The organism is Paenibacillus sp. NPDC056579 (genome assembly GCF_042793215.1).
Classification (GTDB): Bacteria; Bacillota; Bacilli; order Paenibacillales; family NBRC-103111; genus Paenibacillus_S.
The window spans coordinates 331864-389043 of sequence record NZ_JBHTVD010000005.1; the positions used below are offsets into that span (position 1 = coordinate 331864).

Annotated in this window: 54 protein-coding genes (2 of these 54 cut by a window edge); 37 read left to right on the plus strand and 17 right to left on the minus strand. The window is 52.2% G+C overall.

What is annotated here, in order from left to right; all coding sequences use genetic code 11:
• Positions 1-92 carry the final stretch of a Gfo/Idh/MocA family protein gene (locus tag ACFQ88_RS21175; protein ID WP_379456426.1) on the plus strand. Its footprint begins 907 nt before the window's first position, so only the last 92 of its 999 coding nucleotides appear in the window; its start codon lies beyond the left edge, outside the window; it ends in the stop codon at positions 90-92.
• Positions 93-381: 289 nt separating this feature from the next.
• Here ACFQ88_RS21175 and ACFQ88_RS21180 read toward each other — a convergent pair whose 3' ends face one another.
• The 4 genes from ACFQ88_RS21180 to ACFQ88_RS21195 form a co-directional block, all read right to left on the minus strand.
• Positions 382-1716, minus strand: a complete 1335-nt coding sequence (locus ACFQ88_RS21180) for an ABC transporter substrate-binding protein (RefSeq protein WP_379456428.1) — start codon at positions 1714-1716, stop codon at positions 382-384.
• Between the two features lie 1163 nt (positions 1717-2879).
• Entirely contained in the window at positions 2880-4637 is a 1758-nt protein-coding gene (locus tag ACFQ88_RS21185; protein WP_379456430.1) for a hypothetical protein, read from the minus strand.
• 202 nt (positions 4638-4839) lie between these two features.
• Complete coding sequence (locus ACFQ88_RS21190) at positions 4840-5634, minus strand: WYL domain-containing protein (RefSeq protein ID WP_379456432.1); 795 nt, start codon at positions 5632-5634, stop codon at positions 4840-4842.
• Positions 5609-6931, minus strand: a complete 1323-nt coding sequence (locus ACFQ88_RS21195; RefSeq protein WP_379456434.1) for a helix-turn-helix transcriptional regulator — start codon at positions 6929-6931, stop codon at positions 5609-5611. Before ACFQ88_RS21195 ends, ACFQ88_RS21190 begins: the two co-directional genes overlap by 26 nt.
• A 59-nt stretch (positions 6932-6990) precedes the next feature.
• Between ACFQ88_RS21195 and ACFQ88_RS21200 the strand changes: the two genes are divergently transcribed.
• The 6 genes from ACFQ88_RS21200 (at position 6991) to ybaK (ending at position 15198) form a co-directional block, all read left to right on the plus strand.
• On the plus strand, positions 6991-7113 hold the full coding sequence (locus tag ACFQ88_RS21200; RefSeq protein WP_379456436.1) for a hypothetical protein: 123 nt from the start codon (positions 6991-6993) through the stop codon (positions 7111-7113).
• 117 nt (positions 7114-7230) lie between these two features.
• Complete coding sequence (locus tag ACFQ88_RS21205; RefSeq protein WP_379456438.1) at positions 7231-8019, plus strand: nucleotidyltransferase domain-containing protein; 789 nt, start codon at positions 7231-7233, stop codon at positions 8017-8019.
• Between the two features lie 267 nt (positions 8020-8286).
• Entirely contained in the window at positions 8287-10851 is a 2565-nt protein-coding gene (locus tag ACFQ88_RS21210; protein ID WP_379456440.1) for a glycosyl hydrolase family 28-related protein, read from the plus strand.
• A 532-nt stretch (positions 10852-11383) separates the two neighbouring features.
• The gene (locus ACFQ88_RS21215) at positions 11384-13252 is read left to right on the plus strand and encodes a cyclic nucleotide-binding domain-containing protein (protein WP_379456442.1); all 1869 of its coding nucleotides are present in this window, start codon (positions 11384-11386) and stop codon (positions 13250-13252) included.
• 116 nt (positions 13253-13368) lie between these two features.
• The gene (locus ACFQ88_RS21220; RefSeq protein ID WP_379456444.1) at positions 13369-14601 is read left to right on the plus strand and encodes an aminopeptidase; all 1233 of its coding nucleotides are present in this window, start codon (positions 13369-13371) and stop codon (positions 14599-14601) included.
• 123 nt (positions 14602-14724) lie between these two features.
• Entirely contained in the window at positions 14725-15198 is a 474-nt protein-coding gene (ybaK, locus tag ACFQ88_RS21225) for a Cys-tRNA(Pro) deacylase (RefSeq protein ID WP_379456446.1), read from the plus strand.
• Positions 15199-15200: 2 nt separating this feature from the next.
• Here ybaK and ACFQ88_RS21230 read toward each other — a convergent pair whose 3' ends face one another.
• Positions 15201-16733, minus strand: coding sequence for an MDR family MFS transporter (locus ACFQ88_RS21230; protein WP_379456448.1), 1533 nt, complete (start codon positions 16731-16733; stop codon positions 15201-15203).
• Between the two features lie 344 nt (positions 16734-17077).
• Between ACFQ88_RS21230 and ACFQ88_RS21235 the strand changes: the two genes are divergently transcribed.
• A complete protein-coding gene (locus ACFQ88_RS21235; protein ID WP_239631944.1) occupies positions 17078-17647 on the plus strand; it encodes a pyridoxamine 5'-phosphate oxidase family protein in 570 nt (189 codons plus the stop codon).
• 233 nt (positions 17648-17880) lie between these two features.
• Here the strand turns inward: ACFQ88_RS21235 and ACFQ88_RS21240 are convergent, their stop codons facing one another.
• The 3 genes from ACFQ88_RS21240 to ACFQ88_RS21250 form a co-directional block, all read right to left on the minus strand.
• Positions 17881-18069, minus strand: coding sequence for a sporulation histidine kinase inhibitor Sda (locus ACFQ88_RS21240; protein WP_239631946.1), 189 nt, complete (start codon positions 18067-18069; stop codon positions 17881-17883).
• The gene (locus ACFQ88_RS21245; RefSeq protein WP_239631947.1) at positions 18039-18323 is read right to left on the minus strand and encodes a hypothetical protein; all 285 of its coding nucleotides are present in this window, start codon (positions 18321-18323) and stop codon (positions 18039-18041) included. The genes ACFQ88_RS21240 and ACFQ88_RS21245 overlap by 31 nt, the downstream gene beginning before the upstream one ends.
• Positions 18324-18529: 206 nt before the next feature.
• On the minus strand, positions 18530-18742 hold the full coding sequence (locus tag ACFQ88_RS21250; RefSeq protein ID WP_379456451.1) for a hypothetical protein: 213 nt from the start codon (positions 18740-18742) through the stop codon (positions 18530-18532).
• An 85-nt stretch (positions 18743-18827) separates the two neighbouring features.
• Between ACFQ88_RS21250 and ACFQ88_RS21255 the strand changes: the two genes are divergently transcribed.
• The 3 genes from ACFQ88_RS21255 to ACFQ88_RS21265 are packed head-to-tail and all read left to right on the plus strand — an operon-like array spanning position 18828 to position 22763.
• Positions 18828-21161 (plus strand): sensor histidine kinase, encoded by a 2334-nt coding sequence (locus tag ACFQ88_RS21255; RefSeq protein WP_379456453.1) that lies wholly within the window; start codon positions 18828-18830, stop codon positions 21159-21161.
• The gene (locus ACFQ88_RS21260; RefSeq protein ID WP_379456455.1) at positions 21158-21808 is read left to right on the plus strand and encodes a response regulator transcription factor; all 651 of its coding nucleotides are present in this window, start codon (positions 21158-21160) and stop codon (positions 21806-21808) included. Before ACFQ88_RS21255 ends, ACFQ88_RS21260 begins: the two co-directional genes overlap by 4 nt.
• Position 21809: 1 nt before the next feature.
• Positions 21810-22763, plus strand: coding sequence for a polyprenyl synthetase family protein (locus ACFQ88_RS21265; RefSeq protein ID WP_379456457.1), 954 nt, complete (start codon positions 21810-21812; stop codon positions 22761-22763).
• Between the two features lie 111 nt (positions 22764-22874).
• On the opposite strand, the gene ACFQ88_RS21270 is transcribed toward ACFQ88_RS21265, so the two are convergent.
• Complete coding sequence (locus tag ACFQ88_RS21270; RefSeq protein WP_379456459.1) at positions 22875-23036, minus strand: hypothetical protein; 162 nt, start codon at positions 23034-23036, stop codon at positions 22875-22877.
• A 53-nt stretch (positions 23037-23089) separates the two neighbouring features.
• Here ACFQ88_RS21270 and ACFQ88_RS21275 point away from each other — a divergent pair, with 53 nt between their 5' ends.
• The 3 genes from ACFQ88_RS21275 (at position 23090) to ACFQ88_RS21285 (ending at position 26828) form a co-directional block, all read left to right on the plus strand.
• The gene (locus tag ACFQ88_RS21275) at positions 23090-23821 is read left to right on the plus strand and encodes a glycerophosphodiester phosphodiesterase (protein ID WP_379456461.1); all 732 of its coding nucleotides are present in this window, start codon (positions 23090-23092) and stop codon (positions 23819-23821) included.
• A gap of 167 nt (positions 23822-23988) precedes the next feature.
• A complete protein-coding gene (locus tag ACFQ88_RS21280) occupies positions 23989-24330 on the plus strand; it encodes a DUF1904 family protein (RefSeq protein WP_379456463.1) in 342 nt (113 codons plus the stop codon).
• A gap of 233 nt (positions 24331-24563) precedes the next feature.
• Positions 24564-26828, plus strand: a complete 2265-nt coding sequence (locus tag ACFQ88_RS21285; RefSeq protein ID WP_379456465.1) for an RCC1 domain-containing protein — start codon at positions 24564-24566, stop codon at positions 26826-26828.
• Between the two features lie 78 nt (positions 26829-26906).
• On the opposite strand, the gene ACFQ88_RS21290 is transcribed toward ACFQ88_RS21285, so the two are convergent.
• A complete protein-coding gene (locus ACFQ88_RS21290; RefSeq protein WP_239631966.1) occupies positions 26907-28061 on the minus strand; it encodes a HEAT repeat domain-containing protein in 1155 nt (384 codons plus the stop codon).
• 108 nt (positions 28062-28169) lie between these two features.
• Entirely contained in the window at positions 28170-28517 is a 348-nt protein-coding gene (locus ACFQ88_RS21295; RefSeq protein ID WP_239631968.1) for a DoxX family protein, read from the minus strand.
• 113 nt (positions 28518-28630) lie between these two features.
• On the opposite strand from ACFQ88_RS21295, the gene ACFQ88_RS21300 reads away from it, so the two are divergent.
• From ACFQ88_RS21300 to ACFQ88_RS21355, 12 genes are all read left to right on the plus strand, one after another.
• On the plus strand, positions 28631-29341 hold the full coding sequence (locus tag ACFQ88_RS21300; RefSeq protein WP_379456467.1) for a Crp/Fnr family transcriptional regulator: 711 nt from the start codon (positions 28631-28633) through the stop codon (positions 29339-29341).
• A gap of 129 nt (positions 29342-29470) precedes the next feature.
• On the plus strand, positions 29471-29863 hold the full coding sequence (locus tag ACFQ88_RS21305) for a winged helix-turn-helix transcriptional regulator (protein WP_379456469.1): 393 nt from the start codon (positions 29471-29473) through the stop codon (positions 29861-29863).
• 84 nt (positions 29864-29947) lie between these two features.
• Complete coding sequence (locus tag ACFQ88_RS21310) at positions 29948-30412, plus strand: MEKHLA domain-containing protein (RefSeq protein WP_379456471.1); 465 nt, start codon at positions 29948-29950, stop codon at positions 30410-30412.
• Positions 30413-30535: 123 nt separating this feature from the next.
• Positions 30536-30667 (plus strand): hypothetical protein, encoded by a 132-nt coding sequence (locus ACFQ88_RS21315; protein ID WP_275590451.1) that lies wholly within the window; start codon positions 30536-30538, stop codon positions 30665-30667.
• An 85-nt stretch (positions 30668-30752) separates the two neighbouring features.
• Entirely contained in the window at positions 30753-31145 is a 393-nt protein-coding gene (locus ACFQ88_RS21320; protein WP_239631976.1) for a cbb3-type cytochrome c oxidase subunit I, read from the plus strand.
• Positions 31146-31350: 205 nt separating this feature from the next.
• Positions 31351-32997: a response regulator transcription factor gene (locus tag ACFQ88_RS21325; protein WP_379456474.1), complete on the plus strand. Its 1647-nt coding sequence runs from the start codon at positions 31351-31353 to the stop codon at positions 32995-32997.
• Positions 32998-33014: 17 nt separating this feature from the next.
• A complete protein-coding gene (locus ACFQ88_RS21330; RefSeq protein WP_379456476.1) occupies positions 33015-34805 on the plus strand; it encodes a histidine kinase in 1791 nt (596 codons plus the stop codon).
• The gene (locus ACFQ88_RS21335) at positions 34802-35785 is read left to right on the plus strand and encodes a substrate-binding domain-containing protein (protein WP_379456478.1); all 984 of its coding nucleotides are present in this window, start codon (positions 34802-34804) and stop codon (positions 35783-35785) included. The genes ACFQ88_RS21330 and ACFQ88_RS21335 overlap by 4 nt, the downstream gene beginning before the upstream one ends.
• 378 nt (positions 35786-36163) lie before the next feature.
• On the plus strand, positions 36164-36946 hold the full coding sequence (locus tag ACFQ88_RS21340; RefSeq protein ID WP_379456480.1) for an amino acid ABC transporter substrate-binding protein: 783 nt from the start codon (positions 36164-36166) through the stop codon (positions 36944-36946).
• 78 nt (positions 36947-37024) lie between these two features.
• Entirely contained in the window at positions 37025-37684 is a 660-nt protein-coding gene (locus tag ACFQ88_RS21345) for an amino acid ABC transporter permease (RefSeq protein WP_239631987.1), read from the plus strand.
• Between the two features lie 14 nt (positions 37685-37698).
• Positions 37699-38445, plus strand: coding sequence for an amino acid ABC transporter ATP-binding protein (locus ACFQ88_RS21350; protein ID WP_379456838.1), 747 nt, complete (start codon positions 37699-37701; stop codon positions 38443-38445).
• Between the two features lie 160 nt (positions 38446-38605).
• Positions 38606-40162: an ABC-F family ATP-binding cassette domain-containing protein gene (locus ACFQ88_RS21355; RefSeq protein WP_379456482.1), complete on the plus strand. Its 1557-nt coding sequence runs from the start codon at positions 38606-38608 to the stop codon at positions 40160-40162.
• Positions 40163-40230: 68 nt separating this feature from the next.
• Here the strand turns inward: ACFQ88_RS21355 and ACFQ88_RS21360 are convergent, their stop codons facing one another.
• Positions 40231-40623, minus strand: a complete 393-nt coding sequence (locus ACFQ88_RS21360) for a VOC family protein (RefSeq protein ID WP_239631992.1) — start codon at positions 40621-40623, stop codon at positions 40231-40233.
• Positions 40624-40856: 233 nt separating this feature from the next.
• Here ACFQ88_RS21360 and ACFQ88_RS21365 point away from each other — a divergent pair, with 233 nt between their 5' ends.
• The 7 genes from ACFQ88_RS21365 to ACFQ88_RS21395 all read left to right on the plus strand — a co-directional run bounded on the left by ACFQ88_RS21365 (position 40857) and on the right by ACFQ88_RS21395 (position 48795).
• A complete protein-coding gene (locus ACFQ88_RS21365; RefSeq protein WP_379456485.1) occupies positions 40857-41957 on the plus strand; it encodes a GIY-YIG nuclease family protein in 1101 nt (366 codons plus the stop codon).
• Positions 41958-41960: 3 nt separating this feature from the next.
• Positions 41961-42185 (plus strand): hypothetical protein, encoded by a 225-nt coding sequence (locus ACFQ88_RS21370; RefSeq protein WP_239631997.1) that lies wholly within the window; start codon positions 41961-41963, stop codon positions 42183-42185.
• Between the two features lie 66 nt (positions 42186-42251).
• Entirely contained in the window at positions 42252-43004 is a 753-nt protein-coding gene (locus ACFQ88_RS21375) for a spermidine synthase (RefSeq protein WP_379456488.1), read from the plus strand.
• Positions 43005-43061: 57 nt separating this feature from the next.
• Positions 43062-43982 (plus strand): AraC family transcriptional regulator, encoded by a 921-nt coding sequence (locus tag ACFQ88_RS21380; protein ID WP_379456490.1) that lies wholly within the window; start codon positions 43062-43064, stop codon positions 43980-43982.
• 221 nt (positions 43983-44203) lie between these two features.
• Positions 44204-47173: a discoidin domain-containing protein gene (locus tag ACFQ88_RS21385; RefSeq protein ID WP_379456492.1), complete on the plus strand. Its 2970-nt coding sequence runs from the start codon at positions 44204-44206 to the stop codon at positions 47171-47173.
• 245 nt (positions 47174-47418) lie between these two features.
• Positions 47419-48399 carry a ribose-phosphate diphosphokinase gene (locus ACFQ88_RS21390; RefSeq protein ID WP_379456494.1) on the plus strand — a complete coding sequence of 327 codons (981 nt, stop codon included), beginning with the start codon at positions 47419-47421 and terminating at the stop codon, positions 48397-48399.
• Between the two features lie 75 nt (positions 48400-48474).
• Entirely contained in the window at positions 48475-48795 is a 321-nt protein-coding gene (locus tag ACFQ88_RS21395) for an HAD family hydrolase (protein ID WP_379456840.1), read from the plus strand.
• Between the two features lie 100 nt (positions 48796-48895).
• On the opposite strand, the gene ACFQ88_RS21400 is transcribed toward ACFQ88_RS21395, so the two are convergent.
• Positions 48896-49834, minus strand: a complete 939-nt coding sequence (locus ACFQ88_RS21400) for an NAD(P)-dependent oxidoreductase (RefSeq protein ID WP_379456496.1) — start codon at positions 49832-49834, stop codon at positions 48896-48898.
• A 234-nt stretch (positions 49835-50068) separates the two neighbouring features.
• Between ACFQ88_RS21400 and ACFQ88_RS21405 the strand changes: the two genes are divergently transcribed.
• Positions 50069-50464, plus strand: coding sequence for a MerR family transcriptional regulator (locus ACFQ88_RS21405; protein WP_239632011.1), 396 nt, complete (start codon positions 50069-50071; stop codon positions 50462-50464).
• Positions 50465-50524: 60 nt separating this feature from the next.
• Here ACFQ88_RS21405 and ACFQ88_RS21410 read toward each other — a convergent pair whose 3' ends face one another.
• From ACFQ88_RS21410 to ACFQ88_RS21425, 4 genes are all read right to left on the minus strand, one after another.
• Positions 50525-51478, minus strand: coding sequence for an NAD(P)-dependent oxidoreductase (locus ACFQ88_RS21410; RefSeq protein ID WP_379456499.1), 954 nt, complete (start codon positions 51476-51478; stop codon positions 50525-50527).
• A gap of 228 nt (positions 51479-51706) precedes the next feature.
• Positions 51707-52489 carry an ABC transporter permease gene (locus tag ACFQ88_RS21415; RefSeq protein WP_239632016.1) on the minus strand — a complete coding sequence of 261 codons (783 nt, stop codon included), beginning with the start codon at positions 52487-52489 and terminating at the stop codon, positions 51707-51709.
• 6 nt (positions 52490-52495) lie between these two features.
• A complete protein-coding gene (locus ACFQ88_RS21420) occupies positions 52496-53299 on the minus strand; it encodes an ABC transporter permease (RefSeq protein ID WP_379456501.1) in 804 nt (267 codons plus the stop codon).
• Positions 53296-54273: an ABC transporter ATP-binding protein gene (locus ACFQ88_RS21425; RefSeq protein ID WP_239632027.1), complete on the minus strand. Its 978-nt coding sequence runs from the start codon at positions 54271-54273 to the stop codon at positions 53296-53298. The genes ACFQ88_RS21420 and ACFQ88_RS21425 overlap by 4 nt, the downstream gene beginning before the upstream one ends.
• A gap of 416 nt (positions 54274-54689) precedes the next feature.
• On the opposite strand from ACFQ88_RS21425, the gene ACFQ88_RS21430 reads away from it, so the two are divergent.
• From ACFQ88_RS21430 to ACFQ88_RS21440, 3 genes are all read left to right on the plus strand, one after another.
• The gene (locus tag ACFQ88_RS21430; RefSeq protein ID WP_379456508.1) at positions 54690-55232 is read left to right on the plus strand and encodes a DUF1697 domain-containing protein; all 543 of its coding nucleotides are present in this window, start codon (positions 54690-54692) and stop codon (positions 55230-55232) included.
• Positions 55233-55315: 83 nt separating this feature from the next.
• Positions 55316-55924, plus strand: coding sequence for a GNAT family N-acetyltransferase (locus ACFQ88_RS21435; RefSeq protein WP_379456510.1), 609 nt, complete (start codon positions 55316-55318; stop codon positions 55922-55924).
• Between the two features lie 87 nt (positions 55925-56011).
• Positions 56012-57180: the 5' portion of a UDP-N-acetylmuramoyl-tripeptide--D-alanyl-D-alanine ligase gene (locus ACFQ88_RS21440; RefSeq protein ID WP_379456512.1), read on the plus strand. 208 nt of this gene lie beyond the right edge of the window; the window shows 1169 of its 1377 coding nt (coding positions 1-1169); its start codon is at positions 56012-56014; its stop codon lies beyond the right edge, outside the window.

Here is a 57180-nt window from a genome sequence, read left to right on the forward strand (position 1 = left end):
GCAGCTCCTTGGCTGTTATGGGCATTATGGATGAAGCCCGGAGGCAGATCGGGCTCCGGTTTCCGGCGGATGAGAAGGCGCTGCACCACTAATATTTGTGAAATTGAGCCGTTCCTTAAGTGTAATAAGGGAACGGCTTTTTTTTGCGTGAAGCAGCGAATGGAAAGCTTAGTCGTTGGCGATAAGACCGCCTTGCTTACGGTCGCGTTGAAAAGGACTTTAGCAGCTGTTTTGCATGCTTAATACCACAAGAAATACAGCGGCAATATAACGTATGTGGAAGCTGCTGCTTATGAAAAAAAGCCCTTTTGTTAAGGGCTTTAAGATGGATAGACCAGTTTGGTCAAAAATGTTAACGTTTGCAATCGCATGCCGATGCGCTTACTTCTCCAGCTTTATCTTGGATTGTACCAACGTATTCATCTGCTCATCTGCAAGACGAAGGGCTGTATTAATATCCGCCTGCTTCTTCAATACGCTTTCGTAAGCATCGATAACAATTTTGTTCGTATCGCCTCCGGTATAAATGGGGGGCTGATTGACTGAAGGCTTCAGCTTCGGAATACTGCTCAAATTATAGTTTTTTCCTGCAAATTCCGGAATGCTTTTACCGAACTCTTTTTTCACAGTATCGTTGGAAAGTACGGACACCTTACCGTTTTTGGCCATATTTAACTGCACATCATCGGATAGCAAAGTCTCTATGACGAGGAAGGCGGCATCCTTGTTTTTGCTGCTTGAAGTAATAGAGAAGTTCGGAGTGTCTACGCCCGTGCCGTAGCCCATTTTGTCCTTATGCTGCGGATAAGTGACAACGTCCCAGTTCACATCCGGCGCTTTGCGCAGCGCATTCAGCGTGCTGCTGTACCCTGTAATCATAGCCAGCTCGCCTTTAAGAAACGCAGTCTGGTTGTTGCCGAAGTTAATCGTGTTGAAAGGCTCGTCCGAATTGCCAGGATAATTATAGACGTTGTCCCACAATTCAAATGCTTTTTTCCATGGCTCTGTCGCCATAATCGACTTATTGTCCTTGTCCATCTGGTACAGATTGATTTGTGCGGCCATCCGGGCAACTCCGTCCGGGAAAAATCCGCGGTACTGGATACCGTCGAACGTTCTTGTTATTTTCTTCCCTAAATCCCCGACTTCCTCCCAAGTCATCCCGTCCTTAGGATACGGTACGGCAAATTTATCGAATAACCCTTTGTTGTAAAATAAGGCGAAGGCGTTATTATAGGCAGGCAAGCCTCCCAAATAATCGCTTCTTCCGTTGACCTTGATATAGTCCAGAAACTCAGGGATAATCCGATTCAAATCGAGATTGTACTTTTTGATGAGGGGATCCATGTTATACAGCAGATTCAAATCTTTAAGCTGAGGAAGGGTGCCGCCGTAACCCATGACAATATCGGGAATATCTCCGGCTGTGACCAGCTCGTTTAAGCCGAACCCTTTTTCGGACGTATTTATGTATTGCACGGTGATGTTGGGATACTTTTTAGCCAGCGGATCGGTAATATAAAGCTTCAATTCCTCGTCTGAAAATATCCCTCTGCTGCCCGCAAGCTTAATAGTGACAGGCTCATTGCTGATCTTCGGCGGCGCTGAGCTGTCCTCGGCCGGCTTGGTCGTCCCACCGGAACTGGAACACCCGGATAATGCAATGGCTGCAGTTGCAAGAAGGATACCTGATTGTTTCCATAAACCATGTCTCATAACGTTCAACCTTCCCGTTTGTATTTGGTAATGCATACGTTTTATTTTAATATTTGGAATTTCAGCAAACTATGGACAAACCCCATAACTATATGGAGAAAAGAAGTAAAGTTATAGCGCTTACATAAATTGTTGTCTGTGTAGGGAGAATGTCTTTCAGAGTGTGTTGGGAATGGAGAGAAGTGCAAATGGAGGCACGTCGAGAGCAGGCGAGGGTGGGAGAGAAGTTGCAGGTGGAGGCGAGTTGAGAACATGTGAGGATGGAAGAGAAGGTGCTAGTGGGTGCGTTGAGTGTCTGTATGAGGTGAGCCTGCTTGCGGGTAATCAATTTGCACTTAATATGTAGGAGCATTCCATAACTGCTAGTTCAGGAACTGTGATGCGGTCGATGGAGGACCCTGCAGGCAGGCTTCTATCTTGCGTCGGCTAAATGTGCAAGGGTAGGCCATTGGCGTGCGTCAGATCGGACAGGAGATCCGTTATTTGGATGAAAACCTGCAAAAACGGGGGCGGATCGGACCTAGAGGCCGTTTTTGGCGTGTTTTTGCGGCAAATGGTTTAGTTTTTCGCTCAATAACGGAACCGAGGTCCGATCGCTTTGAATTTTCGGGTATTATTGCTGCAATAACGGAACCAAGGTCCGTTTGAGTAGCGAACGGCGGTTGAGTCCGCATGGTGTGTGACAGTGAAGGGGCCGATAAAGCGACTGCCGCTGGGGTGGATGATATAACGACCATAGCGTGTTCCGCTAGAGAAGCGCTTGCCGCCAGGACAGAAGGTATAGCGATCAAAGCAGAGTGGAAGCGAAGACGCAAGATTAGATGATGAAGGGGCGTAGGAGGGGCTTTAGAAAAGCGGCACCGAAGAATTGGATGATATAGCGACCATAGCATGTTCCGCTAGAGAACCGACCGAAGCAGGGCTCACTAGCAGCCGCCACCCGCCCAGGGTCCGCTGCTGCCCGCATACTGCATGAGCAGCGCCAGCACTGAAAGGTCATACTACTTAGCCGTCACCCGGCACGAGGGCACGCAACAAACAATAAGCCTCCCAAACCACTCGCAATCGCGTCGTGGTCTGGGAGGCTTTCTCGTTCCTGCTCGGGACTGCCAGTGAGAAGGCAAGTCTGCTCACTGGCAATCTGCCGGCGCAGGTGCTGATGCTTACTCGTTCTCATCGGAATTCCGCTCGGCGCCGCCGGCGATTTTATTGATCGATGAGCCTTCGGATCCTCTCAATTGCTCTTTGGACGGAGCCGCTTCGTTAATGGTGAACATCGTCTGCATCGACTGCAAATCCTTCGGAGACAGCGCGGTTGCGATGGTCTCCCGGTTGCCCAGGAAGGCTTTCATCTTCTCCGTCAAATGGTCCATCATGTCGTCCGCTTTATGCATGCTCATGATATAGCGCGGGCCGGACAAATTGCCGGAGCCGGAGCTCGCCTGCGTGCTGGTCACGAGCTTGGTGACGAGCAGCCAAGGGCTGAAGGACGTGCGGACGATCGTATTCTCACTTCGGGTGGAGTCGGTAATCGCCATGCCTACGGAAATTTTGGACTCGGTATAAGTGCCTTCACCTTGAAACTGGATCAAGTAGCTCGTGAAATGCATCTCGGCCCAGTAAATATGGGCAAGCGTAAGCGCCGAGCTCCCGAACAGAAATAGCAGCCCCGGGAAATAAACGCCGTTAAATAGGCTCTGGAAGGTGAGGTCGCCGGAAAATTGCTTATTCAGGACGAACAGCAGAAGCGCGGACAGCACAACAAGCGCGTGGCCGGCTATAGCCGTATATAGGCGCACATGCTTGGAACTAGGAGGTTCGCTTATCTCCTTGTACATCGGCTGCGTCTCCTGAATCGTATCGCCGACGAAGCTCCCTTTGTCCATGCTGCCTTCCATTTGGAGGTTGGGGCTCAGCTCCCGGTATACTCTGTTGGGAAATTCTTTATACCGGATGTTCGCGAATTCCATATCAAGGGAACGGAAAAAGTCCTTCGGATGAACGTTTTCCTGCCAATGCTCCCTGAATTCCGATACCTCCGTAACCGGATCGTACAGGTCGGAACGGTATTTGGCCAGCACAATGGCGGCGGCGGTCAAAGCCGGGATGAACAGAAACAGCAATATCAACGGCAAGGTCGGGTTAAAAGGAGCTGCCGGCGGCTCGATCCCCTGCCTCAGCAGCAGCTCGCCCACAGCGGGCAGAAGAACGGCGGATATCGTCATCCAGACGATACCGAGTCTGCTGCCACGAAACAGCCGGGGATGATTGACGCGTTTAACCGACAGCAGATTGACGACCCACAGGACCGATAGCCCGGCAAGAAGCGCTATTCCCAGCCAGCCGCTGAAGGACGTTGATGATAGCTTCGTGAGTCCGAGCGATCCGGATAGCAGGGACAAGAAATAAATGAGCAGCGCGATGATGGAATATCCGGCGTTTTGAACAACGAGATGCAAATAGTTCCGCATGGAATAAGGCAAAAAAATAAAGTTCGGATAAATGCTGTACAGCATCCGATCCAGCAGGGTGACAGGCTCGTGAAACGTAACGTTTTTGCGCCCGGACAGCATTTGATCCAGCGTGTTTACGTGATAAGCGATATTAGGCTCGGCGACGTGTTTTTCGCTGCGCGCCTCATTTTTGCTGAGACTTGCGGGAATGCCGCGGCCGACGTAAAAACGGAACATTTTCAGCAGGCCTCGGGTCAAATACCCGCCTCCTCCGAGCAGCAAGACGATGCAAATTATGAGATGAATCCAACCGGCAGACTGCGCTTGACCGGCGATTTGGCTTCGAAGCACGAATAGGGCGGTGATGCCGATGAGCAAAATCGCAATTCCGCTCGCTACATACAGCAAGCCTTCTTTTTTGAACGGATTTTTAATATCCGGAGCGTTCGATCCGTATTGAAATGACATGGCTACCCCTCTCTGCAGTTAAGATGGCAAAGGCGTTGTTGTGCCTTTTCCTATTATGCGACGGCTCCTTGGTACCGTCAACCAACACTACCAACACTGCCACTGCTGTCAACACCTGATGTCTCAGCCGACCGCGCCGCCCGAACAGCAAGCATCGAGCAGCGTCACACAATCGATACAATGTATGTCGGTTTCTCGGCCTTCATGAGTACCTCGCGAGTGCTTTGGCTGCCGATTCGAGCATTCGGCGGCGCAGCTTGTCGCTTGCGACGACACGGACCCGTTTGCCGAGGAAGCGGAGCTTGGACAGCACATACTCGCTTTCATCGCTTCGAAACGACAACGTGATGGTATAGACGTCGGAGTCCGCCAAATAGGCTACCTCCTTCTCAAAGCAGGAGAAGGCGTACAAGATTCTCGACAGCTCCCTATTGTAAGCTGGAATGACCTCGATGGCGGCTGTTTCTTTGCGCGATTCCAGAATAGCGGCGATTTGGGCTATTAGCTTCTCGGCATCCGCTTCCCGAAAAGGCAGCTCCGTTACCGATTCAATGTTTTGAAGCCGTGTGGACATAAAAGCGCGCTGCCCCAAATGGTGCCACAGCAAATACCATTCCTTCTTGACCATCGAATACTCCAGCTTATAGGGAAAGCCAGGCTGGTTGGTGAACAGCTTGCCGTCCTTGATGCGATACGTCATCCGCAAGGCGCTCCGCTTCATAATTAGGCGGCGCAGCGTACGGAGCAGCGGGTGGTACACCTGCTTTTCCTCGTTCTTGGCCTTCTCGATGAACCCTTGGGACAAATCCATCGGAGCCTGCTCCCCGAGCAGCCGCACCAGCTTCAGCTTCGTATCCTCCGTGAAAGCCTCCGCTGCGGCCGGATGCTCCAGCATCGTCTTGAGCCAAGCTCTCTCGTGGGACGTTACGGTGATCGTTCCGGAGTCATCCAGTCGGGAGATGACCTGGTAATTAAAAATCTTCTCGAACAGATTCATAATAATCCTGAATCTCCTTCCATTCCTCCATCAGTTCCCGGCGCAGAGCAGCGGGCTCCAGCACCTCGCAGCTCGAGCCGAAGCTGCGCAGCCAAGGCTTGATCTCGGTCGTTCCGTTTACCGTAATTTCATAGACGAACGAGTCTTCCTCCTCCACTGCAATGCGTCCCCATTGCCCCTGGCTCAGCACCCGTTCCCTGACGAAATTCGGCTGTACGCCCTCCGGGTTGTAAAATCTGGCGCGGACGGTTACGCTGCGTCCGGTATCGATCAGCCAGCTGTGCCGGATTTGGTCCTCCAGCTGCTGCCGCTTGGCATCGAACAAATCCTCGGATACCGCCTCGCCCTCCTCGATTTGGGTGAGGCCCTCCATCCGGTACTTTTTGACGCCGTGGCGGGCGTTGGTGCCAAGCAAATACCACCGGCCGTATTGATGGTCATACACGACCTTGATCGGCAGCACGAGCTCCTGCTTGCCCTCGGTTTCCCGCTCGAACAACGGGTTCGTGTTTTGCGAACCGTAGCTTTTTCGCGACTTGGGGGAGAAATACAGGAAGCGGACCAAACGGCGTTGGCGGATCGCATGGAGCAGCGTATTCAGATGAGCCTCGTCCAAAATGCGCGAATGATAATGGTACTTATATAGGAAAGGCTCGACAAAAGCCGTTTCGTTCTCCGCCTGCTTTACTGCTTTTTTAATGGTATCCCGCAGCAAATAACCTTGGACGGAAGGCACTTGCGTGTTGGACATGACATCTACGAAGTCGTACAGATCGACCAGCTCCTCGTAGGTCAGCTCGTTCGTCAAATCGTTATGGATCCGGTACCGGTACGGCCGTCCTCCCGGCTCACGGCGTATGACCCCGACCTCTTCGAGATATTTCAGGTCGCTTCGGATCGTCTTCTCATCCGGCAGCGGAAGGTCGGCCGGCATTTGCCCGCAGCATGCGTCGAGCAGCTCCATCGCCGTACGCGCCTCCTGCATGGCGGCAAGAAGCAGCGTCAGCCTGTACGTTTCGGAGTCTTTAAGCGACTTGGCGCGGTACAGAAACAAGAGCATCGGATCTGCCGATTCATAATAGTTGAAACGGAGCGTCTCCGCGAATTCCTTGCCCTGCTCCTGAGGGAGCTGCTGGTACACGGCCTGGAGGATGTCCTTCAAGCGCCGGATCGTCTTGTCGTAGGTATGTACGGAAATGCCGAGGCGCTCGGCAAACTGCTGGCGGCTGTAGGCTCCGCTAGTCAGGACAAGCATGCGCAGAAATTGTATTTCCTTATCGAAGCTTTCTTTGGCCATCCCCATCCTCCGCTTCCATAATCAAGCTGCTGCTCTTATTGTAGCAGGGAGGTGACAGGGTGAAAATGGAAATTTTGTCCCAGCCTGTCCGGAGTGTGCAGAGTGTTGAGGAACAGGCGGATGCGCATTGTAATACATTCGCCCTGTACGAAGAAGCGGGAATAAGCGATGATACTGCTTAAGGAGCATCACATAAGAGGTTAAAGAACCGGCACAAAAAAAGGAAGCTTCCCTCTGAAAGGCAGCCTGCCTTAACAAGACTGGGGTATACTAATATTGAAGAACAGGAGGGGCACACCATGATCGATCCCCATTATCGGCAGCTTATCATGCAAGAGCTTAGAAGAATAGAACAGGAGGAGCAGGTCCGCATCCTGTATGCATGCGAATCCGGAAGCAGGGCATGGGGGTTCCCATCTCAGGACAGCGATTACGACGTCCGCTTCTTATACATCCGGCCAGTCGACTGGTACGTATCGATATTCGACAAAAGGGATGTGATCGAGCGTCCTATCAACAGCATGCTCGATATTAACGGCTGGGATTTGAAGAAAGCGCTGAATTTGTTCCGCAAGTCGAACCCGCCGCTGCTCGAATGGCTGCAATCGCCGATTTTGTATGAAGAAACGTACACGGTGACCGAACGGATCCGCAGCATGTCGCCGTTAACCTTTTCACCCAAATCGTGCATGTACCATTATCTTCATATGGCCAAAAGAAATTACCGCGATTACTTGCAGGGGGATAGGGTGAGGCTCAAAAAGTATTTTTACGTCTTGCGCCCGATTCTGGCTTGCGAATGGATTGAACGGTACCATGAGATGGCTCCGATGGAGTTCGATCGGCTGGTTGAACGTTTGATTCCGGAAGAGAGCGAGCTGAGAAGCGCCGTCAACAACCTGCTCGCGCGCAAAAAATCAGGGGAAGAGCTGGACGACGAGCCTCGGATACAGTGCATCAATGACTATTTGGAAGAGCGAATCAGCCATTTTGAACAGGCTGCCAGGGAAGCCGAAGATCTATCGTACCAGCGCGATACGCAGCTCGATGAGCTGTTTCGGGCCGCATTGCAGGAGGTTTGGGGATAATAGAGAAAATAGAGCGGGGGCTGCTTCGGCAGCCCTTTCTTCGTTGTCGGCCTGTGCTGCAGCAGCTGATAAGCCGTTAGACGGGCGCAGCATTTCGTTTGCTAGACGGCATTAGCGACAACAGACCGTGTATGAATTTTGCGCAAAAACATCTGAATTTCGGTCATATACGTAAGGGGGGCAAGACTCCATAATGGATAGACATGCGCTTGAATAAGCTCTGGCTTGGAGGCATCAATCTATCGATAATGGAGGTTGCTTTGACATATGGAATCGCATCGACATACCGGCCCGGGAAGCGGATCATCCGCTGCAGGGAGCAAGGACACAGCCTGCGCAGGCGTGCTGAATTTAAAGCATAAGGAAATGACGGCGGGCACCATCCGCCATATTGAGCTGAGATATAATGTGAACGGCAAGGCAGAGCTGACTACGGAAGCCGAGCTTCATCCCGTCTATCCGAAGTGGGACGTTGTGTTTACACTCCCCAAAGGTATTCCGGCGTCAATCGAGGATGAAGTGTCCGTCATTGGCATGGATAAAAGAAAGCTGGCCCCAGATGAAATTAGCGCCGACGGCACAACGGTTACTCTCCGAGAGCTTGAGCTGCAGCCGAACAACGGCATCGACGTTCTTCTGTATCTTAATGCGAAGGTCATTCCGCCCGTTTGCGGGTCGGGGTATACTTTTGCGGCTGCAAGCGCCGTGCAAGGGAAGGGCTTCAGCCAAGGAACCGGCACGGAACAAGCGATATTGACAAGTGTAAGCACCGTGTCCGATTTGAAAAGGGTCATTCCGGTAGAGCGGTATTCCGAACCGGATTATACCCGTACGCAGCTATCGTGGATAACGCCGCAAGGGGCGGAGCATGTGAGCGTCGAGCTGTCCGACGACCGCGGAGCTAGTTGGAAAGAGGCCTCTTTTACTACGCAGCAGAGAATCGTTACTGCCGATGACGTGGACAAGATTCAAAGTATCAGCGGCCAGCTGGTGGACAGAAGATCGCCGAGAGAGGTCGTCGAGCTGGACCGGATTGTCGTCGGCTTGCACGAAATTCCTGAATATCCGCCCGGAACGCAGCTGACTATTGCCGATGTATCGAATTTGGGGCTGAACCGGCATTATATGTTCCGGCTGCGTGTAACCGGCGGAGACCACGCAGGCTTATCGAATACGGCAGCCTATTTCACGGGCACATTCAACATCGTCGATTATGGCGCGATTGCGGCAGAGCGGGCCGAAGACGCCGTCGACAATACGGAAGCGATCCAGGCGGCAATGGATGCTGCGGCGGCATCGGGAGGCGGCACCGTCTATGTTCCTCCGGGCATCTTCGGTCAGGGGACGATTCATCTGAGGAGCCATGTTTACTTGTACCTTGCCCCGGGATCGGTGCTGTGGGGATTGAGCGGCGCCATAGACGACAGGGGAGTCCGTCTGAACCAATATCAGGACGGGGGGCACAGCTTCCATCACAGCGCCATGTTTTACGGCTTGCGGCTCGATAACATTAAAATTATCGGAACCGGAACGATCCACGGCGGTACGTGCATGCGTACCGGCGACCCGGCCAGCGGCTCGGGGCTTGCCGACAAGCAGGTTTCCATTACGCTGTGCACCAACTACGAGTTCGGCGGATATGGCGCCCCGGAAGGCACGTACGAGCTCAGCGACAAAACCGATAAGCTGATTATCCAGCGGGTGGGACACTTCCAGCTGCTGTCCGGCGGTGTGGATTATATCGATATCCACGACGTTTATGTAGCGGACGAGGATACCGAGAAGCAATACGAGGACGGCAGACTGCTTGGATATGTCGGCGGTAAATATTCGAACCGCGATATTTTTGATCTGATGTCCGACAGTTACGTCTCGATCACCAACATTTATGCGGAATTTGCCGCAGACGATATCGTCAAGCTGGGCAGCGATTATGCGCTTGGCTTCGTAAGGCACTCGGGACATTACCGGGTGGACCGGATTGAAGCCTGGACTTGGTGTAACCTGTTCCAGATCGGCTCGGAGACGGTCGGCGACATTTCCAATATTCACGTCTCCAATATTACCGTACACCAAGCGGAAAAGTCCGGTTTCTCCATCTCCACGAATGACGGAACCGTAGTATCGAACTTGCTGCTGGACGGAAGCAATGAGATGACCGGCACCAAAACGCCGATTACCATGACGATCAGCAACCGGGGACGTCGGCCTGGCGGGCCTGAGGCTGCGCTTGTCGGAGGCATCAACCGCGTGACGCTGAAAAATATCCGGATTACCGAGGCAAGAGGCATCAAGAGCGGCGAAACGTGGGCTCCGACCATCAGCGGATACTTCAATGAAGACACAGGCGTCACGCATTATGCGGAGCACATCGCGTTGGAGAACATTAGCCTGGTGACCAAGGCGGCTCACCCGATCCGCACCCCCGCTCAAGTCAGCATGGGGCAGGAGCCGAGCGATCCTGTGAAGGATGCAGTGGTGCTGGAAATGCCGACCCGCTATCCGTCCGCGGCAGGAAATTACAATGTGCCGGCTCCAGGCCAGCGCCCGGCTTACGGCTTATATGCCCGCCATATCAAACATCTGACGATCCGGAATATGACGGCGGCTTATGAAGATGGGCACGATGACGGAAGATACGCCGTCGTCTTGGATGACGTTATCGATGCGGACATCGACCGTCTCAACCTGCCGAAGTTTAGCGCACACCACCATGCTCTGGTAAAGACGATCCGATCCGCAGGCATTCAAATCGCCAACAGCCGGCCGTTGGAGGATACGAACGGTACCACAGAGTTGACGGAAGCAGAATATCCGGCGCTGCACGAATAAGCCGAGCCGGTCATAGCCCTACTTGCACCTTATTGAACCGTTTGCCGCAGGCAGACGGTTTTTTGCCATGATCATCTTTTATGACAGTAAACATCATTGCTGAATAAGAACATTTGAAAACGCTTTCCCAAAAAACGCTCGAAGCTGCATCAAATCAAGCTATTTCCCTAGAAAAGTAGTCCATACGTATTCAGCATAGCTTCATATACTGAAAGTAGCTTCTCGCCAAGGAGGTGAATCTCATGTCCTGTCGTCATCATCATAAAAAACGTCATGGGAAGAAAGTCAAAGTCATCATTATCGCCAAAAAAGTCGTGGTTCTGAAAAAGAAACACAGAAAAATGCACAAGCACGGCTGCTAATCATTGCTAAGGAAACGCCTCGTGCAAACGGGGCGTTTCTCCTTTTTTTGGCCGATGCTCCCCCAAAAATTCCGGAAATATGCGATAATGGAGTAAGTACGGGAACCTGTCACTCGGCAGGTTTCTTTTATTTTAGAGGCTGGTCCAAAAGAGAGAGGCTGGAGAGAGGCATGTCTTTCGATATCGTTGAATTTCTTAAGAATCATACACTGCTCCACGGTGTGCCGGAGATGGAGCTCGCCAAAGCCGCTTCCACGATGCAAACGGTTCGATTCACGGAAGGCGAGTGGCTGATGCACGAAGGGAAGGAAGGGCATCACTGCTACTTCGTCCTCGAAGGGACGGTTCAAGTCCATACCCGCAGTCTGATCGGGAAGCAGGTCGTTCTTGCGGAGCTCGGTTACGGCGCTTTGATCGGGGAAATCGCTCTGATCCGCAATGAGAAGAGAACGGCCGGCATTAGAGCGCTGAACGATGTGACCGCATTATGTCTGGACCGGGCCGCATTCGAGAAATTGGCGGAAGCGAGTCCGCATTTCCACGAGAGCATGACCTACGCGGCGGAGCTTCGGATGAAGCACGGGATGCTGAGCAAAGCGTCCATCTGGTCGGCCATACCCGATTCGGAGCTGCGCGGGCTGGCCGAAATTACCGTAAGAAGGCGCGTCAAGCGGGGGGAGACGGTCCTGCGCGAGGGGGACCCCGCAGACACATTTTATATGATCAGCAGCGGCAGGTTCGAGCTGCGATCCGCCTCGGAGCGGCGAACGGTTCTCGGGACCGGAGATTATTTCGGCGAGATCGCTATGCTGACCCTGCAGCCCCAGACGGTGTCAGCCGTTGCCCTGGAAGACAGTGAGCTGCTCGTTATGGGGCGGACCGAGTTTCAAGCGATATTGAGCTATTATCCCCCGGTGAGAAGGCAGTTCGCAGAGGTGCTGCGTATCCGGAGGCCGGATTTGTCCATGGACGCATCTTACGGTTCACTAGAAAAGGACGGACAAGAAGCGGCTGTTTCTTCCCGCCGGGTGCCATCCGATACGGGGGGCAAAGTAAGCCGTCGCCCGGCGAGATGGATCGACCTGTTATTCGTGCTGGGCGGGGCTTTTGTCGGCTGTACGGTACTGGCCGTTTGGACACAGCATCCGCTGTGGCGCATAGCGGCTTTGCTGGTTGGCGGCATGGTCGGTCCCGTCACTTTTGTTGCCTATGTAAGGAGCTCGCAGCTGCTCGGCTTTTCGCCGGCCCGGCTGGCATCGGTCTTTCTTTCATCGGCGGCCGTAGCGGTTCCGCTCGCTTGGATGGCGGAACGGCATTGGCTGTTCGCCCGAACGGATAGCGCCGGCTTTTCGGAGTGGACCGTTCCCCTATCGGTCGCCTTTATCGAGGAGGCGGCCAAGCTGATCGTGTGTGCCGTACTGCTGAGAGGCGGCCGGATGAGGTTCCTGATGGACGCCGTTGTGTTCGGGGCTGCAGCCGGCATGGGCTTTGCGGCTATCGAGAGCATAGTGTACGGGTGGTCGTACGGGGGGCAGGGAGCGACGGGAGACATGCTGGCGGTGCTGTGGGTGCGGACTTTGCTGTCCCCGTTAGGACACGGTACATGGACGGCTATCGCCGCTGCCGGCATATGGTATGGATATAACCGGCGATCGGCGGCGCTGGCGAGAGGAAGCCGGGCATGGCTGCTGGCACTGGCTCTGCCCTTATCGGCGGTGCTGCTTCACATGCTGTGGGACTACCATTTTATGGTAGGTATTTGGCGTATGTTGTCTATGGTTACGGTCGGAGCAGGGGGCTTGCTTATCCTGTACTTGCTTATCCGCAAGGGAGCGCGGGATGAGGATATGGCGGTGACGGCACTTAATCCTCTGCTGCAGCACGAAGCGGCTGATGAAGCTCCCGGGCTTGGCGAACAGCAGGAGGCTAAAGCGCGCTCGCCTCTGATCTGCTCTGCATGCCGGACCCAGTCTCCGCCGGATGCCCGTTATTGCGCCCGGTGCGGACAAGCGTTAAAGCTCGGACGGCAGTCCGGCTGACGGGACATGCCCTGCTTTGAGGTCACGGTCCAAAGTGGTAAAATGAGACTTGATGTTTTCCTGCAAAAGCTCAATAATTGACCGGTGGACAAAATTAGGCAAAGGGGTACAAATAGATGGAATCCTTCGAGAAAAACCTGGAAAAATATGCCGAGCTCGTCATTAAGGTGGGCGTTAACATTCAGCCGGGCCAGGTGCTGTTTGTCGAGTCTCCGATTGAGGTAGCGCCTTTTACCCGTAAAGTGGTACAAAAAGCTTACGAGGCGGGAGCCAAATATGTTCAAGTCTCCTGGGACGATGAAGCGGTAACTCGTACGCGGTTCGAGTATGCGCCTGATGAATCGTTCGGATTTTACCCGGAATGGACAGCCAAAATGATGGAGCAGCTGGCCGAGGGCGGAGGCGCCCTGCTCAACATTAAAGTGCCGAACCCGGATCTGTATGACGGCATCGATTCGCATAAGGTCACTACGGCAACGCGTGCCGCTTCGGTAGCAAGACAAAAGTTTCAGGGCTACGTGCGCAACAAGTCGTTCAGCTGGTGTCTCGTCAAGGCGCCTACGAAAGCTTGGGCGTCGAAGGTGTTCGCCGACTTGCCGGAAGAAGAGCAGGTGCCAGCGATGTGGGACACGCTGTTCCAAATTAATAGAGTGGATACGGAAGATCCGGTAGCGGCATGGCAGGACCATATCGCCAAGCTGAAAAGCATGAGAGAACGGCTTAACAACAAAAAGTACAAGCGGCTTCATTACAAAGCGCCGGGAACGGATTTATCCGTGGAGCTGCCGGAAGGCCATGTTTGGTACGGCGGGGCCAGCTTTAACGATCAGGGCGTTTCGTTCGTAGCCAACATGCCGACCGAAGAAGTATTCACGATGCCGCACCGACATGGAGTGAATGGTACGGTGACGAGCACCAAGCCGCTGAATTTGAACGGACGGCTCGTCGACCGGTTCTCCTTCCGCTTCGAGAACGGGAAGGTGGTCGATTACACCGCAGAGGTCGGCTTGGAGTATTTGAAGGATTTGCTGGACACGGATGAGGGAGCGCGTTATCTTGGAGAAGTCGCTCTGGTGCCGCATCATTCGCCGATTTCCGATTTAAACCGAATTTTCTACAATACCGGAGTGGACGAAAATGCCTCCTGTCACTTTGCCGTCGGCAGCGCGTATCCTTTCACCTTGGAGAACGGGACGAAAATGTCCCGCGACGAGCTGCTGCAGCGCGGAGCTAACGTGAGCTTGACGCACGTGGATTTTATGATCGGCTCGTCCGAGCTGAGTATCGACGGAGAGCTGGAGGACGGAACGATGGAGCCTGTGTTCCGCAACGGCAACTGGGCATTGTAATCGGGCAAGTGTACAACTAAACCGCGAAAGCCCTTGATCGGCAAGGGCTTTCGCGGTTTTACAATGGATAAGATTCCGAGTTCATCGGATGTATTTGTTATTTCATGAAAAGAGGTGATTGCCATGGCAGCCAAAACCAATGCAAGCCGCATCCTCGATAAGCTGAACATTCCGTATACATTGCACGAATACGAGTGGGACGAGGATCATTTGGACGCCCATACCGTAGCGGACAAGGTGGGTCTTCCTTGTGAGCAGCTGTTCAAGACGCTCGTGCTGCGGGGAGACAAAACCGGTATCGTTATGGCGTGCATTCCCGGAGATAAGGAGCTTGATCTGAAGAAGCTTGCCGCCGCAAGCGGCAATAAGAAGGCGGAGATGGTGCCGGTCAAGGACATCGTCACATTAACCGGCTATATTCGCGGAGGCGTGTCGCCACTCGGCTGCAAGAAGAAGTACCCGCTCTATATCGAGCGTGCGGTTCTGCCAATCGATACGGTTAGCATTAGCGCCGGCAAGCGCGGTCTGCAAATTTTCCTGAAAGGCAAGGATTTGGTCAGCGCCTGCGAAGGCATCGTTTCGGATATTACGATGTGAGTCTACGCAGACTTCTTATCGGAAGAAGGCTGCACCAGCCGATGATTGCCCATCCACAAACTGGCGGCAAGGGCAAGTACAACGCAGACGGCGCCGGCTGCGAACACGGCTTGCAGCGCGTCGCTGAACACGAGCTGCAGGCTCTCCAGTATGGGCTGCGGCAGGGCAGCCCTGGCTCCGGCGTCGAGCAGCAGCTGGGGATTCGCGTACTGCTGCACTTGATCGGCCGGAATCGACCGGCCTCCTTGCAGCAGTCCCGAAGCCGTACGCGCCGCCAGCAAGGCGCCAAGGACACTTACGCCGATCGTTCCTCCGATCGAGCGGCAAAATTGACTCATCGAGGTCGCGACTCCTCGCATATTCCATTCGACGGCGCTTTGAGCCGCCGTTCCGAGTGCCGGGAACACGGCCCCCATGCCCAGGCCGGTAAGGATCAGAGTGATGACGATTTGCGTCATCGTGGTCTCGATCGTCATCCGGCTTAGCAAGCAGAATCCGGCCGCCATGAGGAGAAAGCTCGGAATGAGGATAGAACGGTAGGAGAGCTTGCTCATAAGCCTGCCGCATAATGTAGAGGTTATTGCAGATGCGAGCATGAGAGGCGTTAACGTATAGCCTGCAGCGGAAGGACTGAAACCGATTACGCCTTGTACATAGAGCGGAATATAGGCGATTGCGCCGAACATAGCGGCGCTTATTAGGAAGCCTGTGATGCTGCTCGACGCAATCAGACGATGGCGAAATAAGGCAAGCGGGATCAGCGGCTCCTTGACTTTCGTTTCCATCCATAGGAATAGGCAGAGCAGCAAGACCCCGGCTGACAGCAGCCCGATGACCGGTGCGGACAACCAGCCGCTGCCCGCTGCGCCTGCATGCGGTTCTCCGCCAAGGACCAGGGCTAGAAGGACGGCGACAATAGCGCTTGTAAAAGTTATTGCGCCAAACCAGTCCACATGGCGTTGTTCGCTGCCGGTCCGTTCTTTCAAAGAGAATGCAATCAACAGAAGTGCAGGAATGCCGATAGGCAGGTTTAAGTAAAATACGGAGCTCCAATGCGCATATTGCACCAGAATTCCGCCGACGGTCGGCCCAAGCAAGCTGGCCAGCGTAAAGACGGCGCTGAACGTCCCCATAAATTTGCCCCTTTGTTCCGGAGGGAACAGATCCGCCATAATGGTAAAAGCAATCGGCATCAGAGCGCCGGCGCCGATGCCTTGAATGCCTCTGCTTACGATCAAGCCGGTCATGCCGGTGCTGAGCCCGCACAATACCGAGCCTGCAAGAAATAGCAGCATCCCGATGATATACATCGTTTTACGGCCATATACATCCGCCAGCTTGCCGTACAAAGGCATGCTTGCTGTGGAAGTCAGCATATAGATGGAGAAAACCCAGCTGTAATCGGATAAGCCGCCGAGCTCCTTGACGATGGTGGGCATAGCGGTTGTGACTACGGTCTGTTCGATCGATGCCAATAGTAATCCCAGGATGAGGCCGGTAACTATAATGCGTTGTTTAAATAAAGAATAAGGCATGCTTCACACTCCTCGCATATTGGTTATGACGTGGAAGCTGCCCCGCGGTAGCAGCACAACTAACTATAGTGAAAAAAGGCAAAAAAGAATAGACTTTTTCTTGCCATTGATCTATCATATAGATAGAGTACGCCCCTAATCTTAATTTACCTTTATTTTCCAAATGCGATAAAAAGCTAAGGCAGCAGAGAACCCGCCAGGTCTCCACTGCCTTTTTTGCGTCATCTTATAACTTTATCCTATAGAATAATTCGTAAAATGTATTTTACAAGCGCAGAGCGGCAAGCTCATAATAGGAGTAACTCAAATTGTGATTCCAAAATATTGAAAATGGGGTGTTCCGGATGGGCAAGCAGTTTCCGTCTATGCTTCCTGAGCATGAGGAGTTTATTCGCAAGCAGCGTATCTTTTTTGTTGGATCCGCACCATTGGATGCGGAGGGGCATGTCAATCTTTCGCCGAAGGGCCACGACGTGTTCCGTATTTTTTCTCCGACGGAGGTCGCTTATTTGGATTTGACCGGCAGCGGCAACGAGACAAGTGCACATGTGGAGGAAAACGGCAGGCTCACCTTGATGTTCATAGCCTTTGAAGGACCGCCGATGATATTGCGTCTATACGGAACCGGGCGTGTTATTTTACCCGAGATGCCGGAATGGGATGAGCTGGCGGGGCATTTCGACCTGTTGGCGGGGGCGCGCCAAATTATTTATTCGAACATTCATGCGGTCAAGACCTCCTGCGGCTACAGCGTTCCCTTCTTCGATTATTCGGGCGAAAGAGAAACGCTGCAAAAATGGGCCGCTCACAAAGGAGAGCAGGGATTGCAAGCCTACCGTCAAGAGAAAAATACAGTTAGCATGGACGGTAGAATGACACCTATCGGACGCAGCTTCGCTTCAGCGGATCAGTAACCGTGCGGGTACAGCGGTGAACAAATAAATAGCCCGGTCCTCGAAGCAGCGGGCTTCATCGCCTCTTCGGCCGGGCGGCTGCGGCAGGCACGCAAAGGCCTGATATTACGCTATGCCTCATCCTATTGGTGAATAACTGTGAAAGCTGCTGGAGGTAGAACGGATCGATTGATTTAAATATGGTTCGACATTTAATTTCGTATTTACCGTGGGTGTTGTAACAGGGGGAGAGGTTATTCCATCCAATAATTAGGCACTTGTACCCGGGAAGGCTGGCAGAGCTTGTCTGCACCGACCACACCGTGCAGCTGCCGTTTTTCTATTTCAGTGATCAGAAGGCGGATAAAATCCGGATCCAGCTCCATTCGCACCGCTTCCGCATAACAGTAGATTAATTCTTTGTCTCCAAGCGAGTTATACATTCCATCTGCGCTCCTTTTACATCGTAGACCCTCATATCGATTCGTCTTGCGGCCGCTTCGGCAACCTGTTTGAACTTATGGGCTCTGCGTACGATTTCCGCCGACAGCTCCTGCAAATAAGGCTCGCATGAGAGCGAGTCCGGCAATTGCAGAAGATGCTCTCTATGATTATAGAGAACGGTTTGAATGGCGAGAGTTAAGTACGCTTCATCACCGGGATCTTCATTATGGAAGAGAGATTTGCAGGTATTCATATATTCCCCACAATTACCAGATTATTGTTATTTTATTATATAATAGATTGTACAGCGTTTGAGTGCAAAAAAATTGCACACGCGTACATACATATTTGCATTTTCCGCCTTATCATTTGACAAAAAATGAAAAGAGATTGCATATTCGGACAGGTCCATAATATACAATCTCTCTATCATTTGGTAAAATAATGAAATAACTAGAATTAATACCAGTTATCCAAAACGTTAGCTTTCTTTATGTAATCGCTTGTTGTCCGGGAAAGCATCTTCATCACGGCTTGTCCTTCCTGAGCCGTTAAAGACCAGGCTTGAGCCCAATCCGTGTTTTGAAACAGACTTGCTACTTCTTGAGAATCCATTTGTTTCAATCTGCGCACCGCGTCCTGTAATCCTTGAGAGTAAGTTACAGCTACCATGAGAACAACCTCACCTTCTACAATATATTTACATTTATTACATATTTATTATATCACTTTTTTTGGAAAAACAAGGGGGATTTTGATGAAAAAGCAAGTTTTTTTTCGATTATCCATTTCCTTGTTAGTGGTGGTTCAAATTTGGCTGACCTATGTGACGTTTAGCCATCCGTATCTTGGCGTTTTAGTGACGGAAAATAGTCGCGGGGAGTGGATTATCGGGAAGCTGGAGCAGGGGAGCACCAGCTTGCTGATGAATCTGCAGGTCGGAGATAGACTGATCGAGGTAGACGGAATGCCGGCCGCAGAACACGGGACGATACGAAAATGGAAGGCAGTGGAGCAAGCCGAGAGCTTGGTTGTGGAGCGAAACGGACAGCTGCTGCCCGTAGATGCCGGTCACAGAAAGGTATATGTCGGCACGGATTTTTACCCGGTTATCGGCGAAGCTCTTTGCTTGTCCCTCGCCATAGTATTGTACCGGAAAGCGGGGAATTCTTCATCGGCCCGTTACTTATCTCTGGTTTTTGTTAACATCGGAGTCATTTTTGCCAGCTTCGGAGCTTCAGTAAGAGGCGATACGCTGGGGAAGTTTTTAATATATTCGCTCATGCTGCTGCTGCCGATCGTCTTCCTTCACTTTTTGGTCGTCTTCATGAAGGAAAAGGGACAAATTCAATTTCCCTCGAACTATTTGCGCTATCTGTATTTTATCGTAGGGGTGCTGGTTTGCCCCGCATTGTGCTATCTTGTACCTGATTTGACGGGTTATTTTTATCAGCTGAGCAGCCAGTTTATCATACCGTTTTTTTTATTCGGCATGCTGCTTAATTTTAGCTTTTTGGCTTATGTTTTTTTCAAGTTCCGTAAGCAAGCCTCGTATTTGACAACCATTATCAAAACGGTATGGTGGGCGCTGGCCGTCTCCTTTGTGCCTTTTATCTTCTTGTCGTTCGTTCCGAAACTGCTGCAGTCAGAGCCTGTCGTCATACCCTTATATACGTCCTGGTTCGTGCTGGTGTTTCCAATTTCCTTCGCCTATCTGATCATGTCCAAGCAGCTGTACGACATTGATCTCGTTGTGCGCCGAGTCGTATTTACGACCGTAATCGCTGCTGTTCCCAGTGCATTACTTACGGGGATCATCGCTATGATTTTCAGCGAAACCGCGTCAGCGAGCCATTTGCTGTTCAGTTTCATGTTCACCTTGATTCTGCTATCCTTCGTCATTTACTCACTCGAATATTTCGCAACCAAGCTGCAGCCCATCATGTTTCCGCGCAAATACCATTTACAGAACGCTTTAAAGAAAATTGCCGTCGATTTGCAATCGATCTCCAGCTTCCGGGAGCTGAAGGAGATCGTTCTCGTAGATATAGTGAACACGCTGGAGGTATTCGGCGCAGCCATCGTGTTCCAGTACAACGACAGAATGGAGACCGTCCTTGCAGGAGATATATCGCTGGAGGAAGCGGAGTCACTGGCTGCAGAAGCAGCCGAATCCGAAACCGAATCCATGCTGACCCGCTTGGACATTATCCGCCATGAAGAATATGCGAGCTATTTGATTCTGACCCGAAAAAAGACGAACACGTTCCTCGGGATGGAGGAAGTGCAATGGTTAAACCTGATTATTTCATATCTCGCTGTCAGCCTGGAGAATATGCATTTGATCGGTAAGCTTCACTTGAGGCTTCAGAGCTTGGCAGCCCGGCTGCCTAACGAGCAGGCTTCCCAGGATTTTATCTGGTTTCGCAAGCTGATGTTCGAGCTGCAGGAGGCGGAGCGCAAGCGCATTGCGACCGATATTCACGATACGACGCTGCAGGATTTGTTTTTCTTGAAGAAACGGTTCAGCTCCTTGATGGATACGACGAATTTTTCCGAAGAGGACCAAGAAACCATGAGCAATATTATCGATTATGTGGAGATTATCAATACGAATTTGCGCCAAAGCTGCTTCGAGCTTCACCCGCATTTGCTGTACGAGATAGGGCTGCTTCGAACGATACAGAAGGTGTTCGAGCAGGAGGCTGCCTTTTGCCCGTTTCAGCTTGAATTTCACGCTATTGGCGCCGAAGAGGCGGAGGCGTGGGACTTGGACCGAAAGCGGCACTTCTTCCGCATTATTCAGGAGCTGTTGAACAATGCGAAAAAGCATTCGCAGGCGACGAAAGTAAGCATGAAGATTACCATCGAGGACGATATGCTGCTGCTGTTTTACGAAGATGACGGCGTAGGCTTTAACTTGCACAAGGCGAGAGATGCGGAGCTCGAGATCGGCACATCAGGAATTGGGATGGAGCAGATGAAGAGCCGTGTATTGTATATGGACGGGCAAGTGGATGTTAGGACAAGCCGGGGGAAAGGGCTTCAAATATGGATTTCATTACCGATAAAGGGGGCGGTTCTCGCTTGAGCAGCACGTTGACGGTGTTCATTGTAGACGATCATCCGGTTATGGCCAATGCAACGAAAACCATTCTCGAGCAGGTGGAAGGAGTACGAGTGATGGGGACGGCCAGCAGCGGGGCCGCATGTCTCGAGCTTGTCGCCAAATACCGGCCGGAGCTTGTATTTCTGGATTATCATTTGCCGGATCAGTTCGGAAGCAGTGTGGCTAAACAGCTAAAGGAGCTTTACAAGGACATTCACATTGTTATTTTCACTGGAGTCGACGTGGCCGATATATACAATCATTTGCTCGAGATAGGGGTTAGCGGCATTATTTCCAAAGAATCCGGGGAAAGCGCCATCCTGAATATGGTCCACTGCATTATGAACGGCTGTACCATGGTGCCTCTGTCGTATTTCAGCAAAATGAGGCTTGTCACCGGTCTGCCCGCGCAAGAGGCGGTACTGACGAACGATGAGGTTCGCATTATGTCCCTTCTCGTCAAGGGGGCTACACACGAGCAAATAGCTCAGGAAATCTATGTGAGCAAACGGTCGGTGGACAATTATTTGAAGAAAATATACGACAAAATGGGCGTTAAGACGAAGGTTCAAGCATTGGAGCAATTCGTTCAGAGCAAATATTATACCGAAGCGAACAGGGGAGAGTAAATTGAAGCCTACCGTGAAAGACGAAATGAACGGGATTATAGACCGCTACATTCATGTTCAAGAGCTGAACGAGCTGATGAAGAGCTTCGTTGCCGTCCGGGCGGAGAGCGGAACCAAATGGGGCGGGCTGGTGGAAACGAGCCACCGGATGCTCGGAGGAAACTGTCCGCAGATAGAACGGGCAGCCGCTCTGGCGGAGCTGATCATGCTGACGCTCGATATCGTAGACGATCTGCAGGACCGCGACAAGCTCCATAAGGCTTGGATGACATGCCCGGAGCCGTTCACGTTGAATGCGGTGCTTGGCTTTCAGGCGGCGTTTGCGGCAGAAATCGGCCTGCTGCAGCAGGAGCTGGGGCAAGCTTCCCGCTTGAGCATCATCGAAGTGAACCGGCTGATCGCCTTGGCCGTCAACGGACAGCAGTGCGATCTGAGCTCTGACGTTCATATCCAGGATGAAGCGGATTATTTCGCGATGGTGCAGCACAAATCAGGCTCCTTAATCCGGCTGGCCTGTTACCTTGGTTACTCCTTGGCCGGTGATGCTGCCGAACAAGCGGCGGAGCAGCTGAATGAGCTGGCTTCCTGCTTGGGGGTGGTAGCTCAGATCGAGAACGATGTAAACAATCTGATCCAGTTTGATAACCAGAACGATATTTTGCAAAAAAAACGGACGCTGCCTATTCTGCACTTATTATCGTACAGTGAGCGGGAATTCGCCCCACTGATGCAATTTTACGGTGGGACGATCGGTGAAGAGCAGTTTTTGCAGCATAAAGCCGGCTGTTTGGCTTTTATCAGGGACTCGGGCTGCATCGAATACGCGAAGGTCGTTCAGTCGTTCTACTATGACAGACTTGAGCAGTTATATGAGTCGATACCCGGAGTTGCGCCGTGGAAGGAACGGTTCAAGGAGACGGCATTCGCCTCGTTCGGCATCGTGCAAACCGTGTAGGATAGCGGGAAAAAACCATTGACTTTTCATAGGCTTCGAAGTAGTATAGTGACGAACAAGTTCATATCTTGTGTAGGAGACTTTAGGAGAAATACACATGAATTGCTTACCTTAGGTGAGCAGTTTATGTGTTTTTTTGTTGCCTGAAACCGGATTTCCTGTTGTTTCCATCCGTTTTGTTTCATGAGGCGACGCCCCTGGAGGATTCGGGGTATAGCTTGCAAGGTAACCGTTGTGAAGAGCCGCTTTTTTGAGGATTTGCTGTGCATTCATGCTTCACTATTCATTATTCATTCGTTAATGACAACGGGAAAGGAATACGAACTATGCCAAATCAAAAACCTCTTATCATTGCTCACCGCGGCGCCAAAGGAATGGCTCCGGAAAATACGCTGGGCGCTTTCCGGCTTGGGCTGGAGCAAGGCTGCAACGCTATCGAGCTTGACGTTCACTTGTCTAAAGACGGCGAAATCATCGTATGCCATGACGAAACGCTGGATCGTACGACGAACGGCAAGGGACGCATCTTCGACAAGGAGCTGGCGGAGATTCAAACGCTGGATGCCGGTTCATGGCATTCCGACGCGTATAAAGGCGAGAAGGTGCCAACGCTTGGCGAAGTATTCGATCTCGTTCCCTCATCGATCATGATCAACGTGGAAGTCAAGCATTCTTACGATGAGCAGATGGAGAAGCAGCTGACCGCTTTTTTGCGGGAGCGGGAGCTGTTCGAGCAGGTAGTCGTCTCTTCCTTCGACCACAAATGCTTGTACCGGTTGAAGGTGGCGGAGCCGCGGATCAAGATCGGCCTGCTGTATCAGCTGAGGCTGCATCGCGCGGACGTGTATGCAAGAAACTTCGGAGCGGAAGTCTATTCGCTTCATCCGTATTTCCGGCAAATGGATCAAGACGATGTGGAGCATGCGCTTCAAGCCGGTCTGCAGGTTTACCCGTATACGGTTAACGATGTGCAAGACCTGGAGGAGCAAATTGCTTACGGCGCATCCGGAATTATTACGGATTATCCGGGCAGATTGAAGGAGCTTTTGAACCGGTAAGCAGCGGATAGGATCTCAGGCGATTCGAATAGGCGAATGATTTGCCAATAAGCGGGTTACGCGGTACACTACATCTAAAAAAAGTTGACGTGAGGCCTCTTCACGCTTCGCTTGGATGCGAGGCTTTGCAGTTGTCCTGCCGTCCGATAGGTAAGGAGAGCGTTAGTATGCCGCAGCTTATTGTCCGAGGAATCGCAGCCGAGCAAATGGGCAAGATCAGTTCGTCCCTAGTGGAGGAATTGGCCGCCATCTGCGAGTGCGCAACCGATAATTTCGTTATCGATTGTCTGAACACGACTTCCGTATTTAACGGGAGTGTAGTGGAGACGTATCCGTTTATTGAAGTAAAGTGGTTCGAACGGGGACTCGCAGTCAGAGACCGGTTCGCTAAGTCGTTGGCCGAGCATGTGAAGGCGCTGGGGATTCCGGAAATGGAAATAGCGTTTACTACGTATCGGGAAGACAGCTACTATGTGAACGGGGAACGCTGTTTCGATTCGGAGAATTGATTGATGCTTCTGGTGGTATATAAAGTAGGGCCGCAGGCGCGAGATGCGCTTGCGGCTTTTTTTGCTGTACTGAGAAGTGCGTCTGGAGTGTCTGCACACCGAAAGCAGTACACCGAACGAAATAGTACAAGCTCTTCAATTTTGGTGCATTCGGCTATGCTTACCTCGAAACATTTCCTCCCAAACAGACGTTAAATAGGGTACCAGATATTTCCACGAAAGGGTCGATCCTCATGCTCAAGAATGCTTGGAACTTCATCGTCCGTTCACGAAATATAGCATCCTGGTCTGTGATTATAACCGTAATGGTGATCGCGGCAGTCACTCTGTGGTTGCTGAAGGGGGATGCTGATCGAAAGCAGGGTACCGATGCAGCACCAACGGCAGCACCGGTGACGCAGCCGGCTGTACAAGGCTCCGATCCTTTGGCGATAGAAAACGGAGCAGGGAAACCGTCTAAGCCCGATTTTGAAGCTAATTCAGAACCTAAGTCAATACCTGCCCCTGTATCCGAACCCGCTGGGACTTCGTTTCACTACGCCGCTTGCCCGCCTGATGTGTCCTGGTTTCCCGGAACGAACGCGACTTCCGGCTATACTCCGGCAGAACAGCCGGCGCGCCAGCCGTTACAAGGCATCCGGCAAGTATCGGTTGGTCATCTGTTTGACGGAGCCGGTTACGGGATGGAATTCGGGACATCCTACGCCCTCGCGGAGGACGGAAGTGTGTACCGCTGGGGGGTGTTTGAGTTCGGCAAAGGAACGAGGCCCGCAGCCTTCCCGCAGAAGCTTGGAGGGTTACCCGATTCGATCGTTCAAGTGGACGGCGGGTTCGCCATGGCGCTGGGTGGCGACGTCTTTGCGTTGAACCACGAGGGAGGACCCAGGAAAATCCCCGAGCTGTCGGGAGCCATTGCTCTAGCACAGGTGGATGATACATCGGTATATATTGTGAGCCGGGACAGCGGCGTGCAGCTCTACGCTGCTACAGGTCCGGACGGCAAGCCTTCGCTGCTTCAGGTACACGGATTCGGCGAGGTGAAGGCTATCGAGGCCAGTCCGTTTATCACGCTGGCGCTCACCAAAGACGGTTCGCTAAGGAAGGCGGGCGGTCCATTTTCTTCGGGTCCGCCCAAAGATCCGGAACCGTTCGCTCTACCGGACGGCGTTCGGGTGCAGCAAGTGGAAACGACCCTATCGTATGAAAACCCTGCGTTCGTGCTATCGGTTGATAACCGTTGGTTCAGCATAAACGATCAAGGTGCCGTCGAGCTTCTTCCCGTACCTGAGGGCATGGTTCAGATTACGGCTACACAGCGGACCATTGTTGGATTAAAAAAGGACGGAACCGTATGGGCATGGGGGGACAGCCCGGCTCTTGTGAAATCCGAAGGACACCCGGTTACACCGCAATCTCCCCGGCAAATGGTGGGGCTTCAAGGAATTCGATCCATTGCGGCAGGAACGGACCACCTCCTTGCGCTGACCGAGGATGGACGGGTGTTGACTGTCGGCTCGAACATGTACGGCCAGCTTGGACGCAGCCCGATCTATACGGCCGATCTGCTGCCGCTAGGCACATGGCGCGGAGCGGATGCCCTGTTTCAAGTGAATGGACGAATCATGGCGGTTCAGAGCGGCAGCTTATGGGAGCTGAAGGGCGACGGTACGGTAAGACCGGTAGTTTACGGTCCCAAGGTGGTCAAAGCGTTCCCGGCGTTAGGTCATTTCGCGGTATTGACAGCGGACGGCAGGCTGATTGTAGCGGAGCCGGAAGAAACGAAGCCTTGCAAGACGCTCAAGGTACCGGGAGCGATAATGGATGCCTCTGCAGCCGCCAACGGATTGCTGCTGGCTCTGGCAGACGGCAGCGTGCATCATATCGAAGGAAACACATCGCAGGTGGATAAAGCAACCAAGCTTACATTCGTTCCAGAACCGAAAGGGAAGGTTAAGCAAGTATTCGGCGATTCGTTCCCGTTCATTCTTACGGATCGGGGAGAGCTCTATTACAAGGCTTCATTACAGGAAGGAGAACTGATAATGAAGCCTGTCGATACGAAGCTGAATGTCAAGCAATGGTCGCCAATGCATCCAATCTACTCGGATGGCATCGGATATATGGGCAAATTGCTGGATCAGAAGAATCAGGTATATGAGCTTGAACTCAAGATGAAGTATACCCCGGATTCGAGTCATAGCACCGTATCCGTTGAGCTGAGGAAGACAGGGCGCACGGCAGTGACATTGGCCGGAGGAGCCGAGATCGATAGGGAGGGCCGCATAGTGGAGCAGGGGTTTAACCGGAATGTGAATACTCATCTGCCGCCTGGCAGCCGGCTTCGTGCGTCCTCCTCTTCCTATCATTATCCTATTGAGGGAAGAACGTATTATCAGCACCTGTTCGCGATGGAGGACGGAACCTTGTATTGGCTTGGGGATGCAATGTACGCAGGACCGCAGCTATCACCCGGCGAGGCCGTCTTATCTCCACAATAAAAACCATTTTCGATATCGTAGGGTTTCTCAACAAGCAAAGGGACAGCCAATGTCGGCTGTCCCTTTTTCCCAAGTCCATTAAATTTTCAACGAATCCACATAGTTCGGATTACCGCTCAGAAGCCAGTTACGGTGACGGACAGCCGTCTCGTCCTGCTCCGGTTCGCCATATGGCCACGTATCGCCGGTGCTCACTACATATTCCTTAATAAGCATTAGGATCGCGGCGGCCCATTGGCGCGACTCTTTAATAGTCGGAACCAGCGGATAGTACTTATCGTAAGCTGCGCGGATCAAAGCGTGAGCCACTTCCTGTAGAAGGCTCGGGAATTCCGCTTTCTCGAGCTTGGCGGCTAGCGTATCCGGGATTTCCTTCTCGTCGGTCGAAGCATGGCTCTCATACTCGAACTCGGTTATGACGCCTTGCTCCTTGGCGAGCCACATTCTGGCCCGGTCCAGCGCCGGTTTGAACGAAGCGGGTACCGATACCGTCAGCTCCGGCTCCGGGTTGTCCAAGTTAATGACGAACGATTCGTCAAACTTGTGAATGCGCGCGTTGCCGCGGACGCCCAACCAGCGAAGCGCCAGCAATGCGTGCGTACGCACCTTGCCGTCCACTTCCTCGTTGCGGCATACTCTGCGAAGCAGCTTCTCGCTTCGCGGATCCGGCATCAGTGCGAGCAGACGAACGCCGGACAGCACCGCTTCCGGGTCCTCCAGCCATTGCTTGATATGCTCGTAGATCGTGTCGATCGATTCTTCTACGAGCCAATCGAGCTCCACGCGGCGCTCCGCATAACCCTCTAAGCTCAGCAGGCCCTGCGCCTGAAGCGCTTCCTGTCCGTGACGCTCCACAAGATCCTCGTGCGCTTTGGACAATTCCTCTACCATCTGAGCGAACAGCTCCTGATCCGATTCGCTGACCCCTTTCATTTGGGAGACACATCGAACCCATTCGCCCAATGCGCCTGGATTTTGCTGCCACAGCATCATGGCAAACGTTATCAAGTCACGGTCGAACTCCAATATTTCGTAATACTGCGCATAACGGGCTAGCAACGTTTGGGCGTCATGCTCCTTGCGCATGAGGCTCAAAGACAGGATAAGGCCGTTCCACGCATTGCCGTTGGAGCGATCCACCAGAACGACACGGTAAAAGCAAAAAGCAGCGGCTCCATAGGACTCTGCCTGCAAGTATTGGCGGCCGAGCATGCCCAAATCTTGTTGACTCATTTTCCATTCTACCCCCATGACTTAATTGGCTATAGTAGCAGTATACCTTATATGCCCGTTGGATTAAAATTTTTTTTGTACATGTTTATGAGGACTGGGAAAAAAGCGTTATTTTATTACCATGAGCGTCACTGATAACGCGAGCATGAAGAGCGCATTGATCACCATAACCGGACGATGCTTGGCACGGACGAGATGAGCATGAAGCGCTCCCAGCATGAGTGCAGCGAGCAGAAGTGCCGCATAGAACGCCAGCTGCGGGATCAGCCATGAGGCGACTATGGCCGCCGCCCCGGCCAGCTCCAGCGAAGCGATAACGCTCATAAACCACATCGGATAGCGGTATTGGCGCCAATGCTGCACCATCGAACCGGTTCGCAGCCACTTGATCGCCGCAGAGAACGTAAACATACAGATCAGTATCATTTTAACGATTACAATGGACAAGCTTTCCACACTCCTTTTTGAGATCAGACCCTATCTCTTTCTATGGAGAACAGTATAATGATTACGATGAGTACCGTATGTAGTCTGGACTACAGTCATTGAAATATAGAGGAGGTGCCGGGTTGGACAAGCTGAAATATTTATCGAGAATTCATCTGTTCCGCCATTTGGATAGGGAGGAGCTGAGCAGGCTGGAGCCGGTGACTCCCATGCAGAGGATTCCCAAGGGGACATTAATAGCGGCGCCGCATGAGGAGAATAAGCTTTTGTTTCTTATCAAATCAGGAACGGTGCGATTGTACAGGGTAACGGAAAGCGGGAAGGAGCTTACGGTCGATTTGTTAGGCGCCGGGCATTTATTCGGCGAAATCGGATCCTTTACTACGGGCTCCGGGGGATTCTACGCAGAGACGGCGGAGGATTCCGTCATCTGTACGATCGGCAAGGGGCAGTTTGAGCAATTAATCACAGAGAGGCCGCAGCTGGCGCTGACATTCATAGAAATCGTATCCTCCCGGTTGAAGGAAGTGGAGGAGCTTCTGGAGCAAATGGCTTACGGCAGCGTAAAGAGGCGATTGTTATTTTTGCTGCAAAAGCTGTCGGATAAGTTCGGTTCCGAGCCGGGCACAGGGGAAGAGGAGCATGGCTGGGTTGAGCTGAACGTCACGCTGACGCAGCAGGAATTGGCTACGATGACGGGCAGCATACGCGAAACGGTAGCGGACCTGTTGAACGGACTCGCTTCCGAAGGGATCGTCAAGAAGGCAGGGCAGCGTAAACCGCTGCGGATTCATGCCGAGCGTCTGTCGGCGGCGCTGCAGTGCTGTAAATAATCAGAGGCCGAGTGCAAACCCGGTACGTTTTTTCGTACTATGTACGGTTCAGGATAGTACTATTCATTTTCCTTATACTCCGGTAAACTGACTATAGAAAGCAAGGAAGCGGAGGCGGGAGGCGCGGCGATGAGCAGGGAGCATCTGAGGGACGTGAATACTCAAGGGATTATGGCGACGCTGGATACGATCGGCGGCAAATGGAAGCCGCTCATTTTGTTTATTTTGCTGCATGACGGGACGAGACGGTTCGGGGAGCTGAGACGGCTGCTGCCGGGGATTACGCAAGGCATGCTGACCAACCAGCTGCGCGAGCTGGAGCGCGACGGGCTTATTAACCGGAGGGTATATCACGAAATACCGCCGAAGGTGGAGTACTCGGTGTCCGATCACGGGCAGTCGCTTGCTTCGGTATTGGCCGATATGTGCAGTTGGGGATTTCAGCATATGGAGTTTTTGCAGCAGGGGAAGCATCAAGGCTTATCGGATCGCCAATCATCTGGAGGCGCCAAAAATCCATAAGACCAAGCATCCATAACCAAACATCCATAACCAAACATCCATAAACTAAACATCCATAAGACGACCACAGGAGGGCAAAGTTACATGCAGAACGCGTTACAAGGAATAGGAGCCGGGGAAGCTCACGCCCGAATGATTGCGGACAGCTACCGTCAATTTCTGGGAAGAGATTTGATCGATCTGAATAAGGATGCGGCTATTTGGGAGCAGCTGTTTGATTCGCCGGTCGTTATTCTGTCTCACGGAACAGAGGCCGATCCGGTGTTGAATTTCGGCAACCGCGCGGCGCTTACTTTGTGGGAAATGGACTGGGATACGTTTACCAGCACGTCGTCCCGGTATACGGCGGAAGCGATGGAGCGCTCGGAGCGCGAGCGTTTTTTGCAGGCTGTGGCCGAGCACGGGTATGTCGATAACTATACGGGCATCCGGATTTCCAGTACCGGACGAAGATTTTATATTAAAGAAGCGGTCGTTTGGAATTTGCATGACGACGGCGGAAACTATGCGGGGCAGGCCGCGGCCTTCAAGTCGTTTGAGCATTGCTAGCCTTTTGGGAGTACAGTCGAACAAAATGCGGTTAGCCAAGGACGAGAGGGCAGGTGCGGACGCTTTCCTTCTTCTTTGTCCATATAATGTAGCAACATACGAAAGAAAGGGCTGACCGCCGCGATGAACTACAAGCAAGCTCTCAAGTTCATGATGGAGAATAAAGGGATGCAGAAAATGTTCAAAGATTTGGAAAAGGCGCAAAAACAAGTCGATGCCGCGATCAAGAACGCCGAAAAGATTAAGAAGAAATAATCGTTACAAAGTCCCTTGCGGCAGCATAAAACATCCTCCCTGCCTATATGATGTAGTATCCGAACCGGGAAGAGGGGATTCCACTATGGGAGCCAGGCTGATTAAGATTGCGTCGGTGTATTTTGTGCTGGGTATTGCGTTAGGGATGTTCATGTCGATTTCGCACAAGTTCGATTATGCTTCCGTACATGCACACATCAATTTGTTGGGATGGGCTTCTCTGGCTTTAGCCGGGATTGTGTATCATGTGTTTCCCAAATCGGCGGAATCAGTACTTGGCAAAATCCACTTCTGGCTCCATAACGTCGGCTTGCCTATTATGATGATCGGTCTGTTTCTGCTCGTAAGCGGAGTGGCGGGCATGGAACCGGTTATTGCCGTCGGCGGAACGGTTACGTCCATAGGGGTTGTTTTGTTTATGATCAATGTGTTAAAAAATGTAGGCGCAGCAGAAGGTACGACCCGGTCCAAGCGTTAGAGCGGAGCATACGACAACGATCGACCCCGACGGGGCGCGGTGAGGAGTGATTCCTTATTGCGCCTCGTTTTTTGTGCGTTCAGCGAGCTTCTGTACCGGCTTGCTTTCAAACGGTGGGGAATTTTGCTACATTAGTATCACGACTTAAGTCATTTGATTTATGTAAGCGCTCAATTAATGCCGATAACTCGGGAGGAACTAAGGAATGTACAGGCTGCTGCTGGTGGAGGATGAAGAGGAAGTACGGGGAAGCGTTATTCACGAGATCGATTGGGCCGGCTGCGGCTTCGAGGTGGTGGATACGGCGGAGAACGGCAAGGAAGCGGCGGAGCTCTTCGAGAAATGGATGCCGGACGTCGTTGTCACCGATATCCGCATGCCGTTTATGGACGGCTTGCAGCTGTCCGAATGGATTCGCTCCAAATACCCGACGACCCGAATCATCATTCTAACCGGCTTCGATGAATTCGAGTATGCGCAAAAAGCAGTCAAAATGCATATCGACGAATATGTATTGAAGCCTTTTTCCTCTCAGGAGCTTATTAACGCCCTTGTGAAGGTCAAGCGGCTTATCGACGAGGAAACGTCGCGCAGAGAGAATGTCCAGACGCTGCAGGAGCATTACCGGCAAAGCTTGCCTGTCCTGCGCGAGGTGTTCCTCGGTTCGTTGATCAACCGTAAGCTGCCCAAGGCGGAAATCGAGGAGAAATCGCTCAACTATAACATCCGGCTGCTGGGCGAGGGATACGTTGTGTCGGTGCTCAGCATGGACAATCCGGAAGCGGGCGAGCAAGCTCTCGCTAGAGGCATGTCGCAATCGTTGAAATACTCGAAGGATAATGAATTGAAATTGTTTGCGGTATTAAATATTTCCGAGGAAATTGTAAATAAATATGGTCTCGGCATCGTTTTTATCCATGGGGGGAATCTGGTGCTGCTAACGGTGGCGGATCATGAAGACCGGGAAACGATCATGAAGAGCACCTTGACGGTATTGGAGGAAATACGTCAAAGCATAGAAAAATATTTGAAGCTGTCGGTAACGACAGGGGTCGGTACGGTAACGGCGGACATTTCGAATGTCAGCTATTCGTATAAGGATGCCGTGCTTGCGCTCGATTACCGGCTCATATTGGGCAATAACCGGATCATTTGTATCGATGACGTGGAACAACGAATGCTTGAGAAGCTGCGCTTCGACGAACTGAAGGAGCATGCGCTCATACGCTGTATCAAGGTGGGGACGCTGCAGGAAATGAAGGAGCTGGTGGACGATTTGTTTCACGGCATTGCGGATACTCCGGTTTCCTTCAAGGATTATCAGATCTATTTGCTGGAAATGCTAACGGCTATATTGAAGGCGGCCAAGGATTCCAATGTCGATTTGGATACGGCGCTAGGCAGCGCCTTCCATCCTTTTGCCGAAATTCACAAGCTGACGAATCCGCAGGAAGCGAAGCAGTGGATTGCCGACCTGTGCACGCGAATGATGACCCGTATCGTTACGGAGCGCCAGTCGTCCTACAAATCGCTGATTGATAAAGCGAAGGAGTATGTGCAGGCTCATTATCAGGAGAGCGACATTTCCATCCAAAAGGTGTGCGGCCATTTGCATATTAGCGCGGGCTATTTCAGCGGCATTTTCAAGAAGGAGACGAAAATGACGTTCGTGAACTACCTGATGCATATCCGCATGGAAGCCGCCAAGGAACTGCTGAGAACCACCGATATGAAAACGTTCGAAATCGCCGAAAAAGTAGGCTACGCGGAGCCGAATTACTTCAGCTTCTCGTTCCGCAAGCATGTCGGCGTATCTCCCAAGGAATACAAGAATAGCTCAAGAGAGGCGTAAAGCGGAGGGCTGGAGCAATGAAACCGATTCGGAAGCGATATCGCGCGCTGGTCGATATATGGAGAAGCAAGAGTATCCAGTTCATTATTACCGCTTCGTTTACGCTCATCATGATTGCCGTGATGGTGGTCGTGAGCCTGATCGTGTATAACAAATTTTCGCATATCGCCGAGCAAAATACGTTTCTGAGCAACCAGCAGATTGTCGAGCAGATCAACTATAATCTCGAGGTGTACTTGGACGGAATGGCGGAAGCATTCGATCTGGTGGACCGAAAAATCCGATCCGGCCCGCAAATCCCCGACAGCAGGCTGCACGAGCAGCTGACTACGATCTTCGAGACCCGCGAGGACATCGTGTCGATGGCCTTATTCTCGACCACGGGAGAGCTGATTACCGGTCTTCCCGACGCAGAGCTGCGCAAGAACACGAAGCTGACGGAGCAGAGCTGGTTCCAATCGGCGCTCGAGAGCCCCAACCATCTGTCGTTCTCGCTTCCTCACATTCAGAACCTGTATAAAGGCCAATACAAGTGGGTCGTATCGATGAGCAAGGGCATTACCATTACTCGCAACGGAGCGCCGATGCAGGCTGTTTTGCTGGTCGACATCAACTTTAAGACGATGGACGAGCTGTTCCGCAGAGTCAGTCTTGGGAAAAAGGGCTACGTCTACATCATCGACGAGTCCGGCGGCAATATGATTTATCATCCGCAGCAGCAGCTCATCTATGCCGGGCTCAAATATGAGAATGTGGAGCAGGCGCTTAAATATACGTACGGCAGCTACCTCGACGAATCGACGGGGGAAACGCGGCTCATTACGATCAAGACGGTGAATAATATCGGCTGGAAAATTATCGGCGTCTCCTACATGGACGAGATTGTGGCGACGAAAAAAGAAACCGGCGGGTTCATCTTGTGGCTGCTGATCGCCGTCGTGCTGCTGGTGCTGCTCATTTCCGCCTTTCTGTCGGCCAAAATCTCTCAGCCGATCAAACGGCTGGAAAAATCGATGCGTAAAGTCGAGCAGGGGGATTTTCACATCCATATCCCGGTAACCGGAAACGATGAAGTGGGACGCCTGTCGCGAAGATTCAACTTCATGGTGACGCAAATCCGGCAGCTGATGGACCAGAGCATCCGGGAGCAGGAAGCGAAGCGCAAGAGCGAGCTGGAGGTGCTGCAGTCGCAGATCAACCCGCACTTCCTGTACAATACGCTGAACTCGGTTGTAAGAATGGCGGGCAGCGGCAAGAGCGAGGACGTCATTACGATGATTACGTCGCTTTCGAAGTTTTTCCGCATCAGCTTAAGCCGCGGCAAGACGATCATTACGGTTCAGGAGGAGCTGGAGCACATCCGCAACTACCTGATCATCCAGAAAATCCGTTACAAGAACAAATTCGAATATGAAATTACGGCGCAGGAAGAGGCCCTTCCTTACAAGACACTGAAGCTGCTGCTGCAGCCGCTGGTTGAAAATGCGATCTATCACGGCATCGAATATATGGTCGATGAAGGCTTCATTCAAATTACGGCGTCCGTTGTCGACGGGAAGCTGCTGTTCGAGGTACGCGATAACGGGCTCGGCATACCGCCGGATCGATTGGAGCGGCTCCTATCGGGTACCCTTCCGCAAGAGGAAGGGTCAGGCTCCGGTGTCGGCGTGCGGAATGTGCAGCAGCGGATCCAGCTCTCGTTCGGCGAGCCGTACGGGCTGCAGATGGAGAGCAAGCAGGAGGAAGGGACGGTAGTGCAGGTATGGCTTCCGCTGCTGCGAGAAGAAGGGGGAGAAGCGAAGGGATGAAGCTCCAATTAGTTAAGCATGCCCGATTGCTGATCGTACTGTCTCTTCTTCTTCTGGCGTCGGGCGCTTGCTCCCGCAATGCGGAAACCGGGACGGTGGAGCCGGTCCGCAACGTGACGCTCCTTCTGAAAACCGGAACCGGAGATTATTGGAAGACGGTGAAAATGGGAGCGGAAGCGGCGGCCAAGGAGTTCAGCGTCAATTTGAAGGTGGCTGCACCCGAATATGAGGGTGATGCCGAAGGCCAAATTCAGCTGATAGAGCAGGCGGTCCGAGATGGGATGGATGCGCTGGTTCTGGCGGCGAACGATTATGCGGGGCTCGGCAAGACGGTGGATGATGTGGCGGCGCGGCGCATTCCCGTCATTAGCATCGACTCGGAGGTCGCTTCCACTAGAGTCCGCAGCTTCATCGGAATCAACAACTTCGAGGCTGGTCAGAAGGCAGGGAATAAGCTGATCGAGCTGACGGGGGAGCAAGGGCGCATCGCCATTATGGGTCTTGGGGCTGTGGTGAAAAATGCGGAGCAGCGGGAGCAAGGCTTGCGGGACGCCATTTCCAAGCATCCGGGGGTGCATGTACTAAGGACGGAATATTGCTCCGCGGATTTGAAGCGGTGCGGCGAGCTGACGAATAAGCTGCTGCAGGAGAACGCGGAGATCGACGGGATCGTTGCTTTGGATGCGGTTGCCTCCATCGGAGTGGCCGCCGCAGCGGAGAGAATGGGGCTGTCCGGCAAGGTCAAGATCGTGACGTTCGACAGTACGCCGGAGGACATCGAGTTTTTGCAGGAAGGCGTCATTCAGGCAACGATCATTCAAAATCCGTTCAGTATGGGCTATCTTGGAGTCAAGCACGCGGTCGATGCGATGAACGGCAAAAAAGTGCCCGAGTTCGTCGATACCGGTACGAAGGTGATCGATCAGGAAAATATGTTCTGGTCGGATAACCAGAAGCTGCTGTTTCCGTTTGTGCAGTAAGCCTTCGTTGACGGCGGCTTTGCACATGGAGGAACAGATAGATTGAAAATAAGCTGCAGGGTACACCAGCGGGGTACCTCCTTCCGGCCGCTGTTGTTATCGGGAAATTTTAATCTTATCGCTTTCCGGCGGTGATTTCCCGATAACAAAGGCGGTCGCTTACGCTCCTGCAGGAGATACCCCACTTCCCCCTTTAGCAATTTTCCAAAGAACAACGTTCCTCTAAAGCAAAAGCCTCCGGCAACGAAGGCTTTGGTAGTTATTGCTAGGAAAAATGCGCTATCGACACATTTCGACGGAGTATGTTATGATGTAATTCTTGATAAAGTGGTAATGCACTAAAGCAATCATATTCCGTAAAAGGTGGGTTTTTTGGTTATGAAACGTTTGGCAACATGGGGGCTGGTCATAGCGGCCGCATTCACATTCCTCGCAGGATGCTCCGGTCCGGCAAAGAGTACGGCTGGCGAAGGCAAGAAGCTGGTTATCGGCATTGATGACAAATTTGCTCCGATGGGTTTCCGTGACGAGAAGAACGAGATCGTCGGGTTCGATATTGATTACGCCAAAGCGGCGGCCGAGAAGATGGGAAAAGAGGCTCAATTCCAGCCGATCGACTGGAAAACGAAAGAGTCCGAATTGAACAGCGGTCGAATCGATTTGATCTGGAACGGCTACACGATTACCGACGAACGGAAAGGAAAAGTGCTGTTCACGAAGCCGTATTTGAAAAATGCGCAGGTTGTCGTTACGCTGGCTAAGTCCAATTTGACGAAGCTCGACGATCTGGCTAACAAAACGGTCGGCCTGCAATCTCTTTCTTCCGCAGCGGATGCGTTGAACGACAATCCTATCAAGTCCAAGATCAAGACAGTTACGGAATATTCCGATAACGTGCTCGCCTTGAGCGACTTGAAGATCGGCCGTGTGGACGCGGTCGTTATCGACGAAGTGGTCATCAAGTACTACATGGCCAAAGAGAAGGATGCGTTCAAATTGCTGGGCGAATCGCTTGCTCCGGAAGAGTACGGCATTGGGGTGAAAAAAGGCAACGACGCACTCCTTCAGCAGCTGCAAAAGGCGCTTGACGAGCTGAACAAGGACGGCACGGCGGCGAAAATTTCGCAAAAATGGTTCGGCGAAGACAAGGTGCTGAAATAAGCAAGCTGAATTGAGAATAACGTACGCAAACCGGATTTCTTCGCGGAAATCCTGTTTTGCTTTTGGGGGAATGCTTACATGTCACTTGATCAGATCGCCTCAATGATCAAGCCTATGCTGGAAGGGGCGCAAATGACGCTGCTCCTGTTCATCATCGCCATTGCGGTATCGATTCCGCTCGGCTTCGTGCTTACGCTGGCTGCCAAAAGCAGCATCAAGCCGGTTGCCTGGCTGGCGCACGCCTATATTTACGTCATGCGCGGCACGCCGCTGCTGCTTCAGCTGCTGTTTATTTGCTTCGGCCTGCCGCTGATCCCGGGAATCGGCGAATATTTGGTGCTGGACCGGTTTGTCGCCGCCTGCCTCGGCTTTATTTTGAATTACGCGGCTTATTTTGCCGAAATTTTCCGCGGCGGTTTGCTCGCTATCGATAAAGGCCAGTACGAGGCCTCTCAAGTACTCGGCCTGAGCAAATGGCAGACGATGACCCGCATCATCCTGCCGCAAATGTTCAGAGTCGCGCTGCCGGCCGTGTCCAACGAATCGATTACCCTCGTCAAGGATACGGCGCTGCTGTACGCCGTCGCCGTTCCGGAGCTGCTGCACTACGCGCAAACGGTCGTTAACCGCGACTTCACGATCGTGCCTTTCTTCTTGGCCGGTATCATCTATTTGATCATGACGCTCATCTTGACGTTATTGTTCAAATGGCTGGAGCGAAGGTTCAAATATGAATGAAAGGAATGGCGCAGGTGGCTATCATTGAAGTATCCAACCTTACAAAATCCTACGGCACGCTCGATGTGCTGAAGCAGATCACGTTCGACGTGAATAAAAACGATGTGATTGCGGTCATCGGACCGTCCGGCTCCGGCAAAAGCACGATGCTGCGGAGCTTGATCCATCTGGAACACATTAACGGCGGAAGCATTAAAGTGGGCGGCGACGATCTGGTCAAGGACGGAGTGTACTCGAAGCCGCAGGAGATCAAGCGGATTACGGCCCGGATGGGCATGGTGTTCCAGCACTTCAATCTGTTCCCGCACCTGACTGTCCAGCAAAATCTGGAGCTTTCTCCGAAATTGGTCAAGGGAGAGTCGGCGGCGGATATCCGCAAACGAAGCGCGGAGCTGCTGGAGAAGGTAGGTCTATCCGACCGGGTGTCGGCTTATCCGGCAAAGCTCTCCGGCGGGCAAAAGCAGCGGGTCGCTATCGCGCGAGCGCTCATGATGAATCCCGACATTTTGCTGTTCGACGAGCCGACTTCCGCCTTGGATCCGGAGCTGACGGGCGAAGTGCTGCAGGTCATGAAGCAGCTTGCCGAAGAGCATATGACGATGATCGTCGTGACGCATGAAATGGGCTTTGCGAGAGAAGTGGCGAATCGGGTTTTGTTCCTCGACAAGGGCGAGATCATCGAGTCCGGCGATCCGGAGCAGCTGTTCGAGAACCCTCGGTTTGAGCGGACGAAAGCTTTTTTAAACCGCAGCCTGAAATAAACGATTGGCGCGTCCCTGCACGACAGGCGGCAGCGCTTTTCTTTTTATAACGGACCTTAATGAAAGTGACAACATTTTATATCGGCTACTGCATTGAGTTGTGAGCACTTTACCGATTATAATAAGACGAGAGTATAGACTAAAAGAAAAGGTGTCATGCATGAGCATATTAAACGTAGAACGACTAAGTCACGGCTTCGGAGACCGCGCGATTTTCAATAACGTATCGTTCCGCCTGCTCAAGGGCGAGCATATCGGTTTGATCGGCGCCAACGGCGAAGGCAAGTCGACTTTCATGAACATTATTACAGGCAAGCTTCAGCCGGACGACGGGAAGATCGAATGGTCGCGCCGGATGCGCGTCGGCTACCTCGATCAGCATGCGGTGCTGAGCAGAGGGATGTCGATCCGCGACGTGCTGAAGGGCGCGTTCCAATACCTGTTCGACATGGAGCAGGAAATGAACGACATGTACGGCAAAATGGGCGACGTGTCTCCGGAGGAGCTGGAGCAGCTGCTAGAGGATGTCGGAACGATTCAGGATACGCTGACGAATCAGGACTTCTATATGATCGATGCGAAGATCGAGGAAACCGCCCGCGGTTTGGGCTTGACCGATATCGGTTTGGACAAGGACGTGAACGATCTTAGCGGAGGGCAGCGGACGAAAGTATTGCTCGCCAAGCTGCTCTTGGAGAAGCCGGATATTTTGCTCCTCGACGAGCCTACGAACTATTTGGATGAGCAGCATATCGAATGGCTGAAGCGCTATTTGCAGGAATACGAGAATGCCTTCATTCTGATCTCTCACGACATTCCGTTCCTCAACAGCGTTATTAACCTGATCTATCATATGGAAAATCAGGAGCTGAACCGCTACGTCGGCGACTACGAGCATTTCCAGCAGGTATACGACATGAAGAAGCAGCAGCTGGAGTCGGCCTACAAGCGCCAGCAGCAGGAAATCGCCGATTTGAAGGATTTCGTAGCACGTAACAAGGCGAGCGTGGCGACGCGGAACATGGCGATGTCCCGTCAGAAGAAGCTCGACAAGATGGACGTGATCGAACTGGCGAAGGAAAAGCCGAAGCCGCAGTTCAATTTCAAGGAAGGCCGCACGGCCGGCAAGCTCATCTTCGAAACGAAGGAGCTTGTTATCGGTTACGGCGAGCCGTTGTCGAGACCGCTTGACCTGCGGATGGAGCGCGGACAGAAGATCGCTCTTGTCGGCGCCAACGGGATCGGGAAGACGACGCTCTTGCGCAGCATTTTGGGTGAGATTCAGGCATTATCCGGCTCCGTTCAGCTGGGGGACAACCTCCAGATCGGCTATTTCGAGCAGGAAGCGAAGGACGCCAACTACAACACTTGTATCGAGGAAATATGGAAGGAGTTCCCTTCCTTCACGCAGTTCGAGGTGCGCGCGGCGCTGGCCAAATGCGGTCTGACGACCAAGCACATCGAGAGCAAAATTACGGTGCTGAGCGGCGGCGAAAAGGCCAAGGTGCGCCTGTGCAAGCTGATCAACCGCGAAACGAACCTGCTCGTGCTCGACGAGCCGACGAACCATTTGGACGTCGATGCGAAGGATGAGCTGAAGCGCGCCCTCAAGGCGTACAAAGGCAGCATTCTAATGATTTCCCACGAACCGGAATTTTACCGCGATGTCGTAACGGACATTTGGAATTGCGAATCTTGGACGACGAAGGTGTTCTAATTACCGCAGCGTCCCTCAATGAAAACCTGCCCGGCCTTACACGGTCCGGACAGGTTTTTTGGCATGCGCTACTTCTGTTTTCTTTGTACTTGAATGAGGTTGATAGGATTCCCATCCGGGTCATGCAGATCGAAATGCAGGTGACGGTTCCATTCAGAATCCCATTGTACAAGCTCGGATACAGGATGTCCGGCTTCCCTCATCTGCTTGTGCATCGCTTCAATATCTGTGCACTGCAGATTAAATAAAGGTCTCTCGGCTGCTGGAACGCGAGCTGCTTCAGCCAATGTAACCAGCGGCTTGCCTTGCGGCTCGTCGAAGAAGAGGGTCGCTCCCCGTTCCCCGTTTCCCCAGTCTTCAATGCCTCGGGCTCGGAAGCCAAGGACCTCCGTGTAATACTTTATCGATTGCTCCAAATTCGTAACCTGGATAAATACGCCGCCAAGGGTAACTACCGGCAATGGTTCCACCTCATTTTATAATCGGCATTCAAAAAATAGATAACATAGACTATAATACCATAATTTGGTTTAAATGGCTGGTGGTTTCGCATACCTTCTTGGCCTATCGCCGCAAGAAGCCATTTTTTCCTATCGGGGAAAACAAGGTAAATTTGACATGCATGTCGAATACACAAACGTCCCATCCCTATGGAGGAGAAGGCAGTATCGGTAGAGTAGGAGGAAGACGGTTCATGCCGTTTGTGTTTAGTGCGGGCGACTATCCGGCAAGCCCCGGCTGTTATATTATGAAAAATGCGGACGGCCGCATCATCTACGTCGGCAAGTCGATCCATCTTCGAAACCGGCTGCGATCTTATTTCACAGGGCGTCATACCCGCAAAAGAATCCGGCAGCTCGTGGCGGAGATCGCCTCTATCGAGGTCGTTCTTGTGAATAACGAAGCCGAAAGCCTAATGCTTGAGAACAACTTGATTAAAATACATAAACCGCCCTACAATAGGGCTTTGAAAAGGGACAACAGCGGCTACGCTTATCTTCAGCTGACCAACGAGCGCTTCCCGAGACTGGACGTATATTACCGGAATCGGCGCCGGAGAAGCAAAGAGCCTGACGTGAAGCGTCTCGGCCCTTTCAAAAGCGCGACATTTCGCGACGCTATCCTGGAGTTTGTTACGGAGCAGTATGGTCTGCGCACGTGCAAAACGATGCCGAAGCAGGTTTGTCTCTTGTATCATATCGGCAAATGCAGCGGGATCTGCGAAGGGAAGATTACGGAGGCGGACTACTCGGATAAAGTGAAGCAAGCCGCCGAGCTGCTCGCGAATGGAGGACAAGGGCTCCTTGAAATTTTACACGGCCAAATGGAAGCGTACGCTGCGCGGCTGGAGTTCGAGAAAGCGCAGAGGATGCTGAACAGCATCCGCAATCTCGAGAACGCGTCCGATAAGCAAATTGTCGACAGAGAGGCCGTCATAGACCAGGATGTGCTGTACTTCGGAGCGGAACATGTCATGGTAGCCAAGGTGCAGGAAGGGATGCTCGTCGATTGTCAGCTGCTCGAGCTTGAACAGGCCTACGGGGAAACGGCATGTGACCGGTTTCTCGTAACCCGTTACGCCGAAGAGCGGCCGGATGAGCTGATCGTCAATACGGTGGCCGATCTAAAGCAGGTGCGCACGGCGCTTCATCGCAAAGGGAGCAAGCTTCCGAAAATTACGCTCCCCAAACGGGGGTTGAAATTTGACTTGCTGCAGCTGTGCAAAACCAATTATGAATACCGGGTACCGCCGGATGCTAAACTAGGACGGAAGCCCGGAAAGGGAGGTGAATGATGCATGCTCTTATCAAAAATACTTCATACGGATACGGAGCTGTTCGCCGCCTCCTTATTTCAGCTGAAGGTTTCCGTGTGGGAGCGAACGGCTGACGATATCCCTGTACGCACGGAGGATGGCGGTTTCATAGAGCGTTATACTCCGTTAAGCGTGAAAATCAACGGAACTTATTATGTGCGCAGCGAATGCGAGTTTCGCGTGGACCTGGAGGAGCCGGCCCTGTAAGAGGGACGGGCTTCGGGCTTCCGTGAGGCTTGACACATACGGCATCAGAAGAAGGAGACGGACCGATTGATATTGTTGACCAAGGAATCCAGCTCTTATAACGAGATTTCGGTATATGAAGCTACACAGCTGTATGGGGAATTAGGAAAGTTTCGTTATTTGCAGTTTGCCGACGGAGCTGTCCAAGGCGCGTTGGACTTGAAGCAGCCGAAGCGGATGGTGCTGGAATACCCGAGGGCGATGGCGCATCTGATGGAGTACAACCATTCGTCGTTTTCCAGTTTGTTCGTGATCGGGCACGGGATTGGGACGATTGCGGGACGCTATCCGGACAAGCGGGTCACCGTAGCGGAAATCGATGAGACCGTCGTGCAGCTCAGCCGGCGTTTTTTTGGCTATAGCGGCGATAACGTTGTAATAGGCGACGGGCGTCAGATGCTGGAGAGTGTACCGCCGGGCTCTCTGGATTATATTGTTTTGGATGCGTTCACGGCTAAAGGAACGCCGATGCATTTGCTGTCGGCGGAATGTTTCGCAATGACGAAGGAAAAGCTCCGTGCCGGGGGCGCTATTTTGTTGAATTTGATGGGCAAGGGCGGCAGCGACAGGCTGATCAACGCCATTTATTCGACGCTTGCTGAGACATATGCCTGCACCAAAGCATTTGTCCTCCAAGGTGAAGGGTCGGATAAGACGGAATGGCACAATGTGATTCTTATCGCCGGCAGCCGGGACATGGACTACCGCTTGCCGGACATGGCGGGCTTTCGGGAGATGGAGCCGGAGCAAGGGTATCTTATCGTTGATCGAAAAACTTAAGCATATGCCGGATTAATCATCGGAATAGACACTGTGCTGTGCATAGGAGGTCATGGGATGAAAATACTCAAACTGAGAAATTGGCAGGACAATTTGTACATGTTCAGTTATCGCGGCAACTACACGGACTCCGCCGAATATTTTCATGCTCACGAGGGCTTGGAAATATTGTATATCCATGAAGGGACCGGCACATGTCTGGTCGGCGGTCAGACGTACTTTCTGCAGCCGGGTACCTTAATCCTGATCAAACCGTATCAGCAGCATCATGTCCGTATGAATGTTCCTCCGGTTTACATACGAAGCCTGCTCAAATTACGAACCTCCGTTATCGAACCGCTCACCACATTATTTCCGTATGCCACCTCTTTTTTTATTCAATTCGTAGAGCAGCAAACAACCAAGCAAGTATTTCATTTCACCGGCCAGCACGCCGCATTCATGGAGCTGCAGCTGCTGCAATTAGGCGAGCTGCTGACTCGAGGGCCGGTCCCCCTGCGCAGGGAAGGCGTATTGCTGTTTCTGCTTCATCTTTTTACCCATTTTCAGACTCATATGGATTTGCCCAAAACCGGCAAGCGTTCTGCAATCGCTACTTTTTCCCGAACGGCTGAGCATATTAACGCCATGCTGAAATGGATCGATCAGAACTATAAAATGCCTTTTACGATTGCCTATATGGCATCCCGGCTGCATTTCTCTCCCAATTATTTATCCAAGCTGTTCAAGGAACAAATGGGCAAAACGATTATCGAGTATACGAACGAGAAAAGATTGGAGCAGGCAAAGACGCTATTGGAGTTTCAGACGCATTCCGTCGAGGAGATCAGTAAAGAAACCGGCTTTAAATACCCGTCATACTTTATCCAGCTGTTCAAGAAAAAGGTCGGAGTCACTCCGCAACGTTACCGGGACCAAGTAAGAAACATACAGAGAACAAACGCAGTCATTTTTGAAAGCGTAACCAAAAATGAATAGAATATTGATATTTTCGCAGTGAAATCTGTTATCTTCTATATCTTATGATAGGACTATGGCTTACACAGCAGCTAAACATTCGAATCCGAAAGGGGGAAAAGGATATAGGGTCGTCCCGGAGCTAAGCGGAAGCCCTCAGCAACCATAGGGCCTAAACTAGTACCGAGGAGTCAACGTACATCCCCATGATAGCAGACTCAAAATGAGAGGTGGAGAATTCATTGTACCAAGCTAAGCAAACGATCAGCCGTTGCCTGGCTATACTGCTCTTCTTATCCTTACTGATCCCTGCACTGTTACCTGCACCGAGTACGGCATTGGCTCTGGAAGCCGGGCCGAAGGTCAATTTGGCGCTGAACAAACCGGTAACGCAGAGCTCCGATTGCTCCTGCGGACGAGCTGTCTCTGTTGTTGACGGCGACCCGGCCACGTTCTGGCAGCCGCTCAGCGCCGACAGGACGGACGGCAACGTTTGGATCACGGTTGATTTGAAAGCGCATTACGACATTGACGAAGCGGCGATCCACTTCAAGTCGGGGAGCGTCAGCAATTATAAGATTCAAACTTCGAAGGATAACGTCGAGTGGCAGGACGCCTTTGTCAAAACGATCAACGGCTCCGTATCCAACAAATTGGAAAACGTTCATTTCCCTGCCGTCAACTCCCGATACGTGAAGCTGTCCGTCCAATTATCCAGTACAAGCGGCTTCCAATTGAACGAGTTCTCCTTGTATTCCTCCAACGGCGAGCCCCCTAAGGCCGTATTGGAAAGCGTTTACGTAGCGGATATGACGGGTCGTGTTATGGACCGCTACGATACGGTCACGCTTCGCCCGGCGGAATCGTATTCCTTCAAGCTCGGCGGTATAATGAGCAACGGCCAGGCGGCCGATTTGTCGCAGACTCCGGTTACATGGGAGAGCACGAAGGCAGGGACGGTATCGGTGAATACCTACGGAACCGTAACGGCTCTTCAGCAAGGCGTCGCCAAAATTATCGGCAGAGCAACGCTGGACGGCATTACGAAAGAAGCCAGCGTCTGGGTAGACGTATACGATCCGGGCACGCTTCTTGTCGATGTGCAGATGGATCACGCAACGATGGAAAGAGAGATCGGCAAACCGGCGCTGCTCGCAGTAGGAGATGCCTATCCTTCCGTTAGGCTGACTCCTTATTCCGACGGGCAGGTGAAGGCAGCTCTCGTTAACGCGACGACGGGGACGATAGCTGCGGAGCTTCCGGCAGCAGCCTTGCATCGCGATACGCAGCAGGTGCTGACATTTCCGGGTAGTGTAGCGAGTGCGGGAAATTACGAAATTCGTCTGGAGTTTATGCTCGGCAATAAGCCAGTGTACGATGCCTTGTTCTTTACGGTTCCCAATACGGCTGACATCAGTCTGGGAGAGAGCAGAATTGCTTATCTCGACCACAACGGGCAAATGGCTTACGCTCCGGATTACCGCGGCAACCGGATTCTGGATTTCTCCAATGCCGGTTATATGGGAGGCGGAGTGCAAATCCCCGATGTTCAGGCACGAATCGCTCTGGAGCCTGGAGAAGGGGATGACATGGCGCGCATCCAGGCGGCAATCGATCAGGTCTCGCTTATGCCGCAAGCCGCCGACGGCTTCCGTGGTGCGGTACTGCTGAAGAAAGGTACGTATGAGATTTCCGGAACGCTGTATATTCAAGCAAGCGGCGTCGTTCTGCGCGGGGAAGGCCAAGGGGAAGACGGCACGATCCTGTATGCGACCGGTACGGCGAAACGGAATATTCTCGAAATCAAGGGACAGCCTGTGAAGATGCTGGAAGACACGGCGGTCACAATTGCGGACCTGTTCGTTCCATCCGGATCGCGTTCGTTCCATGTCGACGACGCGAGCGGATACCAGGTAGGGGACAAAATTAAAGTTCGCCGTTACGGTAACGACCGCTGGATTCATGAAATCGACATGGATACGATCCATGAGATCGAAGGAACCGTGCAGTGGACGCCTTTCAGCCTGGATTTCGACCGTGTCATAACGGGGATTCAGGGCAATGTCATCACCATCGATGCGCCGATCGCGAATTCCATCGAACAACGCTGGGGCGGAGGAGCTATCGTCAAGTATGAGGATCCGAACCGTCTGGAGCAATTGGGCGTGGAAAATCTCCGCGTAGATTCGGAATTCGATCCGAGCGTCACGGCGACTCAAAATGGGAAAAAATATTTCTCTGATGAAAACCATGCGGTCAGCTTCGCTATTTTCACCCATGTAACCAATGCATGGATGCGCGAAGTAACCGGGCTCCATCTGAACCATGCGCTGGCGCATGTGGGCCGGGGAGCCAAGTGGGTGACGATTCAAGACAATCAATCGCTGGATATGGTCAGTGTCATTACAGGTGAGCGCAGGTATCCTTTTAAATTGGGTGGAGAGCTCACACTGATGCAGCGCAATTATGCGGAAACAGCACGACATGCTTTCATCGTGGACAGCCGTGTTCAGGGCCCGAATGTCTTCCTTGACAGCCAATCCGTTAACGAATATGCCTCAAGCGAGCCGCACCACCGCTGGTCGGTCGGAGGATTGTACGACAATGTGAAGGCGGATATTGCCATCCAGGACCGCGGTTCATACGGAACCGGGCACGGCTGGTCGGGAGCGAACTATGTGGCGTGGAATACGGAGGGGGATTTGATAGCGCAGCAGCCTCCGACGGCGCAAAACTATGCGATCGGTCACGTAGGAGCCAAAGTCAAGCCGTATTTGCCAAATGGAGATGACAATCGTCCGCGCAGCGACGGATACTGGGAGTCCTTCGGATTTCATGTGTCACCAACCAGCCTGTATTTGCAGCAGTTAGAGGGCCGGCTTGGTGCTCAAGCTGTACAAAATATTGCTCAATCGCCAGTAGGCGGCGGCAATCTGGATATTCCGGCACTGCCGACCGGTCTGCCTCTGCTGAAAGGAATCAAGGTGAACAATAAAGCGCTGGAGGGCTTCACGGACGATGTATTCGAGTATACGCTGCAGCTCCCTGCAGGGACAACCGTTGTACCGGATATTAGACCACACGATATGCGGCATCATGTAGAAGTGATTAAAGCTTCCACGATTTACGGCAAGACCGTTCTGATCGTCCGGGATAAGAAGCAGCCCTCTCAATCCGTGCAATATCAGGTACGTTTCAATGTAACTCCATAAACCTTGTGAGGCGGCCTATTCAGGTCGCCTTTTTGCACGGTTAAGACCGGCGCTCCTGCAAAGAATCCGATTGGCCTCGAAGCCAAAGCTCCGCTTTGCGGGGTTATTTTGTAGTATAAGAAACGCTGTTTTGGGAAATGTTGATGTTGTTCAACGACTGTTCAAGAATGGTCGTTCCGCGAACTGTATTTTTATGGAATAATTATGAATGAAGGACCAGCATGTAAACCATGGGGAGGTACAAGATGAATATAGCTGAAATCAAAATATTCGCCGGAAGCTCAGGAAAAGCCTTTGCCGAGAAGATGTGCCGCTATATGGGAGTCGAAGTCGGCCGGTCGGAAACGCTTTCCTTCTCAGAAGGAAATACGTTCGTAAGGGTAGGAGAGACGGTTCGAGGGAAAGACGTCTATCTTGTACAAACCATGGGCTTGAAACCCAATGACGAATTTGTGGAGATTTTGTTTTGGATCGATGCTTTTAAACGGGCCAGCGCCAACAGCGTCACGGTCATTATGCCTTATTTCAGCTATGCCAAAGGCGACAAAAAGGACGAGCCCAGGGTATCCATCCGGGCGCGCGTTTGCGCGGAAGCCATTGAAATGGCCGGAGCCGATCGTGTCGTAGCGATGGATCTGCACAGCGATCAAATTCAAGGCTTTTTCAAAAAGCCGGTAGACCATCTCTATGCGCTCCCGGTATTGTGCGAAACGATCGCAAGAATGCAATTGTCCGATCTGGTTGTCGTCTCTCCGGATGCCGGATTTGCCAAGCAAGCCCGTAAGTATGCCGATTATTTGGGCACCGCGATCGCTATTGGAGACAAAACAAGAAAAGATCACAGCGAGCGGGCTGAAGTGCTGGAACTGATAGGGGACGTCAACGGGAAGACGGCGCTGATCTTTGACGATTTCTCCATCTCGGGCGGAACGCTGGTCGACCTTTCCAACATGCTTGTGCGCAGAGGAGCCAAACGAATATTGGCCTGCTTATCCCATCTGGTTATGAATGAAGCCGGCATCAAGAAGCTGGAGGACAGCCCGATCGAGCTTATTATAGGGACCGATTCCGTAGACAACCCGCATCTTGCTCATTCCAGTAAAATCAAGGTGGTATCGGTTGCTCCGTTATTCGGAGAGGCGGTCAGCAGAATTCATAAGCGCGAATCCGTAACGCCTTTGTTCGAGAAGGTTCCTGACGAAGTGATTCTTGGATCTATGGAGTAGGGTGAAGCCGATGCTGTTTTTTGATTTGGACGGGACGCTGCTGGATCTTAAAGGTGCGGAGTACGCGGCGGTTCAATCGTTTCATCGCGAACTCAAAGCCACTGGAAGCCTTTCGAGGATGTGATCCCATATCTGGAGCGATCCGAAGGGGAGCGGCTGGGCGTCATAACGAATGGCGATCTGAGCGAACAGAGGCTAAAGCTTGAGCGAATGGGCGTGCTCAACTATTTTGAAGTCATTGTGGCATCAGGGGACATTGGCTTCTCCAAAACGGATAAACGGATCTTTCAGGCTGCTTGCGAATGGACCGGAACATCCGTATCGGAGATGATATATGTCGGCGATGATCCGGCAACGGATATCATCTCATGTGAAGTGGACCAACAGACGGAATGATATTCCCGCCGTTCCCGTAAAACGGATGATTATTTCATTGAATGAATTATATATAAATGACCAGGGCTTCCGAGAGGAAGCCCTGATTAGTTTTACAACCTTAGTGCCGTTTTCGGATCAGCTCGATCACGCTTGGGAAATCGTCGCTCCCATGTCCTTCGGCTACCCGCCGTTTCATAAGATCGTACAATGGAGCAAACAGCTCGGTGCTGATTCCTTGCGCCCTGCTTACTTCGCCGATAGTATCGTTCGACGCCTGCATTTCCAGGCTGGCTTCCGTAGAGGTGTAGTCCCCGGTGTCGATCTGCCGTGCCATCTCGGGCAGCGTTGTCATCATCGCTTGCAGCCAAGGGATAAGCAACGTAGAAGTGAATTCCGTTGCCTTAACCCCTTCGGAGCCCACCAGCGCTGCCGCATGCAGGAAGCCGCCGAACATTCCGTACATTCCGCTTAGCAGGGCCAAGTCGTGCAGCGGCGCAAGTCCGGGGTCGCTGCCGAGGTAGACGGCCTTGCCCAACCGGCTTAGCGTGGAGTGATGCCGATTGAAGGCATCCTCTGTTCCGCTATAGAGCAGCACCGCCTCAGGCCGGGCTATAAGGGAAGGGACCGCCATGATGCCGCCGTCCAGGTAATCCGCGCCATGGCGGCCAGCCCATTCGGCAAGCTCGCGTGCCCGGACTGGGGTTCCGTTGGTTAAATTCACTAGGACACGGCCCGCCAGTCCGCTGTTCGCCGGTTGGAGAATTTCTTGCACAACCGAGTAGTCCAGCACGCAAATTACTACCAAGGAGCTGGCTTTAACCGCTTCGTCTACCGTCGCGGCAAGAGCTGCACCGCGGGCTACCAGGGCGTCCGCTTTGCCTGGAGTCCGGTTCCATACGGTCGTCGGATGCCCGCTGTCCAGAAAAGCGCCTGCAAGCGTCGATCCCATGGCTCCCAGGCCGATGACCGTTACCGGCGTGCGGTCTGCATCCGGTATCCCGGCGGCTTCTTCAAGGACTCGGTCGTTTCTACTCTGCTCATGGTCATTTCTATTCATGAAATGGCCTCCTTTCATTTTGGGGCTGGATTTATTGTAAAGGTTCACACTAGTGTGAATGTCAATAAGTTTTTTTTAGCACCTGTGCAATGAAAGGGCTGGTTGTAAGCTCGAGCGGGACTGCTTTATAATGGATGTATCGATATTTGATTTACATCATTTGGTATAAAATGAATCTGCGCAACCGAACTCATAGAGAACCAACGATTTTTTGACGGCAGGGAGGCTTTTGCTGTGAAAATAAGCGAGTTATCCAAGAGAACCGGCGTCAGCACAAGATCTATCCGGCACTATGAAAAGAAAAAGATCATTAAAGCCATGCGGCTGGAAAATGATTACCGGGAATTCGACGAGTCAGCCATTGAACGCATAAGAATCATTCAGCTTTATTTGGGTTTGGGCTTAACAACCGAGCAAATCGAGCAAATACTGTCATGCGAGGACAGCGGGCCCGATGAGTACGAGTTTTGCAAAGAAATGTTGGACGCTTATCAAGGGAAGCTGAATCAAATCAACCAACAAATCGAGGCGTTGGAAGCCGTAAAACAGCGGCTGGAAAAGCAAAAGGCTAAAATGATGGAAAAGCGAACAGTAAAGGCAGCGGAAGCAGCTGCATCAACAGCTACATAAAAGGAAGAGCCCCGGTCTGCATGATGACAGGGGCTTAATTCGTTTTGAGCAGGCGGCCGTTCACAGATGCGGGTTCCTCAGAAACCCGGTCAGACGGCCGTAGCCGTCATTGCCGTATCCTGCATCGATGGCCCGCCGGGCCGCTGCCAAGGCCGCACTCATAACGGAAGTATCCATACCGTGGTACTGAGCGGCGTGGATGATATGCTCCATCCCCGCCGCAGCGGAGGTAATGCTGGAGGCATCGCCCGGATGGCGTCCCGCTTCAACGGCATTCGCTATGTCAACCATAATATTAGGCATGATCGCAGCGATTCCCCGGGCATAGGCTGCAAATTCCTTGGGAGCGACGTTCTCTGCGCCGGCGAGGGCGAGAGCATGGGCATAACCGCTCATCGTTGTCCAAAACAGGTCAAGCAGCGCCACATCATACGCCGCGGCACGGCCGGAATCTTCGCCCAGATAAGAGGCGGTGCCTCCTATGCTCGACAATGTTTCCCGATGAGCCTGATAAACCGGTTCCGGTCCGCTGTACAGAACGACGGCGTGCTGCGTTCCAATGGTCGGCGTAGGAGTCATAATCGCCCCGTCGATATAATCGATTTCTTGCTCGGCAGCCCAAGCCGCCATCCGCCGGGACCGATCAGGCGTGTCGGCCGTTAAGTTCACCAAGGTTCGTCCTGCTAGTTGATCTCCCAATGGACTCAGGATCGCGTTCACAGCATTGTAGTCCAATACGCAGATAATGGCCAAAGAGCTCGCTGCCACAGCATCGGCGGCCGTATCGGCAAGGACTGCTCCCTGTTTGACAAGTTCAACCGCTTTGCCTGGCGTACGATTCCATACGGTTGTTCTGTGGCCGCTGTTCAGAAAGGCTCCCGCCAATGCCTGACCCATCGGCCCCAGGCCAATTACCGTAACGGCTGCGCGATCCCCGCCCGCGACGACCGCATGCTCTTTCACCGTCTTTCCGCTCGCATGGCTTTCGTTCTCATTTCTTTCTTTTGTCGACATGGATCATGTCTCCTCTCCTTGTTCAGATGATTTCGAATCTTATTGTAAAGTTTGACGCTAGTGTCAATGTCAAGGAGCAAAACAACATTGCCAAAACAACGGAGGGCTTGAGGCGAAAGGCGGCGTACAGGAACTGAATGGGAGCCGATAGCATGAACAGCAAAAACCGCAGACTCTATCGAAGCAGTCTGCGGTTTGATTATGCTTAGCCCATGTCTTTCAATCCCATCATGATCCCGTAGACCGGTAATGCCGGACCCCGATGTGCCAAAATAACAGGCAGGGGAAGAAAAACAGCACTCCGGCAAGGGGCGACAGCATATACAGCAGCTCGTTCCCATTCGCTCTGTCCAAGAGGTACAGCAGCGGCAAATAGTTGACGCAGCCGAAAGGGATGACGAAGGTGAAGAAGAGGGTCACCCACCGCTGATATATATTGAGCGGGTATTTGGTCATTTCGCGGCCGCCGTCCGTAAACACATTCGCCACCTCCAGCCCCTGGACCGTCCAGAAGCTGAGGGAGGCTGTCGCCATGAAGATGCCGCTGAAAATAAGCACGCCGCACAGGATCATCAAGGTTAGCGTGATCACCTTCGGAAACGTGAGCTCAATAGGCAGGTTGTGCAGAGACCAGATGAGGATGATGACGCTCTGCAGCAAGCGCCCCATTCGGGCGAATTCGAATTTGGAGCCCAGAACCTGCAATACCGTATTTCGGGGCCGCACAAGCAGCCGGTCGAAATCTCCTCCCTGCACGAGGCCTGAAAACGTATCGAAGCCGCGGGCGAACGTCTCGCTTAAGGAGAAGCAGAGGCCGATGATCGCGTAGCAGAGCGCCGCTTCGAAGAAGCTCCAGCCCTTCAGCTGCCCGAACCGGTCGAACATAAAATAGAGTCCGGCAAAGGTAGTCAAGGGCGTCAGCGACTGCCCTATCATCATAAGCCAGAATGACGCGCGATACTGAACCTGGGATTTGAACAGCATCGCTACGTATTTGAAATATAGATTCATGTCAGGTTATCCTCCTTGCACTACGACTTGACGGAGCGCCTTGCGCAGCCACCATCGGCCAAAGCCGACCAGTACGGCCAGCCAGGCCAGCTGAACGAGGATCCCCCACAGTGCTTCGGTCTGAGGGATTTGGCCCGAGTAGACGCGAAAAGGAAAATCCGTCGTCCAGCGAAACGGCAGCGCGTAGGTGATCGTCTGCATCCATTGCGGCATCAGCGGAACGGGAATGACCATTCCGGCGAAAAATTCACCGGCTATGGCGATCATAAGGATCGAGCCGGTGGGAGACATCGTCCAGAAGACGGAGATGTAAATGAGCATGGAAATCGACACGACCACGAGCAACCCTAACACTAGGGTAACCAGAAACAAGGCCAAAGTAGACAGTGAAGGCGGCAGGGTCAGCTTGTAAGGGTGAGGCAGCAGGAATGCAACGATAAGAATCGGGAAGCAGCGGAGGATGGCGCTGGACAGCCGCTGGGCGAGCAGCTTGGAATACCAGAAAGGGTAAATGTCGCAAGGTCTGCATAATTCGTAAGCAATATTGCCGCTCGTGATCAATTGAAAAATCTCATTGTCGCGAAACCACAGCATGACGAAGGCGAGAAATACTTGCTGGAGCCATATGTAGGCTACCAGCTCCTGGAGCGAAATCGGGGGCCGTACGGTGCTCTGGCTGTAAAAGGCGATGAAAATCATGATGAAAATAAACCCGAAAAACAGCTGCGTCGCCATCCCGGCCAGTGCCGCCGCACGGTATTGCAAGCCGTTAATAAACCGCAGCTTCCAGACGGACAGGTAAGCATTCATATTTGATGCTCCTTATACAGTTGTATGATAAGTTCATCTACCGGTTTGGTCTCGATGCTCACGTCCTCCAGCTCGATTTGCTCGGATAACCGGGAGAGCACATTCGCAATTTGCACCTGCTCGGTGTCTACGCTGAATACCGCCCTCTCGGAAGTCCACGATAACCGTGAGGCACCAGGTATATCGACGGGCTCTGTATGCTCGCGATAATCAACCGTTATGATCCGTTGGGTGCCGAAGCGGTTGCGCAGATCGTTCAAGGATCCGTCGTACAGGAGCGTCCCTTTGCCTATCATCAGGATCCGGTCAGCCAGCGATTCGATATCGTGCATGTCGTGTGTCGTCAGGATGACGGTCACTCCTTTTTCCTTGTTGATCGCCTTGATAAACTGGCGGACGGCGATTTTGCTTACGGCATCGAGTCCGATGGTCGGCTCATCCAGAAATAAGATTTTGGGGCTGTGCAGCAAGGAGGCGGCTATCTCGCAGCGCATCCGCTGTCCCAGGCTCAGCTGCCGGACGGGAGTCTGCAGCAGGCTTTCCAGCGAGAGCGTTTCGCAGAGCATGGTCAGATTCGATTTATACTCAGCTTCCGGGATGTTATAAATATCTCGCAGCAGCTCGAAGGAATCGATCACCGGCACGTCCCACCACAGCTGGGTCCGCTGTCCGAACACAACGCCGATATGCTTTACGTAGGCGGTTCTATCCTCCCATGGAGTGAATCCCAGAATGGAGCACGATCCGCTGTCCGGCACGAGGATGCCGCTCATCACTTTGATGGAAGTGGACTTGCCCGCACCGTTCGGACCGATATACCCGACGATTTCCCCTTCATTGATCGTGAACGAAATTTGGTGAAGCGCTTCTACAATCGTATGCTCGCGGCGAAACAACGCTTTGACCGCTTGCCGCAGCCCGGCCGTTCGTTTGGCTACTTTGAACGATTTGTTGATGCCTTCCAGTACAATCATGCATTAATACCTCCTGTAAAATGAGTTCGTCAAAAAATATATGCGAAATACCAAAAAAAGTATAGACTTATAATAAACGATGAGTTATAATACTATTATAGAGATCAAGGACACCTAATTTTCGGATGAAAATTGAAAAAAATCATTTTAAATGACAAGTCGGTTGTCAGTTTTATTTATAACGACGTTATTAATAAGCCGAGCATGTTTGCCTTAGTGCAAAATGCTTGGCTTTTTTGGTTTTATAGGTAATGGGTATTGTTATATTTTTACAATAAGGAGATCTCTATGATTGGTTACATTGCTAACTGGCGTAGGGATCGATGAGATGGCAACTATGAATGTACTATACATATAGAAGAATTTGTTATGACATGGAAGATTCGATTTCATTGCATAGGAGGAGACAGGAGAATATGACAGTTTATATCGGGCTGCTGCGGGGGATAAATGTTGGCGGGAAGAACATGGTCAAGATGGCTGAGCTGAAGCGGGTGCTGGAAGGGATGGGACTTGCCGGTGTAAAGACGTACTTGCAGAGCGGTAACTTTTTGTTCGTCTCGGATGAAGCCGCAGAGCTGCTCGCTCAACGGATCAGGCAGGAAATCGAGGGCACTTTCGGCATAGCACCTAGTGTCATGCTGCGAACGGCGGGGGAGCTGGAGCAGATCATCGATGCTTGTCCCTATGCGGCGGATTCTTTGCGGGAAGGAGAATCGATTCAGGTATCGATTTTGACGGAATCACCCCCGGAGAATATTACCGAAGTACTGTCCGCCGGACAAGACGGTGCGGATGAATTCCATATTCATGGGCAAGAGATCTATTATTTGTTCCGGCAAAGCGTGCTCGATTCCAAGCTGGCAAGTAATGTCCAGAAGCTGGGTGCACTGGCGACGACGCGCAACTGGAATACGATCGTCAAGCTGGCCGAGCTGGCCGCAACGATGCGGAGCTGAGGTTATTCGAGCTTCCGCTTGTTTTGGAGCAGTAGTAAGCCAGTCTCAAGGGATGGAAAATTGTATATTTTATGGGGGCGAATATGAACTTGAATCCAAGCTCCGGTTCGGCAAATCAAGCTTTTACGATTGAATGCAGCGATCTCATCCTGCGTGAATTTGGGCCTGACGATTTAGACGACATTCACGAGCTTACGTGGCAGCCTGAAATTTATGAATGGCTCCCGGGCTGGAACGTACCCAAAGAGAAGCGGGCTAACTGGCTATTGAACTATGAGCTCAAAGAAAACCGGCAGTTCTTGAAAGCCGTATCGGACGGCGGAGATGTTGGTCAGCTTTGTCTCCGTCTGGGGATGATAGACAAAGCGACAGGGCGATTTGTCGGCTGGTGCTGTACGCGGATCAAACCGGAGCTTCCGCCTCCAAACCGGGAAATCATGTATGCCGTATCCAGAGACTATAGAGGCAGAGGCTACTCGACTCAGGCGGCCAAAGGCTTGACTGCGTTCTTGTTCAGCAGCACGAATGTCGATGTGCTAAATGCGATTGCTCTAGTACATAATGTTCCTTCCAATAAAGTGATTCGAAAATGCGGGTTTGCGTATCATCAAAATATAGAAATCGATAATCAAACATATCATGCTTATAAGCTTACCAAAACGGATTGGGAAAAGAGCGTGGTCGGTCGATGAACGGAGCCAAAGGCGAAACGGGGGGAGTGCCAAACCGGTGCGATCGTTCATTTCTAGCCATGCAGCGAGGAAGGAAGTGACCTGCCGATGATTTGCCGCAAGCTGAAAGTCATTGAACAGATGGCGGGAGGACACGGACTGTCCTCTCGATACGATGAGCTTGAGATTCGAGGAGTGACGATTGATTCGCGAAACGTTACGAAGGGAGATCTGTTTGTCCCGATCGTTCGGCAGCTCAATGGTCACGACTATGTCCAAGAAGCCATTGCTGGCGGGGCCGTTGCTTCCTTATGGCAAACTAGCCATCCGAATCCTCCGCAGGATGTTCCGCTTATTTACGTGGACGATAGTTTGGAGGCGCTTCAAAGGATCGCAGCCGCTTACCGCCGGGAGCTCCCGGTTAAAGTCATTGGCATTACCGGCAGCAACGGCAAGACAACGACGAAGGACATGATCAATTCGGTAGCAGCGACGACCTATCGCGTTCATAAGACGGCGGGAAATTTAAACAGTCAGATCGGCGTTCCATTGACTCTGCTGCAAATAAGCGATAATGACGACGTTGCCGTCATTGAGATGGGAATGAGCGAAAGAGGGCAGATCGAGCGTCTGTCGCTCATGTGCCGACCCGATACTGCAATCATTACAATGATTGGCGTGTCTCATTTGTCATCGCTCGGTTCGCGCGAAAATATCGCCGAGGCTAAGCTGGAAATCGTCAGCGGAATGACGGACGAAGGGGTTCTGATTTACAGCGGTGACGAGCCTTTACTTGTTAACCGTATCGAGGAGCTTCAGCGGAGCAAGCCGTTTAAAGCGGTAAGGTTCGGCGAAAGGCCATCCAACGACATTCGTGCCGAAACGGTTGAAACGGATTCCGAAGGCTCCTCGTTTACAGTCGGCTCCGCTAAGTATCGTATCCCGCTGCTCGGCGCGCACAATGTCCAAAATGCGTTGGCAGCCGCTGCAGCCGCCTCGCAGCTTGGGATTCCGGCAGATAAAATTGCCGAGGGCTTTCAAGCGTTGACTCTAACCGGCATGAGAATGGAAAAGATCATGTCGCCTCATGGATTTTTGATCATTAATGATGCGTGGAACGCCAGCCCGATATCGATGGCCGCTGCGATTGATGCAGTGAAACAACTAGAAGGGTTTTCCAGGAGGTTTCTTGTTCTGGGCGATATGCTGGAGCTGGGTGAGCAGGAGGAAGAATATCATCGGGACATTGGCAGAACTATTGATCCCGGTGCCATTGA

What these genes read in the sequence shown, in the direction of transcription:
- ACFQ88_RS21180 (WP_379456428.1), bottom strand. Translation starts at nt 1,716, where the DNA reads ATGAGACATGGTTTATGGAAACAATCAGGTATCCTTCTTGCAACTGCA.
- ACFQ88_RS21185 (WP_379456430.1), bottom strand. Translation starts at nt 4,637, where the DNA reads ATGTCATTTCAATACGGATCGAACGCTCCGGATATTAAAAATCCGTTC.
- ACFQ88_RS21190 (WP_379456432.1), bottom strand. Translation starts at nt 5,634, where the DNA reads ATGAATCTGTTCGAGAAGATTTTTAATTACCAGGTCATCTCCCGACTG.
- ACFQ88_RS21195 (WP_379456434.1), bottom strand. Translation starts at nt 6,931, where the DNA reads ATGGCCAAAGAAAGCTTCGATAAGGAAATACAATTTCTGCGCATGCTT.
- ACFQ88_RS21205 (WP_379456438.1), top strand. Translation starts at nt 7,231, where the DNA reads ATGATCGATCCCCATTATCGGCAGCTTATCATGCAAGAGCTTAGAAGA.
- ACFQ88_RS21210 (WP_379456440.1), top strand. Translation starts at nt 8,287, where the DNA reads ATGGAATCGCATCGACATACCGGCCCGGGAAGCGGATCATCCGCTGCA.
- ACFQ88_RS21215 (WP_379456442.1), top strand. Translation starts at nt 11,384, where the DNA reads ATGTCTTTCGATATCGTTGAATTTCTTAAGAATCATACACTGCTCCAC.
- ACFQ88_RS21220 (WP_379456444.1), top strand. Translation starts at nt 13,369, where the DNA reads ATGGAATCCTTCGAGAAAAACCTGGAAAAATATGCCGAGCTCGTCATT.
- ybaK (WP_379456446.1), top strand. Translation starts at nt 14,725, where the DNA reads ATGGCAGCCAAAACCAATGCAAGCCGCATCCTCGATAAGCTGAACATT.
- ACFQ88_RS21230 (WP_379456448.1), bottom strand. Translation starts at nt 16,733, where the DNA reads ATGCCTTATTCTTTATTTAAACAACGCATTATAGTTACCGGCCTCATC.
- ACFQ88_RS21235 (WP_239631944.1), top strand. Translation starts at nt 17,078, where the DNA reads ATGGGCAAGCAGTTTCCGTCTATGCTTCCTGAGCATGAGGAGTTTATT.
- ACFQ88_RS21240 (WP_239631946.1), bottom strand. Translation starts at nt 18,069, where the DNA reads ATGTATAACTCGCTTGGAGACAAAGAATTAATCTACTGTTATGCGGAA.
- ACFQ88_RS21245 (WP_239631947.1), bottom strand. Translation starts at nt 18,323, where the DNA reads ATGAATACCTGCAAATCTCTCTTCCATAATGAAGATCCCGGTGATGAA.
- ACFQ88_RS21250 (WP_379456451.1), bottom strand. Translation starts at nt 18,742, where the DNA reads ATGGTAGCTGTAACTTACTCTCAAGGATTACAGGACGCGGTGCGCAGA.
- ACFQ88_RS21255 (WP_379456453.1), top strand. Translation starts at nt 18,828, where the DNA reads ATGAAAAAGCAAGTTTTTTTTCGATTATCCATTTCCTTGTTAGTGGTG.
- ACFQ88_RS21270 (WP_379456459.1), bottom strand. Translation starts at nt 23,036, where the DNA reads ATGAATGCACAGCAAATCCTCAAAAAAGCGGCTCTTCACAACGGTTAC.
- ACFQ88_RS21275 (WP_379456461.1), top strand. Translation starts at nt 23,090, where the DNA reads ATGCCAAATCAAAAACCTCTTATCATTGCTCACCGCGGCGCCAAAGGA.
- ACFQ88_RS21280 (WP_379456463.1), top strand. Translation starts at nt 23,989, where the DNA reads ATGCCGCAGCTTATTGTCCGAGGAATCGCAGCCGAGCAAATGGGCAAG.
- ACFQ88_RS21285 (WP_379456465.1), top strand. Translation starts at nt 24,564, where the DNA reads ATGCTCAAGAATGCTTGGAACTTCATCGTCCGTTCACGAAATATAGCA.
- ACFQ88_RS21290 (WP_239631966.1), bottom strand. Translation starts at nt 28,061, where the DNA reads ATGAGTCAACAAGATTTGGGCATGCTCGGCCGCCAATACTTGCAGGCA.
- ACFQ88_RS21305 (WP_379456469.1), top strand. Translation starts at nt 29,471, where the DNA reads ATGAGCAGGGAGCATCTGAGGGACGTGAATACTCAAGGGATTATGGCG.
- ACFQ88_RS21310 (WP_379456471.1), top strand. Translation starts at nt 29,948, where the DNA reads ATGCAGAACGCGTTACAAGGAATAGGAGCCGGGGAAGCTCACGCCCGA.
- ACFQ88_RS21315 (WP_275590451.1), top strand. Translation starts at nt 30,536, where the DNA reads ATGAACTACAAGCAAGCTCTCAAGTTCATGATGGAGAATAAAGGGATG.
- ACFQ88_RS21320 (WP_239631976.1), top strand. Translation starts at nt 30,753, where the DNA reads ATGGGAGCCAGGCTGATTAAGATTGCGTCGGTGTATTTTGTGCTGGGT.
- ACFQ88_RS21325 (WP_379456474.1), top strand. Translation starts at nt 31,351, where the DNA reads ATGTACAGGCTGCTGCTGGTGGAGGATGAAGAGGAAGTACGGGGAAGC.
- ACFQ88_RS21330 (WP_379456476.1), top strand. Translation starts at nt 33,015, where the DNA reads ATGAAACCGATTCGGAAGCGATATCGCGCGCTGGTCGATATATGGAGA.
- ACFQ88_RS21335 (WP_379456478.1), top strand. Translation starts at nt 34,802, where the DNA reads ATGAAGCTCCAATTAGTTAAGCATGCCCGATTGCTGATCGTACTGTCT.
- ACFQ88_RS21340 (WP_379456480.1), top strand. Translation starts at nt 36,164, where the DNA reads ATGAAACGTTTGGCAACATGGGGGCTGGTCATAGCGGCCGCATTCACA.
- ACFQ88_RS21345 (WP_239631987.1), top strand. Translation starts at nt 37,025, where the DNA reads ATGTCACTTGATCAGATCGCCTCAATGATCAAGCCTATGCTGGAAGGG.
- ACFQ88_RS21355 (WP_379456482.1), top strand. Translation starts at nt 38,606, where the DNA reads ATGAGCATATTAAACGTAGAACGACTAAGTCACGGCTTCGGAGACCGC.
- ACFQ88_RS21365 (WP_379456485.1), top strand. Translation starts at nt 40,857, where the DNA reads ATGCCGTTTGTGTTTAGTGCGGGCGACTATCCGGCAAGCCCCGGCTGT.
- ACFQ88_RS21370 (WP_239631997.1), top strand. Translation starts at nt 41,961, where the DNA reads ATGCTCTTATCAAAAATACTTCATACGGATACGGAGCTGTTCGCCGCC.
- ACFQ88_RS21380 (WP_379456490.1), top strand. Translation starts at nt 43,062, where the DNA reads ATGAAAATACTCAAACTGAGAAATTGGCAGGACAATTTGTACATGTTC.
- ACFQ88_RS21390 (WP_379456494.1), top strand. Translation starts at nt 47,419, where the DNA reads ATGAATATAGCTGAAATCAAAATATTCGCCGGAAGCTCAGGAAAAGCC.
- ACFQ88_RS21400 (WP_379456496.1), bottom strand. Translation starts at nt 49,834, where the DNA reads ATGAATAGAAATGACCATGAGCAGAGTAGAAACGACCGAGTCCTTGAA.
- ACFQ88_RS21410 (WP_379456499.1), bottom strand. Translation starts at nt 51,478, where the DNA reads ATGTCGACAAAAGAAAGAAATGAGAACGAAAGCCATGCGAGCGGAAAG.
- ACFQ88_RS21415 (WP_239632016.1), bottom strand. Translation starts at nt 52,489, where the DNA reads ATGAATCTATATTTCAAATACGTAGCGATGCTGTTCAAATCCCAGGTT.
- ACFQ88_RS21420 (WP_379456501.1), bottom strand. Translation starts at nt 53,299, where the DNA reads ATGAATGCTTACCTGTCCGTCTGGAAGCTGCGGTTTATTAACGGCTTG.
- ACFQ88_RS21425 (WP_239632027.1), bottom strand. Translation starts at nt 54,273, where the DNA reads ATGATTGTACTGGAAGGCATCAACAAATCGTTCAAAGTAGCCAAACGA.
- ACFQ88_RS21430 (WP_379456508.1), top strand. Translation starts at nt 54,690, where the DNA reads ATGACAGTTTATATCGGGCTGCTGCGGGGGATAAATGTTGGCGGGAAG.
- ACFQ88_RS21435 (WP_379456510.1), top strand. Translation starts at nt 55,316, where the DNA reads ATGAACTTGAATCCAAGCTCCGGTTCGGCAAATCAAGCTTTTACGATT.